We start from the raw sequence: 50,430 nt of genomic DNA on the forward strand, positions 1-50,430 counted from the left end.
TTTTTTTTGGCTGATTCTTATTGTCAGAGCTTTATGCTCCTCCTCTCCGCCAACTATTTTCATCCCTCGCCGCTGTTTTTAAATTTTGATGCCCCTCTCTAACAAACCAATATAGAGGGAGTCAGGCGCTAAGGAAGGTGCAGCCATCTGGATTTAGCCCCAAAACTACCAATGACTACCGGCCTACACCTTAGATTTAAACTAATTTAAAATTAATAAGTTAGGTAGATTTTTGGGTCGGACATCCAAGAAGGGAGGAATAGCACTGGAAAATTTTATCGCCAAAAGTCAAAAAATAGTTGCAAACATAAATGAGAACGATTATCGTTAACTTGCGTTCCAAAACTCATCCTTAGCTTTAGGCCCGCAGTACCCGCTGAGAGTTATGGTGTTCCTGAGTTTGCAAAGCACGACATTGCTCACACACTCTTTGTGGCCGGGTTAATTACCCGGCTCTTTTTTTGTTTTTTCACGCCAAGCCAAGAGCCTACCCAAACAGCAAACCATCATAGGGGCCTGACTGATCCTCTTTGGCCATATGGTAAATACTGACAGTAAACAGTGTCCCCTTACCCACAGTCGAACTGACCTCTATGGTGCCGCCTATGCGTTTGATAATACCGTAGCTCAGCGACAAGCCCAGCCCAGTACCATCCTTACGGGTGGTATAGAAGGGATCGAATATCCGACTCAACTGCTCCTGCGGGATCCCAGAACCTTCATCTTCAATCTCTATCTTGATCCCCACAGGTTCGTCCTGTTCCACCCAGTCATAGGTACGGATCCAGATCCGCCCCTTGCCATCCATAGCATGAGCAGCGTTGACCACCAGATTGATCAGCACCTGCAGCAGTTGCGGACGATTTACCTGCACCGGATAACTGGCGTTCAGCTCAGGCAACAACACCACTTCCTGCTTACCCAGTGAGTGACGTACCAACAGCTGCATCTCTTCGATAATAGGTGTGATTTGATGCATCTCCAGCGGCGCATTGAACTCGCCGGGACGGCTGTACTGCAGCAAGCTGCGGATAATAGTGCTGATACGCCCCACCTGCTGGATGATGAGATCTATCTCCTCTTCGACCAGCTCGGCGTTATCCCCAAGCTCCACCCGCAGCAGTTCCATATTGCCAAGGATTACGGCGGTAGGGTTGTTGATCTCGTGGGCAATCCCAGCGGTCAGCTCCCCAAGGGCTGTGAGCTTTTCATTGGTCACCAACTGCTGACGGGTTTCGTTCAGTAATTGCACGTTGCGCTGCAGCTCTTCGGTTTTTTCCTGCAGGCTACGGGTACGTTCCTCGACCTTCATCTCCAGTTGCTCGGCCGCCGCTTGAATTTGCGCATTGCGGCGCTGCAATAAATCGAGCATGCGGTCGAACTGCTCGGCCAGGTTGGCCAGCTCATTGTCTCTGTCCAGTCCCAGCTCGCCGATACGCAGATTGCGCCCGGACTGCACCGCCTTAACCACTTGGTGAATACGCTCTATCGGCTGCAACAAACTGTAAGCACCGCGATAAACCAAGAGCCCGGAAACCAGCAACACCAACATCAAAATGGTGCCCAACTCTATGATATTAAGCAGATAGTTATGGATAAAAGGCGACTCGGAAAACCCGGAATAGATCATGCCTATCCGCTGGCCTCGAATATCAGTCAGCGGCGCATAGGCCGAGATAAACCAGTCGTTGTAAACAAAGGCTCTATCGACCCAGAGTTGCCCTTTGACCAACACCTGCTGACGCACCTCCTCGGACACCAGGGTGCCCAATGCCCGGCCGCGATTTTCATCCTCTTTGGGGAAGAAATGCAGAGGCACATTGGTGCTGATGCGGATATTGTCGAGGAAGATGGTCACAGTGCCTATGGAACGCTCAGGCAGTGTGCCTTTGTCATAGACCAGATCGCGAATATGGTCGACGATGCGAGTATTGCGATTAAACAGGATCCCGCCATCCAGATACCAGCCAACCTTACCGTTTTCATCGGCTACCGGCAGCAGGCTGCGACTGAGCATGCCCCGCTCTTCCACTTCTCTGTCGGGATTTTGTGCCCTTAAGGTCATTTTCACCGGGATCTTGGCACGCTCGGCTAACTCGGGATCGATTCGTGCCAGCCGCGAGGAGGAGAGCACCATCAGCCCTGAATAGGCGCTTTGCCCCTGAACCAAGGGCAGCATCTGCCGCAAGTCAGGATCGGCCGCAGCATCGGCAATTCTGACCAGACGCAGAAAATCGAGATCCAACGCCTTGCGCTGTTGATCCAGGAAAGCATTGAGATCTTTCTGCTTCTGCTGTTCACCTTCGAGTATCGAACGAAAATGGGTCTGGAAATCGAAGGACTGCATCACATGTTCCAGCTGCTTTTCCTGACGCTCCTGCACCGCGGCCAGTGTGTTGTTGGCCACTGTCAGATCGGCTTTGACCTTCATAAACAGCTGTTTGCCTGTGTAGCTGATGTTCCAGTATATGGTGATAAACACCAGGCTCACCAACGTCAGCAAGATAGGCAACAGAGTCAGGATCAGAATGCGATAACGCACCTTTGCCTGCAGCTGCTGCCAGCTCAGGCCAAAGAGCCGTTTAAACAGTGACAAGCTCAGACCTCCGACTCGCAGTCAAACCACTCTTTATATTTACGATCCAGTGTTTTGCGAGACACTCCCAGCACCCGGGCTGCCGCCGACTTATTGCCGCCGTGGGAGTCAACCACGGCCGTGACATGGTCTTTTTCCACATCCTTGAGCGCCCAGTCGTGGGGATAGCCAGGCTGGGCATTCAGCTCGGCCTTGGGCTGTTCTTTCCAGTATTCCGCCGGTGGTTTACCCAGCAGAATGCAGCGCTCTATCATGTTACGCAATTCGCGGATATTCCCAGGCCACTGATGTTGCTGCAGTTTGAGCAGGTCTTCATGGCTCCAGACCACCTCTTTCACCCCGAGCTCGGCGGCCAACTGGCGGGTAAAGTGATGGGTCAATTCCACCACATCATCCGGTCTTTCCCGTAATGGCGGGATAACTATGTCGAGCACATTGAGACGGTAGAAGAGATCGCGGCGGAAATGCCCGGCTTCCACTTCATCGGCCAGCTTACGGTTGGTTGCCGCTATCACCCGGACATCAATATTAACTTCTTTTTCACTGCCAACCGGACGAATCGCCTTTTGCTCCAACACCCGCAGCAAGGCCGTCTGCATTTTCAGCGGCATTTCCCCGATCTCATCGAGGAAGATGGTGCCTCCGGAGGCAAAGCTGAATAGACCTTCGCGATTGCCCTTGGCACCGGTAAAAGAGCCAGCGGTATGACCAAAGAGTTCACTCTCCAGTAGCTCGGGAGCGATGGCACCACAGTTAACCGGTACAAACGGGCCCTGACGACCACTGAGCAGGTGAAGTTGCCTGGCCACCAGCTCCTTGCCCGTACCGGACTCGCCTTCGATAAGCACCACCGCATTGGTTGGTGCCACTCGCTCTATCACCCGCTTGACCTCCATCATGGCATCACTGTTGCCTATGATGGTGGAGGAATAGCCGCTGGACACTTCCCGGCGCAGCATCAGGTTTTCCCGCTTCAGCAAGCGCCGCTCGATGCAGCGATCGACCGCCTTCATCATCTGCTCCAGATGGAAAGGCTTCATGATGAAGTCGGAAGCGCCGGCCCTGAGTGCCTGAATCGCCACTTCCATATCGGCATAGCCCGTCATAAAGATGATGTCGGAGCGCCGCTCCTGATCATCCAGCGCCTCACGCCACTCAATACCTGAGCGGCCGGGCAGACGTATATCCACAATCAGCAGATCGAAGTGACAACGGCTGCGCAGTTGTTCGGCTTCTTCTATGCTGGCAGCGGTTTCTACCAGGGCAAATTTCTTTGCCAGCGCTTTGTTGAGGAAACTGCGCATACCGGGCTCGTCGTCGACGATCAACACGGACACGGCAGAAGGCATTGGCTTAGACTTAAGTGGCTTTTCTATCTGGCTCATATTGTCGGCTTCAGGACATTTTGACTCAATTGAAATAGATTCTATCATTGATACGGTAAAAATTGGTCACTATGAACCAGAGAAAAAGCCGGTTGGGACAATTTGTCTGATACTTATTTACCAAGCTTGGGATCCAGTTCACATATTGGATCCCTCAATATCGGTTTATAGCAAACATTCGTTTTTGGCACCCAAATTGCTTTAATGGGTGCGAGTACAAGGCCGTGGCCCGCAGGCTTATGGGTTAGGCCCACTTATTAAAATCACGCCAAGGAGCAATAATGTTGAACTTGAAACAACTGCTGGGTCTTGCCATTGCGGCAGGCCTGATGATCTCTGCCCCGGCTTCCGCTCAGGAAACCATCAAGCTAGCCACTACCACCAGTACTGAAAACTCAGGTCTGCTGGGTTACCTGCTGCCAAAATTTGAATCTGAATCAGGCTATAAGGTACAAGTGATTGCCACAGGTACAGGTAAGGCTCTGAAACTGGGTTCTCAGGGTGATGTGGATCTGGTGATGACTCACGCTCCTGGCGCAGAAGCCAAGTTCGTCGCCGATGGTTTCGGTGTTGAGCCTCGCGGCATCATGGAAAACGACTTTGTTATCCTTGGCCCCAAGAACGACCCAGCCAAGGCCCGTGACAGCAAAAATGCCGAAGAAGCCTTCGCCAAAATCGCCAAGTCAGGTGTACCTTTCGTATCCCGTGGTGATGACTCAGGTACTCACAAGAAAGAGCTGATCATCTGGAAAGCCGCCAACGTGACTCCAGACTTCAAAGGTTACACCTCTGTAGGTCAAGGTATGGGCAAAACCCTGCTGATGGCCAACGAACTGCAAGGTTACACCCTGTCTGACCGTGGTACTTTCGTGGCTTACAAAGCCAAGCTGGACCTGGGCATCGACTTCGACGGCGGTGCCACTTTGGCCAACCCTTACCAGGTTATCCTGATCAACCCTGCCAAATACCCTGATCTGAATCACAAAGGTGCACGTGCCTTCAGTGATTGGTTGATTAGCAAAGAAGCACAAAGCATGATCAACAGCTATAAAGTTCAAGGCGAACAACTGTTCAAGGCAACTTACGGCAAATGAGTGAAGGCTGGTTAGCCCTTATACAGCAGGCCCTAGGCCTGCTGTTTTCCAGAGACCCTGAAGTCTGGTCTATTATCTCCGTCTCTTTCTCGGTATCTTTCGCGGCGCTGCTGATCACCTTGCTGCCGTCCATGATACTGGGGTTCGCCCTGGCGTTTGTGCAATTCCCCGGCCGCTGGCTGGTAACCAATCTGGTGCAAACCCTGCAATCCATTCCCACTGTGGTGGTAGGCCTGTTGGCCTATTTACTGCTGACCCGTAACGGTGCCCTGGGTGATCTTCGCTGGCTCTTTACCCAGAAGGGGATGATCCTCGGGCAGATGATGATCTGTGCCCCGGTACTGATAGCCATGAGCCATGCCGCCTTCACCAGTGTCGACCGCCGCGCCTGGGAAACCAGCCGCACTCTGGGCGCCAGTTGGACCTCTGCCATCTGGGTGGTTTGCCGCGAGCTGAGAGTACCTCTGTTACTGGCGATTATCGCCGCGTTTTCCCGTATCATTACTGAAGTCGGCTGTTCCATGATGGTTGGTGGCAACATAGCCCATGTCACCCGTAACATTCCCACCGCGATTTCACTGGAAACCAGTAAAGGCGACTTTGCCCAGGCGATAGCCCTTGGCTTGGTGCTGCTGGTGCTGGCATTGATACTGAATTTTGCTCTGGGTACTCTGCGTGGCAGGGCCAATCCCAGAAGCCATTAGGACGCTTGATGATAAAGCTGATAGCCCAAGATCTAGAGATGCGTTTTGGTGAACGCCTGTTATTTCGCACCCGGCAACTGGAGTTTTGCCAGGGCGAGGTCATCTATCTGCAAGGTGATAATGGCTGCGGCAAAACCACTCTGATGAAGCTGCTGGCCGGTTTACTCAAACCCAGTGCCGGTACCATCTATACCCAAGGATTTCCAGCTGCGCCCTGGTGGCAACGCGATACCTTGCTCGGCAAGGCTATTTACCTGCATCAACACCCGTACCTGTTTGAAGGCAATGTCAGCTACAATCTGCAACTGGCGCAGAAATACAGCAGCCTGGATAAGACCGAACAGCACACTAGGATGCAAAGCGCGATAGAACATGCCCAGTTGGGGCAACTGCTCAAGACCAACGCCTCAACTCTGTCCGGCGGTGAACGGCAACGGCTGGCACTGGCCAGAGCCTGGCTGTTGAAACCCAAGTTACTCATGCTCGATGAACCCATATCCAATATGGACAGGGCATCGCAGCAAACCGTTTTTGCTATGATTGCCGAATTGAAGCAACAAGGCACAGGACTGCTTATCAGTAGCCACCAGCACTCAGAACTAACGGCACTTTGTCACCAACATTGGCATATAGAATCACAACAACTGACAACCTCAGCCAATTTGACTCTGGCCACGGAAGAACTGCAGGAGAACAACTATGTCGCAGCGCATTGATGCGGTGATACTCGCCGGAGGCATGGCCAGGCGTATGGGCGGAGAAGACAAAGGCTTGGTGGACCTGCTGGGACGCCCCATGATTGCCCATGTTATCGACAGGGTAAAACCTCAGGTGAATCAGATCCTGATCAACGCCAACCGCAATCAAACACGTTATGCTGAGTTCGGTTTTCCTGTCATTGCCGACCTGGAACAGGGTTATCCCGGGCCGTTGGCGGGAATGATCAGCGCCCTGGACAAGACAGATGCCGATCTGCTGTTGGTGGTGCCCTGCGACTGCCCTTTGCTGCCCAAAGACCTGGTCGAGCGTATGGCGCAAAAGCTGCAGGCGTCAGAGGCGGATCTCGCCGTGGCATCCGATGGCGAGCGGGAGCAGCCGGTGGTTATGCTGCTCAAACCGACGGTGAGGGATTCGATGCAGGCCTTTCTCGATTCCGGCAGGCGCCGTATCGATCTCTGGTACAGTGAACACCCGGTAGTGGTTGAATCATTCGCCGATCAACCCAGCGCCTTTATTAACGTCAATACCAACGAACAAAAACAACAACTCGCGGCGGAAATATCCCAAGCTTAAGAGGTTTTTATGAGCACTGTCTTTACCAATCCCCTGTCCATTCCCGTGTTGGGCTTCTGTGCCTACAGCGGCACAGGCAAGACCACACTGTTGAAGCAGTTGATCCCTGAGCTGAATCGTCGTGGTTTGAGACTGGCAGTGATCAAACACGCTCATCACAACTTTGATATTGATGAGCCGGGCAAAGATAGCTATGAAATGCGCAAGGCTGGCGCCAGACAGATGTTGGTGGCCTCCCATGTGCGTTGGGCCTTGATGACGGAAGATCCGCTGGACAGAGATCCGGACCTGCTGCATCTACTCGGCCAGTTGGAACAGGACAAGGCCGATCTGGTGTTGGTGGAAGGCTTCAAGAAATTGGCGCTGCCCAAAATTGAATTACACCGAGCCGCCCATGGCAAACCCTTTATCCATACCGAGGATCCCAATATCCTCGCAATTGCCTGCTGTGATGAAACCAAGCTGCCGGGAGAGATCCGCCGCCTGGATCTCAACAATGTGGCGCAAATTGCTGACTTTGTGCAGCAGTATGTTCGCGATTATCGCCCCGAATCCAAGCCCTCTTCAGCAAGAGCCCTGCCCTTGAGCGCCTGTGAGCTCGGCAGTGAACGGAATCTGTCGGTACGTCAGGGCATCGACCATATTCTGGAGCAAGTCAAACCCGTCACAGAGACGGAACTGTTGACGCTCGATGAAGCCGACAATCGTATTCTGGCCCAGGACGCCATATCACCGGTGAACGTACCGCAGCAGACCAACTCGGCAATGGATGGTTACGCCTTCGCGTTTCAAGACAACATGTCACAACCCTTTGAGCTGAAAGGAGAAGTGCTGGCCGGTCATCAATATTCAGGCCAGCTGCAGCCGGGTGAAGCGGTACGAATTATGACAGGTGCGCCGGTTCCTCTTGGCGCAGATACCATTCAACCCAGAGAGCTTGCCACCGAAACCGATGGCAAGGTCAGCTTCAGTGGCAAAATCTATCGCGGCCAGCACGTGCGTCTGGCGGGTGAAGATATAGCCCAAGGTGCCGTGGCCCTTGGCAGTGGCACTCGTTTGGGCGCTGCCGAGCAAGGCCTGCTGGCTTCGCTGGGACTGTTTGAGATGCCCCTCAAGCGCCGCCCCAGAATTGCCGTATTCTCCACCGGCGATGAAGTCAGCCAACCCGGCACTGAGCTCAAGGCCAACTGCATCTACGACTCCAACCGCTATACCATCAAGGCAATGGCCAAGCGCCTGGGCTGTGAAGTGCTGGACTTGGGGATCATCGAAGACTCGGAAGCGGTTCTGAGCCAAACATTGAGCCAGGCGGCGACTCAGGCCGATGTGATCATCAGCTCGGGCGGGGTGTCTGTCGGCAATGCCGATTATATCAAGACAGTGCTGGCCAAGCTGGGGGAAATCAACTTCTGGCGCATCAATATGCGCCCGGGACGCCCATTGGCGTTCGGTAAGATAGACCAAACATTGTTCTTCGGCTTGCCCGGCAATCCTGTGGCCGTGATGGTCTCTTTCCTGATGTTTGTTCAACCGGCATTGCGTAAACTGGCCGGCGAACCAAGCTGGCAGCCAAGACTATTGCCGGCGATTGCCGATGAAGCCATGCGCAGCCGCAGCGGCCGCACAGAATTCAGCCGCGGCATCATGACCCTGGGAGATGATGGCCAATTGCACGTACGCACGACCGGTGCCCAGGGCTCAGGCATGCTCAGCTCCATGGTCAAGGCCAACTGTTTGGTGATTATCGGCGAGGCAGATGAACGCATAGAGGCGGGTGAAACCGTCTATGTACACCCGTTTGCAGACCTGCTCTGAGCCTGCCCTTGAACAGCCTGAGTGACGGCTTTGGCCGCAAAATAGAGTATCTGCGCCTCTCCATTACCGACAGGTGTGATTTTCGCTGCATCTATTGCATGAGTGAAGATCCCTGTTTTCTGGAGCGGGAACAGGTATTGAGTCTGGAGGAGCTGGCCTTTATCGGCCGCGCCTTTACCGAACTTGGTGTCAGCAAGATACGCCTCACCGGCGGCGAACCCTTGGTACGCAGCGATTGTGACCGTTTGGTGGCGCAGTTGGCGGCACTACCCGGGCTCAAGGATCTTTCCATGACCAGCAACGGCTCCAGGCTGGCCAAGCTGGCTCCGGCGCTGAAAGCCGCCGGCTTGAACCGCCTTAATATCAGCCTGGATACTCTAAAAAGCGAACTCTTCACCACCCTGACCCGCAACGGCAAGCTGGAGCGGGTGCTCAAGGGCATAGATGCCGCCAAGGCGGCCGGCTTTGACAGAATCAAGATCAACGCCGTGATCCTCAAGGGACGCAACGAAAACGAAATTATCGATCTGCTGGAATATTGCCGTCAAAAGCAGCTGGATATCGCCTTTATCGAAGAGATGCCTCTGGGTGTGATGGAAGAGCGTTCTCTGCCAAGGCACATGAGCAGCAGTGATGTCAGGGAAATCATCAATCAACGCTGGCCCTTGAGCCTGTCATCCAAGCGTACCGGTGGCCCGGCACGTTACTACAGCATGGCCGACAGCCCTATCCATATAGGTTTTATTTCGCCCCACAGCCATAACTTTTGCCATGAGTGCAACCGGGTCAGAGTCACGGCCGAAGGCCGCTTGCTACTGTGCCTGGGGAATGAACACTCACTGGATCTGAAGCAGATCATCCGCAGCCATCCTGGTGATATAGACGTATTGAAGCAGGCTATCTTCGAGGCGATTCAGCGCAAACCCAAAGAGCATCACTTCGATGATCCCAATCAGGTGCAGATCCTGAGGTTTATGAACAGCACGGGTGGCTGATACCTGCCACCGTGCTACACTGGCGATTCGACCTCAACCAAACATTCTTGCCCATGGCACTGACCCGCAAACAGTGGAATAACATCATTATTCTGGCCTCCATTCTGATGGTGTCGGTACTGACCTTGCTGGATAAACGCATGAACTCGGTGCCCGATACCCGCGAGCTGTTTGACAGCAATACTGAACTGCAGCAGCTGCAACTGGGCGGGATCTGGCTGGCACAGGCCGCCAATGGCCAATGGCAGTGTGATCCCAAGGTGCTCAATTGTGCCGACTGGAGTCAAGCCTGGCTCAGTATTCGGGTATCACCATTGGCAAGTAAACCAGAACTCACCCAAGATGAGCGACCACGAGAGTTGCTGCTGAAAGTCAGCGGCGCTGCCGAGCCACAACTTTGGCTGTTCTATCCCCATCAGGGACTGCTTAAATCTGCCGCCGGGAACTGGTATCTTATTCCCCCCAGCCTCAGAAGTGGTGTTGTACCTCTGCTGAGTGTATCCACAAGCTGATAGAGCAGAGAGCCTTATGCCAGAATTGCCGGAAGTGGAAGTGACCCGCCTCGGGGTTGCGCCGTATCTTGTTGATCAGACCGTCAGTAACCTTATCGTTCGTAATCCTTCGCTGCGTTGGCCGGTACCGGAAACGGCCCGCAATATCATAGGACAGACCATTAGAGCCGTGCGCCGCCGCGCCAAATACCTGCTGCTGGATACAGATGCCGGTACCTGCATAGTGCATCTGGGGATGTCCGGCAGCCTGCGGATTTTGCCCCGTAGCACACCGGCTGAGAAGCACGATCATATAGATTTGGAATTGGAAAACGGCCGGGTGCTGAGGTTCAACGATCCGCGCAGATTCGGTGCCTGGCTCTGGTGCGAGTTGCCGGAAACGGCTCATCCGCTGCTGGCCAAACTGGGGCCCGAACCTTTAACGGATGCCTTCAATGTCGAGCAACTACACGCGGCGCTCAAAGGCAAGAAGAAGGCGATAAAACTCTGTCTGATGGACAATGCCATTGTGGTGGGTGTCGGTAATATCTATGCCAACGAAGCCCTGTTTGCCGCCGGGGTCCACCCGCAGGCCGAGGCCGGTAAAGTGGATAAAGAGCGGCTGACAGTGCTGGTCGCCGAGATAAAGCTGATCCTGGCCCAGGCAATCAAGCAGGGGGGCACCACACTGAAAGACTTCACCAATGCCGAAGGTAAACCGGGTTACTTTGCCCAGAAGCTGCATGTCTATGGCCGCGGTGGGGAAACCTGTACCCAATGCGGCCATATGTTATCCGAAATACGCCTGGGACAGCGCACCACAGTGTTTTGCAGCCTGTGCCAGACAAGGTAAACCCCTTCAACACATTTATGCCTAAAAGCAACAACTCGATGAACCAACAAAAACAACCGTTAATTTCTGTAATAGTTCCGTGTTTTAACGTAGAAGAATATCTCAAAGAATGCTTGGACAGTATTCTAAAACAGTCATTTGGAGATATTGAGATCATCTGTATTGACGATTTTTCAACTGACTCGACCCCAAAGATTTTGGCTGATTACAATACTCAAAACAGAAGAGTGTCTGTTGTCCGCCATACTGCCAATCAAGGCTTGGGAGCGGCCAGGAATACCGGCGTTAATCACGCGAAAGGAAAGTACCTGTTCTTTATCGATAGTGATGACATACTCTGCTCTGATGCTCTGACAGATTTATACAACATGGCTGAGCAAGAAAAAGCCGACATTGTTACTGGTCAGCTTCGCTTATTTGATGAGCAAGGGTTACGACCACTATCTCCCTGTTTTAAAGGGATTGAAGGCAAATACACTTATGCCGATAATAAGCAGCATATACTTGGAAAAACGTATGTCGCCGCTTGGAATCGTTTATACAGGACAGACTTCTTCATTGATGTTATCCAGTCATTTCCCACAGGCTGTTGGTATGAGGACGTAGTCCCCTTTATCAAGGGGCAACTCGCAGCAAAATCTCTTGCTGTTTCGTCAAGAGTTGTTGTTTTATGGCGTCAAAGAGCTGGCAGTATATCCAAACAAAAAGTAAAAACTGATGATATTAAACGTTATCTCAGAGAAGTATTCTCACTGTTAAGCTCTTATTCTCTCTCCAGCAGTAGAGAAGACTTTCTCACCTTTTTAGGGAATAGCTTCGCTTGGTATCCCAATACCCCCGAATTACGACAGGCCTACCGGGATATATTAAGCGAATTTTCCTTCCAATCTAAGGAGCTGAATCAGAATCCTGCTCTCAAGAATCTCAGGAAAATCATGGAGCAACCAGTAAGCTTTTGGGACAGAGTACGAGCCAAGCTCAATGCATAGAAGGGTAATCACTCCCGCATCCACTGTCCCGGGTGCGGCGTGTGGTAACTGACCATGGTCTTGGGGGCCTGACACTCGGGCAAACTCGCCGAAGCCCCAAGTAAATACCACTCCTCTCTGTGGGCCGTGCCCATGTTCTGGCCCTTGCTCATATCAAAGCAATCAAGCGTTATCCCACCGGGAACCAGGAGGTAACGCTGTTTACCTTGTTGCAGCCACTGCCAGGCCCTGCGCTCCTGCTCGGCAGTGGAAGCCAGATAACTGAAGTGGGTAATACTCATGGGAGAAAACAGAATAAACTGCTCCTTAAAGCGGATCAGCCCAAGCTCGGCATCTTCACCTATAACCTCGGCAGTGTGCTGCATCAAGGCCTTGGGAGTACGTATTTCGTCGAGCAACAGATAGCCCCAGCTACTGACCAAGGCCCAACCAAGAATAGTCACCACACCGGAGCGGAGCAGCGAAGGCTGTTTCCTTAACCACCAGAGCAAAATAAGCCAGGAGGAACCGAGCACCATAAACAGATAACCGATACCTGTGAGATCATCGGTATAATCAGCCAGTCTCTCGAGCAATTTGGGATGGTGCAGCAATGCCAGCACGCCCAGAGTCAGCAACAAGCCCCCCAACAACCACAACAGGGCGGACACCAAGCGCTCAAACCACAGACACAACTGTGCTCCCTGCAGTGCTGCGGCAATGGCCAGCGCGGCCATCGGCAGTGCCGGCAAAATATAGACATTACGCTTACCTGGGCTGATGCTGAAAAACACCACCACCAGCAAGACCCATAACAGCAAAACGGCAATGCCTGGGTCAGCCTTGATAGCTGCCCAGAGTCGCTTTCCGTAAGCCAATGCCAATAGGGGCAGCGGGAACCAGAGCCAGGGAATGACACTGAAAACAAAGAAATACCAGGGCTTGATATGATGCCAGGCGTTGACGTAACGCTCACCCGTCTGCTTAAACAGAATATTGTTCATATATGCCAGGTGTTCCGGGCTGGCCGAAGCTTGAACCGTCAGCACCATGGGAACCAACCAGAGCGCAATTACGGCCAGCATAACAACCGGCCCCAATACTATTCGCCAGCGCCAACTCTCTCGCCACAAGCCCTTTTGCCAACTGTACACCCCCAACGGCAACAACAGCAGCAAGGGCAGAAAACCAACTCCCTTGGTGATAACTCCCAGCCCCATAAAGCCCCAGGCGGCAAAATACCAGCCCCAACTGGGTCCCTTGAGGAAATGGCGCAGCAAGCCATAGCACCCTAAAGTTATCCAGCACATCACCATGGCATCTATCTGGGCATTCTTGGCCTGCATCAAAAACTGCGGCACCAACATCAGTAGCAGAGCAGCGTTGCGCCCGGTGCGAACATTCCACAGCCTTGCGCCCAGATCGTAGACCAGCATCACGGTCAACAAACCACACAGGGCATTGGGCAGTAAGAAAGCCAGCTTGAGGTCTCCAATCAAGGCGTAACAAAGTGCTATGGCCCACATGAAAACCGGCGGTTTGTCCGGATAGAATTCGCCACCACGGCTGGGAAACAACCACTGACCGCTGCTGACCATTTCTCTGGCGACTTCGACAAATCTAGGCTCGTCGGCAGGCCAGGGAGAGCGGAATCCTATTCCCAACAACATAATAAACAGGGTCAGCCAGAACAGTGCCCAAAACACTTTTGTGTAATCATCACTGTCAAAGTAGCTACGCAGCCAATTCATCAAAGCCCCTGTTTATCTGTAACCAAATCATCCACCTGACGGCTCAGACGATTACGGTAAAGGTAAGTTCCTATGGCGCTGGAAAGCAGCAATAACACCAGGCTGATACCGAGTTGATACTGATCAGACAAGCCCAAGCCGGCTCCTGCATAGGCAAAGATCAGCATCTGCGGCAGGTAGCCGATGAAACTGCCGATTAAGAACCCGCCGGCAGGCACCCTGGTTGCCCCGGCGAAGAGATTGGTCAACAGGTTGCTGCCAACAGGTAATAGCCTGATCATTAAAACTTTAAGCCAGGTGCGATGAATGATCAGCCGTTCAAAACGTTGCAGCCGCGACCCAAAGCGCTTCTGTAGAAACTCGCGCACCGTCAAACGGGCACAATAAAAGCTGAGGAGACAACCCGCCAAGGCGGCAAAGGTAGAAAACAGGGCGCCCACAGCACCACCAAGCGCGAAGCCGAAAACAAATGCGATGATCTGCCTCGGGCCGCCCACAGCAGTAAACAGAGCGCCGACAGCAAACAGTAACGCCACTCCGGCAGGCCCTTGGCGGTGAATAAAGTTAGCGACCCAGTTACTGTCGGTGAGATGCTCAAACCAGCCGGCCTGAACGGCCAACATCAGCCCAAGCAAGACGGATATCAACAACAGCGTCTTTAGCAGGCGCTTCAGTTTAGTCCCGGCGGCTGTATTCAATGCTGTCTATCTCGGCAATTTTGGCCCGGCGAATCAACCACATCACCCCGAGGATATCGACGATTCCCACCCAGAGTCGATTCCAGGCGGTATATTTGGAAATACCGGCTTGTCTGTCTCTGTGATTAACCACAGAAATCCGCACATCACCGCCCATACGTCGGATAAGCGCCGGAATATACCTATGCATATGGTTGAAATAGGGGAGTTTCAGAAAACTGGCTCGCGGAAAGAGCTTAAGACCACAGCCGGTATCCGGAACGCCATCGTGCAATAAGGCATCGCGTACCCTGTTGGCAAAACGGGATTGAAAGCGTTTCCAAGCCGTATCTTTACGGTGCTTTCGATAACCAGCGATGCAAAAATCAGCACTGTTCATTTCCGGGATCAGCCGGATCATGGCGGGAATGTCGGCAGGATCATTTTGACCATCGGCATCCAGGGTCACTATATATTCCCCTTTGGCCTCGCGCACACCTGTGCAGATAGCCGTGCTCTGGCCTGTACTGCGTTTATGGCGAATAACTCTGGCATCACAGCTGTTTTGCTTTGCAGTTTTCAACACTTCGTCGGCAGTATTATCGCTGCTGCCATCATCTACAACCAGAATTTCAAAAGGGGTTGTCGTTGCCAAGGCCTGACAGATCTCATTAATGAGAGGGCCTATATTGCCGGCTTCGTCTTTGGCGGGTATTACGACTGAAATCAAAAATAAGCTCCCGGGTTCCAAACTTGGAACTGATAAAAAAACAACCTAAACAGGAAGTAGGTCTGGATGCAATATAGCTGTAGTTTCTTAAGGCCAAATTACGTTAATGCCGTTTTTTACGCAATCATTCCGTTTAAACTTGGTAACATTTTCTTTACGAGCATAAAAAAGCCGGCTAGGCCGGCTAAACTTGGTAACATTCTTGTGGCTGGGATTAAAAAAGCCGGCTATACAGGCTTAGTTAAGCAGTTGTCACTCAGAACCTGTACTCATAACTACCAAACAAACTGGCATCGTTATCGTTATAAGTTGCAAACTCTGAACGGGAAGCTGTGCCACCAAAAGTCATCATCCCCTTCAGCAAGGGCATACGATAGCTGAGTTCCAACATCAGCAAATCTTCCTTGGCTGGTTTGGGGGCCCAACCATTATTTCGGTTTTTACCGTCTTTGTTGAGCTGAGCATAGCGCAGGTAGGCGTTAATACCATGGCTGTCGGCAAATTGCCCTACCAAGCCCAGAACGTAGACCTTGGCATCGCTGTCATAGGTAGAACCCAAGGAACGTTTGTAATAACGGGAACCACTCAAATAAGTAGTATGCTCATAGAAACAGTTGAACACATTGGGATCACCACCACAGGCAACCAGAGTATCCGTATACTCAAAGAACAGCTTATATTGCTGCTGCGCCAGGTTGAAGCGGGTATCAGCCCCCACCAGCACGGCGCAGTCGGCAATCTGCCATGGCGCCGAACCGCTGGAGTCTTCACAGGTGCGCTCCAGATAGAGACCAAAAGGCACATTAAACAGGGTATCGGCATAACGAACGTCGAAACCTGCCATCTGGTTACCTATCTTGGTATTCATTGAAGGGTCGCAGTTCGGGTCACCATCAGCACACTCGGTTCCACCGGAAATAGCATCCCAGAATGAACCAAAGCCGCAATCCTGCCCCTCTCCACAGAATTGTGTGGTCCAGGAAAGGCCTATTTCCAACTGTTTGAAGGGCCTGACACTGCCGCGCATGTTCCACAGCAGGGTGTCTTCAACGGCTCTGTCGTCATTCATCCAACTGACACCCGCGGTCATGGTCCAGGGGCCAATCCAGGATAGCCAAGGGGTTTCAAAACCGGCAGCATTATTACGACTGAGCATGACTGACGGCATAGGGCGGGCATTGTTTGACTTGTGCAAAGCCGAATCAAACCCAGGGCCCCACCACTGCTGCACAGCACCCGCTGTCATTATCCAGTTGCCCAGCACCAGCGCCATGTAGGAGTCATCCAAACGGGCACTCTCATCATCCTGGGCGTCATAGGCACCGGTTCCCGCAGCCTTGAAGGCAAAACGCTCTCCGACATATTCATATGAGGCGCTCAGTTGGCCCTTTTCACGGTAGTCAGAGCCAAAATGTTGAAACCGGGCGGCATCCGTGGCTGCCGTCGCCTTGATGACAGCATTGCCACGATTTTCTATCGCCTGACGATAGTAAAAATTCACTCTGGAAAAAGCATCAGTCAGCGCAGGAGTGAGGGTTGCCGGCTCAACCTTGGCCAAATCGGCACCGATACCGGCCCACATCAAGGGGTAAGTATTAACGGGAACCGTGATCACCCCGGCATCAGCCAGCGCCTGAATATCGGCTCTCAAATAAATGTCTGAACTATCGACCCAAGGTGCCGCATGACTCGCAGCGCTCATACCCAGGCCTGCGGCCAGCATCAGGCTCTTGTACAAAAGACTTCTCATTAACTTTAACTTCCTTGCTTTTTGACTCGGGCAACCAAAGCCTTGGCAACATCCGGATGAACAAACTGGCTGACATCGCCGCCATGCAGCGCGACCTCTTTAACCAGGGTAGATGAAATAAACGAGTTTTCTTCCGCCGGAGTCAAAAAGACACTCTCCAGTTCTGGGTGGAGCCGACGATTCATATTGGCTAATTGAAACTCATATTCGAAATCAGAAACCGCGCGCAGCCCACGAACCAGTGCATTGGCGCCTTGTTTTTTGGCAAAATCGACCAGTAGCCCGGTAAAACCAACCACCTCCACATTATCCAGGTGCGCAGTCACCTCATTTAGCATGGCGACCCTTTCTTCCAAAGTGAAGCAAGGCTGCTTGGATGGACTGGCTGCCACGCCTATCACCAAGTGAGAAAACAGTGCCGCGGCACGTTGAATAAGATCCGCATGACCATTGGTAACGGGATCAAAAGTTCCGGGATAGATGGCGCGTGTGAGCATAAGGATACCGACGTAATATTACTCGAATACAGAGGCCAGATCCTAACCGCTCGCACTGCGTTTGTGAATACGTATTAGGCGCCCACATAACGGCTTACGGCTCAAGCTAACCCCTGTCAATCCTCTACGACCTGAGATCTACCCAACTTTTGTGCTTGGTAAAGTCCTTGTGGCCTTCTCTTTTGTAGAGAGTGGCTTGCCATTGGCGTTCAACGCATCTAACTGAAGGCGTGCCGGGGCCTGTCGAAGTCGGATAACACAGAGAACCGGTTGCTGTGTAAGCCAGAGTGCCACGAGGACTTGTTCGCACCTTCCCTAAGGCTTCCAAACACTGAAACCCTTTATGACTACATAAAATTGAGAGTGGTGTAACGAGCGAAATACTGAAATATAAGCCACTGAACCTATGACTTATTATTCATGAAAGTGCGAATAAGTCCTCGATGCTTCCTACTTGTACTACATCAAATAATGCCGAAATCCACTATAGATATAGTTAATCTGGAATAGCATTCGGCTATGGAGAATAATAAAAAACATTTCACCATGACAGAAAGCATTGAAACCCAATTACAGTATTTACACCCTTAAAAACAAGGTAAAAACCAAACCCCAAAAGACAACAAACAGTAAACATTAAGAGCAAAAAAAACAACATCGTTATCTTATTAAAAACACCAAGACTTTATTCTAGATATAAATTTTGAATTAGTTGTCTTGGCTAACTAAAATGCCGTCTTCAGCAATATGTTTGGGTCAGGTCTGATGAGTAAGTTAAGAGTAGCACTTCTGGTTGATGAGTATTTTGGTGGAGCCAAAACAAAGTTTGGGGGATATGGTTTTCTTGCCCGTCATTTGATTGCCAAATATCTGCCCGGCGATGATATTGATGTCGAAGTGCTGCTAAAAAAAGACTGTGGTAAAGTCAGGCTCATTCCCAAATGCCATATGATAGACGGTATCAAAGTCTATAAATTGGCCGCCAGGGCTTTCGATTTTATTAACTATTTGTTCTTGAAAAAAAAGCAATATGATGTCTTCCTGTCTATTGAAATGACGACTCACTCATATCGTATATTCAGCAAGGCCCCTGGTAAAAACAAGAAGTTGCTGTTTTGGATTCAGGATCCACGTCCCACTTATGAATGGGATGAAATAAATACCGTCAAGCTGTTTCCAGAACCCTGCTATTGGGATCAACAAGTCTATGATTTTGTACATCAATACGCTAAGACGGGCAATATTCGTTTTATCAGTCAGGCCAGATGTTTAGACCAAAAAGCCAAAGACTTGTATCGCCTGCCGGCAGATACCGAGATTCAGTATCTGCCCAACCCTATTGAAATAGATGAAAATTTCGACCCGGATTATCATCAAAAACAAGACAATATTTTGTTCCTTGGCCGAATAGAATCAGTAAAACGCGGTTGGTTGTTTGCCGAAATTGCCCGAGCCATGCCGCAGTACCAATTCTACATGTTGGGGCAGGCACATAGACAGGCCGATGAGAACAACGCCGTGATGGCCAAGTATCAAGACATACCCAACCTGCACTTTGTCGGTCACGTTGAAGGCGAGCGTAAAAATCAGCTGTTGAAAGATGCCAAGCTGCTGGTCAATACCTCTATTCATGAAGCCTTGCCCGTGTCATTTCTCGAGGCCTTGTCATACGGAACCTTATTGGTCAGTTGTCAAAACCCGGATGAATTGACCAGTCGCTTCGGCATTTATACCGGCAAAGTTTTGGGGGATGGCTTCGACAAATTGCCGCTGTTCATCGAAGGGATTGAGCAGTTGCTGCAGAGTGAAGCCAAACGCCAGACTCTGGCCAAGGAAGCCATTGCCTACATCAAAAAAGTGCACCATCTGGACAAGTTCAAGCAAGATATGTCCAAAGAGATACGGGCACTTAAGTCCCAAAGCCGGCAAGTGCAAAGTCCGCATGCAACTGGCTCAGCCTGGCCTCGCACAGTACAATAAGGTTTTTATCCTATTGGGGCAGAGATGAAACGACTCATAGTCGACCTTGACGGCACCCTCACTCAAGGTGACAGCAAGGATTACAGCGCGGTGTCACCGCGCTTGGATGTGATAGCCAAATTGCGTGAATATCAGGCGCAGGGGTTTGACATTGTTATCTCCACCGCTCGCAATATGCGCACCTTTGAGGGGAATGTTGGCAAGATCAATATTCATACCCTGCCGGTGATCACCGCTTGGCTCGATAAGCACCAGGTTCCCTACGATGAAATTCTGGTGGGTAAGCCTTGGTGTGGTCATGAGGGTTTCTATATTGATGACCGGGCGATAAGACCATCAGAATTTGCCAAGTTGAGCCGGGAGCAGATAGAAGAGTTACTGGCGGACGACAAAGCATAGGGCCAAGCATGTATCTGATAACTTCTGCAGCACTCGTGGCATCTGAACTCCAGTCTGAATTCGGGCCACTGCCGCCCTGTTTTTTACCGGTAGGCAATAAACGGCTGTTTCACCATCAACTGGCCCTGCTTCCCGAGGGAGCGAGAGTGGTGATGACACTGCCAGAGGGTTTTATTCCAGGACCCTATGATACCCAGACATTGGCAGAAAAGCAGGTAGAACTCCTGTACCTGCCGACTCACTTGAGTCTGGGGGAGTCGATAGTCTATGCCCTCAATCTGCTGGAATTTGCCACAACCGAGCCCTTGTATGTGCTGCATGGAGACACCTTGTTCGATGCCCTGCCACAGACCCCGGATCTGCTCGGCCTGAGTCAAGTTGAAGACAACTATGATTGGGCCGAATTCAATCCGGATACCGGTATGCTCAATAAACACCATAGTGATCAGCCACCATCCAGTGAATTGATCGCCAATGGTTTTTTCAGTTTTTCTGCACCAAGAGCCCTGATCCGCCATATCACCCAATGCAAGTGGGACTTTATCGCCGGACTCAACGGCTATATTGCCGAAAAAGGCCTCACCCCCGAGCGCTTCGAGCATTGGTATGACTTCGGCCACAGTCATACTTACTATCAGTCCAAGAGCCGAATGACCACCCAGAGAGCCTTCAATGAGATGTCGATTCAGGGACAGGTGGTCAGTAAATACAGCCACAAAAAGCGTAAACTGGCTGCCGAGGCCAACTGGTACACTGAACTACCAGGGCCGCTGCGCAGTTATATCCCACAATTACTCGGCACCCAGGAAACCACAGAATCCTTTGGCTACAGCATAGAATATCTGCATCTGACGGCGCTCAACGAGCTGTACGTCTTCAGCCAACTGCCGGCTTTTGCCTGGCGTAAAATACTCAGAGCCTGCAGCCAGTTTATCAAGGATGCAGCCAGTCAAAAGGCGCAACCCAAGCCGACCCTGGATGGCTTGTTTATGGCCAAGACCCGCTCACGCCTCAAGGAGTTTGCCAAGCAAACGCCGCTGGATCTCCACCAGCCCATCGTTTTTAACGGCCAACTCAGGCCCAGCATCTATCAACTGGCCGAAGCGACTCAGGCGCAACTTCCTGGTGACAGTGGTCAACTCAATGTGCTGCACGGTGATTTTTGCTTCAGTAATATTCTCTACGACTTTCGTACCTGTAATATCAAGGTGATAGATCCTCGCGGCATAGACGGCGACGAGCAGCAAACTATATATGGCAACAGCCTCTACGACATCGCCAAACTGGCCCATTCTGTGATGGGACTGTACGACTCCATTATCGCCGGCTACTTTCGGGCGCAGCTCGACGGTCAAGCGCTCAACTTCGATATTGCGGTGACAGAGAGACGGGAACAGATCATGGCCGACTTCACCCAGCTGATGGCCAGTGAATTCGGTGTCAGCGAGAGCCAGCTCTACGCCATGCAGATCCAGCTATTTCTGTCCATGCTGCCACTGCACAATGACAGACCCGACAGACAATTGGGCTTTATCGGCAATGCCTATCGCCTGTATGATCGCCTGCAAAGCTGCACAGGAGCCCAATTATGATAGTCATCCCCATGGCCGGACTCAGTTCCCGTTTCTTCAAAGCCGGCTACCAGGAACCCAAATATATGCTGCCGGCCCATGGCAAGCCTTTATTTGACCATGCGCTGCTGAGTTTCAGCCGCTATTTTACGACCATGCCGTTTCTATTTATCGTGCGCGATGTCTATAACACTCCTGAGTTTGTTGAAAAGCGCTGCCAGCAACTGGGGATCAAGGATTACCGTATCGTCTCGCTCACGGAAGCGACTCGAGGACAGGCCGAAACCGTCTATTTGGGGTTAACGGATGTCGACCTGCAAACCCCGCTGACCATCTTCAATATCGATACTTTCCGCCCGGGCTTTAGCTTTCCTGCCATCACAGAGCATTGTGACGGCTATCTTGAAGTGTTCAAGGGTGAAGGCAGTAACTGGTCATACGCCAAACCTGCCGCTGTAAATTCGACGCTCGTCGTTGAAACCGCAGAAAAAAGGCCGATTTCCGATCTGTGCAGTACAGGCCTGTATTACTTCCGCCATGCCGCCGATTTTTGCGCAGCCTATACCCAGGAGGCCGCCAAGCCAGCCAGCGAGTGGCAAAAGCAGGAGCTGTATATAGCACCTTTATACAACTACCTGATAAGTCAGGGTAAGCAGATCCATTACCATCTGATTGAACGCGATGAAGTGATTTTTTGTGGTGTTCCTGAAGAATATCTATCCCTGTTGGCCCAGGCCGATTAGCCAGGCTCCTTCCGACGACAATTCAGACGCTTAATTATGGCAATCAATTTCAGCGATATCACAGTGGTAGTGCAAGGCCCGGTTCAAAGCTACCAGGAAAGGGCCCAGGAAACAGGCATTACCCATAAGTGTTTGCAAAGCATCAGAGAGCACCTGCCCGGAGCCAAGATTATTCTCTCCACCTGGGAGGGGCAAGATTGCAGTGGGCTGGAGCCGGATCTGCTGCTGCTCAATCAGGACCCGGGTGGCAACATAGTGGCCTATGATGCCGCCGGCAAACCGCAAAAACTCAACTTCAACCGCCAAATTGTCTCCTCCGCCGAAGGGCTTAAACGGGTAGAAACCCGCTATGCCGTCAAACTGCGCTCGGACAATTTCCTGACCGGCAAGGGTTTTGTAGCAGCCCAGGGCAAGTATCCCGTCCGCAATGCCGCCGACAGCTATTTCCAGGAAAGAGTCGTAGTCAATACCAGCTACTTTCGGCGTTATGCCGAAGGGCAGAGAGTTGTCAGACACCCGAGTGACTTTTTCCACTTTGGGCTCAAGGAAGATCTGTTGAAGATATGGGACCTGCCACTGTTTGCCGATCTCGAGTACGACCCTTCGAGAAGCGGTCAGGCGCAATATCATGGCGCCCCTTTGACCTGCCCCCATGCAGAACAGATTTATTGTGATATCTGGCTGAGACGCCTGGATCCCGCATGGCCCAAGCTGGAGCACAGGCACCATTTTGATGCTGCTATGGATGAGCAGTGGGATAGATTTATGGCTTCCAATCTACTGGTGCTGGAGCCTGAGCAGATTGGGCTTGGTCTGATAAAGCGCTTTATACCCAAGAGCAAGCGCCCCAACGAGATGAGTCATCTCGACTGGCAACTGCTCTACCAGCGCTATTGTGACCCTAAGTTTCCGGCTTCAAAACTGGCTCTGTTCAGTACTCTGGGATGGCGACGCATGCTGAAAATGCCTTTCAGCTACCTCAAGTTCAGACTCGGTTAACGGGTTCCGGCAAATAGCCCTTGCACGCCAGGGAACAGGCCGGGTTCGTTCGTACAATCCTAAATAAAAAGGGCCGAATCAGCCCTTTTTTTAATCTTTGTTACTCTGAGTCAGGCCCGTTGAGTAATGCCAGATATTGCTCAGCAACCCGCTTGGCACCCACCTGCTGCAGTATCTCGGCCGTAGCACAGTCCGGATAATCATTCAGCGCCGCATCCATGGCCTTGGCCAGTGCAGCAGGTTCCCTACGGGGTACCAGATAACGGCTAAACTCCCCGGTTAAGATCTCTTTCGGACCATGACGGCAATCGCTGCTCACCACAGGGGTTCCCACTGCCAGTGATTCTATCAATACCGTTGGCAGGCCTTCATAGTCGGAACTGAGCACCAACAGACGGGCATTTTTGATCCAGGGGTATGGATTAGTCTGAAATCCCGGGATGATCACCCTGTCGCTGATCCCAAACTTATGCGCCGCCTTGAGTGCCTTCTTCTTGTTGTTACACAACAATACCAATGGCATAGGGTTTTTCATCTGCTTCATGGCAGCAAAGAGCACATCGTGGCGTTTCTGCCGGGCAAAACGGCCGACATGGATCATATAATTCCCTGTCGGCATATCTGCTGGCACTTGTTGTGACAAGGCCTGGATCTTGTCCAGCTCAAACGGATTGTAAATAGTCTGCACCGAAGCGGGCTTGATCCGGCCCACTTGCGTTATCTCCCCGGCGATCCCTTTGGAAACCGTCACCAATTTCTGGCCATTGAGCGCCTTCTTGGCCTTGAGCATACTCAGATAGGCAAATGGCCCCAACTTGCGCTGCCTTTGCAACTCCTCTTCAATCGAGTTGTGCACTATGCAGTAGAGTGGCGCCACACAGGCGCGAGTCATCAACAGGTTGGTCTTGTCCAGATTGGAGAGAAACAACTCGAATGTGCCATGTTGCTGCTGTAGTTGTTCAATCCAGCTCTGCACTCTGGCAACCGATGATTTCAGACGCCAGAAACTGTCGATATTGCGCTCTTTGGCATCGAAACAGAAATGCACCGCCAGGGCGGCGGGCACTTCATGGTGACAGTCGTTATGCAGCACCAGCAGATGAGGCTCGTGTCCCATCTGCTTCAAGGTTGTGGCCAGCGTCAGCATTACTTTTTCGGCGCCGCCACCGGCGAGACTGTCTATGGCAATGGCGATTCTTCTGCCTGTCATGCTTGATTCTCCAGCAACGCCTTAAGCGCATCTATAGTGAGCTGTAGCCCGTTCATGTCCGGTTCTGCGGCCATGGCTTGTTGCAACTTCTGCCCCATATCCGGCGACAACAGGGCCTGTACTGCCGAACTCATCTGTTCGGCCTCGGCCTGCAGCACCAACCCCTTGTCTGAACAGACACGAATTCGCGCAGGCTGATCTTTGGACACGGCAACGGCCAGGGTATTTTTACGCAGTGCTATGGCCTGCAGTAGGGTATCACCGCCACTGAGAACCGCCGCGCGCGAGGCCACCAGCAAATTAATAAAGTCGGCATTGGCCAACGAGGAAATAGCTATAACTCCGGGAGCCTGCGGTAAATCCTTGGGATAATTGGGGCCAAACACCATCACCACAGGGATCCCCGAGGCTTGGTAACAAGCCTCGGCGGCGGCAAAGAAGTAATCGGCTGCCAGCTTGTCATTGAGTTTATGGCCGCCGGAACCGGCGTTGAACAGCAAAAATTCGCCCTCATTCAAGCCATACTGTTGCAGCAAAGTCTGCTGCCGCGCTTCATCCGGCGGGGTAAATACAGGGCCGATACACACAGGTTCCGGCTTACCAATGAGCTTTAGCTTGATACTTTCCCAGGCGCTGATAGGGCCGATAACAAACTCAGGCTGTACGACCAAGTGGCTGTCTGTGACCCTGGCGCGACCTATTTTCATACCCCGGCTGCGCTTGCGCTTGTGCTGGCTGAAGAAGATCACCTTGGCACCCAAGTTGTGGGCATGGCTCAGTTGTGACTTACGGCCTGAGGCGTCAAACAGCACCACATCGGGAGCAAACTCATCCATGATGCCGTTGACCGCTTTGACCTCCTTGGTGGGCGTCCGGGCCAGCAAATCTGCCGGATAGGGACAAGTCTTGGCGTAGGGAGCTTCCCGGCTGAGAACAAAGCGAATATCCGCCTGTGGCCAAACCCGCTTCACTTCATCGGCGATGATCAAGGAGCGCATATACTCACCCATGCCTTCGGCAGAAGACACAGGCACAAACAAAAACTTTACTGCTGATTGGGCTGTCATAGGCTTATTCATAGACTGATACTTCAAAGACGAAAGTCGGCGGCCACGCGATCGAACATGCTGCACACCTGCTCCACAGAGATCAACTCCATCAGATGTTCACCTTTGGCTCGTGTGCCCCAGGGAACCTGATGGCCCGGGAACTGCTGCGCTATCGCTTGCTCATAGGCACTCACCACATATTCCTTCCAGGTGTATGGCCCGGTGCGCCCCGGATTGGAATGAGCATAGAGACCGATAACCGGCGTCGCTTGGGTCACCGCCATATGCGCCGGACCAGTATCCGGAGCCAACACCAGGCTGGCCCGCTCCAGAATAGCCAGCAACTGCACCAGAGATGTTTTGCCAATCAAGTTAGTTGGCTGCTGCTGACACTGGGCGCTGATGTCCTCAGCCAGCTGTTTTTCCAATGCACTTGGGCCACCGCAGAGCAACACCTTGAACCCGCGTTCAAACGCATGGTTGGCCACGGCGGCATACCGCTCCGGCAACCAGTTGCGTTCGGCCTTACTCGCCGCCGGGCAGATGATAAAAGTCTTGTCATCATCAGCGACCCACTGACGAGCAAACGCCTTGTCCTCTTCCGGCAGCGGGATATGCCAGCTGGGGCTCAAATCTGTTACTCCCAATTTGGCGGCAAAACCCATAAAACCTTCCAGCACGTGTGGCGTTGCCAGCGGAGCCACCTGTTCATTGGTCACCAGCCACTGCCCTTCTTTGGCTCTGGCCCGGTCAAAACCTATGCGCACCTTGGCGGGGATCATCAATGAGGCTATGGTAGCCCGCAGCGCCACCTGCATGTGCAACAGTACATCGAAGCGACGTCCCTTGAGCGCCCGCCGCAGATTGAGATAACTCTTCCAGCCTTGGCCTTTGTCGAACACCACAAACTCAACTCCGGGCAGGTGCTTGAGCAACTGATATTCTATCTTGCCTATCACCCAGGTGATGGCCAGTTGCGGGTACTGGCGCTGAATCGCCTGCACCATGGCTACGGCGTGACAAACATCGCCAATCGCCGACAGGCGCAGCAAACAGAGAGATTGAATTTTCGCGGGGTCAAGGCTCATGGACAGAATCGGCTTCTTGGGTGCAAACCCCAGATCTTAATGTAGAATAGACCCAGGTTCCACGCTTATAACGAACAAATAGCCGATGCAGATTAAAAACACCGCCAAGGGTTGCCTGGCGCTGAGCCTTGCCGCCCCACAAGCCCTGGATGAAACCTGGTTTGACGAGTCTTTTTGGCGGCAACAGCAAGCGATTGTCGGCTCATCCAAGGGGCGTTACACCACCTGGTTTGTTGAGCATGAGAAACAGCAATGGGTATTGCGCCACTATTGGCGCGGTGGCTTGATGGAAAAGTTCAGCAAAGACGCCTACCTGTTCACCGGCCTCACCAAGACCCGCGCCGTGGCAGAACTGGCGCTCTTGGAGCAACTCTTTGAAGAAGGTTTACCTGTGCCCGAGCCCATTGCCGCCAAAGTGGAACGCTTCGGGCTCTGGTACCGGGCCGACATTCTGATCCGCCGCATTCATGGTGCCGAGGATCTGGTGGCTCTGCTGCAAAAACAGGCCATGTCCCGCCCACAGTGGCAACAACTCGGCGCCTTGATTGGCCGTTTTCATCAGCGCGGTGTCTACCATGCCGATCTCAACGCCAAAAACATTCTCAGCAGCGACCAGGGCTTTTATCTGATTGATTTTGACCGAGGTGAGCTGCGAACCCCAGCCGATGGCTGGCAACAGGCCAATCTCAGTCGGCTGCTGCGCTCCTTCAACAAGGAAAAACGCAAACAGCCCGAGCTGCAATTTACTGAAGAGAACTGGCAGTGGCTGCTGGAAGGCTACCGCGGCTCAGCGAGTGCCTGACAACAAGGCCTGAGCCAACTGCAACTGCTTCTGCAGTGCTCCTCTGTTGCTGCTAACCACTTCCAAGCCGGCTTGGGCGGCGCGGCGTCTCGCATCGCTATCCTGTAACAGTGCCGTTATGCCACTCGCCAGCGAGGAAGCATCTTCAACCAATTGCAAGGCTCCGGCATCTTGCAGCAGACGGGTTATATCGGCAAAGTCCCAATGATTGGGGCCGACAAATACCGGCAAGCCCAAGGCTGCCGGCTCCAGCGGATTATGCCCGCCATTGGTGATCAGGGTACCGCCGACAAAGGCCAGATCGCCGCAGGCATATAACCCCAGCAGCTCCCCCATGGTATCCCCCAGCAGCACCTGAGTCTCGGCAGCTAGCTCGTGGCCGCTGCTGCGCCGCACATAGGCAAGCCCGGCCTGCTTGATTGCCGTGGCGGCATTATCGAACTGCTCCGGGTGTCTCGGTACCATGATCAATAAAGCCTCAGGCCACAGCGCCAACAAGCGTTTATGGCACTCCAGCATGGCGGCAAATTCCCCAGGATGAACACTGCCGGCAACCCATACCGGGGACGAGGCGCGTCCCCACAACTGCCTTTCGCCTCTGGCCTTGGTTATCTTCTGCTGATCCAGTTGCAGGTCGAACTTGAGGCTACCGCAAACACTCAGCTTGTCGCCGGCAACCCCGAGAGCGATAAAGCGTTCGGCCTCGGCTTGGGTCTGCACGGCTACCTTATCCAGTAGCTGCAACATGGGCAGGCTAAGCCCGGCCCACTTCTGGTATTTGGCGGCCGACTTGGCCGACAACCTGGCATTGGCCAGCATGATGCCGGCGCCCTGTTTTTTGGCTTGATGCAGTAAGTTGGGCCAGAGTTCAGTTTCCATCACAATCAGGTTGGCAGGCTGGAGCCTGTTCAGAAAACGCCGCACACACCAGGGAAGATCGAACGGCAGGTAACAATGCTGCACTGTGTCACCAAACGCCTTATTCACCTCGCGGGAACCTGTGGGGCTGGTGGTCGTTACCGTGACAGATAAGTCCGGGTTGGCTTGCATCAGTGCCTTGATCAGCGGCACTGCTGCCAGGGTTTCCCCCATGGAAACAGTATGGATCAACAGGTCTGTCGGTTTGGCCTTGAACAAGCCGAATCGCTCGCCCCACCTGCCGCGGTAATCCGGGCTTTTCAAGGCCCTAAATGCCAGATACAGCAGTAAGAGTGGCGACAACAGATACAGCAAAAGTGAGTAACGACTAAGGTTCATTGGCGGGATAATTGAGTTTTGCCTGATGGATTGTCACAATGCTAGCATAATACCCGAAGCAGCATAACCAAGAGCCATTCGCCGGATTGCGGATGATGCCGCAACCATTTAGGACTCAGATGAAAACCCGCGATAAAATCATCCAGGCCAGTCTGGAACTCTTCAACGAACACGGCGAGCGCTCCATCACCACCAATCATATCGCGGCCCATCTGGGAATAAGCCCGGGCAATCTCTATTATCACTTCCGCAACAAGGAAGACATTATTCGCTGCATCTTCGCCCAGTATGAAAATCATCTGGAACTGGGGTTTCAACCCTATGAAGACAGGCAAGTCGATGTCGAGTTGTTGATTGGCTATTTCGATGCCATGTTCTATACCCTGTGGCAATTTCGCTTTATGTACGCCAACCTGGCCGACATCCTCAGTCGCGATGAGGCCTTGAAAAAGCGCTATCTGGAAGCCCAGCAAAAGGTGCTGACCCGCTCTAGCCATGTGCTACAGCTACTGTGCCAGGATGGATTTCTGCAGCTGGAGCAAGACAAGATCTCCAGCCTGGCCGATACCATCAAGATGATAGTCAGTTTCTGGATCAGCTATCAGCTGACCCAATCCAGCATAGCCAATATTACCAAGTCTTCACTCTATGAAGGCCTGCTCAGGGTGCTGATGATCTTCAAGGCTTACGCCACCCCCAGTTCCACCTCGACCTTCGAGCGCCTGGAGCAGCACTACCAAACTTTGGCTCACCAGCAAGACTAGCGCTGCAGCCTTGGGCATCTGTCATTCAGGTGCCTTTCTCCTTCTCGACTTCCTTAGTTTTTCTCATCTGAAACAAGCACTAGCCCTAATCTGATTTATCCCTGTCGGCTCAGCTTAAAAAAGAGTGTTGAGCCATTGGCTTTAGGGTTAAAATGCCACCACTCCAATAAACAGAATAATCCAATCAAGGAGACTTAAGGTGGCATCTACCTCATTCTACGATCAGATCAACCAACAGCTTGCCGACGTCAAGGCCGAAGGCCTGTACAAGAGCGAGCGTGTAATAGTTTCTCCGCAGCAACCGGCCATTCGCGTCAACGAAGCAGAAGTTATCAACTTCTGCGCCAACAACTACCTGGGCCTGGCCAATCACCCTGAATTGATCAAGGCGGCGCAGGCCGGGTTGGCAGACCATGGCTTCGGCATGGCCTCGGTACGTTTTATTTGCGGAACCCAGGACATTCACAAGCAGCTGGAAGCCAATCTGTCCGAGTTTCTCGGCATGGAAGATACCATCCTCTACTCCTCCTGCTTCGATGCCAACGCCGGTCTGTTTGAAACCCTGCTGGGCCCGGAAGATGCCATAGTGTCGGATGCCCTGAACCACGCTTCTATCATTGACGGTGTCCGCCTGTGTAAGGCCAAGCGTTTCCGCTACGCCAACAATGATATGACCGACCTGGAAACCCAACTGATCGCCGCCCGCGATGCCGGTGCCCGCCATATCTTGATAGCGACAGATGGGGTGTTTTCCATGGATGGGGTTATTGCCAACCTCAAGGGTATCTGTGATCTCGCCGACCAATACGGCGCTATGGTAATGGTCGATGACTCCCACGCCGTTGGCTTTATCGGCCAGAACGGCCGCGGCACCCACGAATATTGCGATGTGATGGGTCGTATCGACATCATTACAGGCACCCTGGGTAAGGCGCTGGGTGGCGCTTCCGGCGGCTTCACCGCGGCCCGCAAAGAAGTTGTCGATTGGTTACGTCAGCGTTCACGCCCTTACCTGTTCTCCAACTCACTGGCGCCTTCCATCGTCAGCGCTTCGATTCGGGTGTTGGAGATGCTCAAAGAGGGCCAGGAACTGCGCGAAGCGGTATGGGAAAACAGCCGTTATTTCCGTGAAAAAATGGCTGCAGCCGGATTCACCCTGGCCGGTGCCGATCACGCCATAGTGCCGGTCATGCTGGGTGATGCCAAGTTGGCCAGTGACTTCGCTAACCGCCTGCTGCAGGAAAACATCTATGTCATCGGCTTCTCCTTCCCGGTAGTACCCAAGGGACAGGCCCGTATCCGTACCCAGATGTCGGCGGCTCACAGCCGTGAACAGCTGGACAAGGCCATCGAAGCCTTTACCCGAATCGGTAAGGAGATGGGTATCATCTGATACCTATCCCATGGAGTAACATGATGAAAGCACTGAGTAAACTCAAGCCTGAACAAGGCATCTGGATGGTAGACGCGCCCAAACCTGAAATGGGCCATAACGATCTGCTGATCAAGATTCGCAAGACCGCCATTTGTGGTACCGATGTGCATATCTACAACTGGGATGAGTGGTCACAAAAGACCATCCCGGTTCCTATGGTTGTCGGCCATGAATATGTCGGCGAAGTGGTAGATATGGGTCAGGAAGTTCGTGGCTTTAATATTGGTGACCGAGTGTCAGGCGAAGGTCATATCACCTGTGGTCACTGCCGTAATTGCCGTGGTGGCCGCACTCATTTGTGCCGTAACACTGTGGGTGTTGGAGTTAACCGCGAAGGCGCCTTCGCCGAATATCTGGTGATCCCGGCCTTCAACGCCTTCAAGATCCCCGATGATATCAGCGACGATCTGGCCGCTATCTTCGACCCCTTTGGCAACGCGGTACACACTGCGCTGTCGTTTGATCTCGTCGGTGAAGATGTGCTGATCACCGGGGCCGGCCCCATAGGCATTATGGCCGCCGCGGTTTGTCGCCATGTCGGTGCCCGCCACGTAGTTGTCACAGATGTCAACGAATACCGTCTGGAACTGGCGCGCAAGCTGGGAGCGACCCGAGCCGTCAATGTGGCCAAGGAAAAACTCGAAGATGTGATGAGTGAGCTCGGCATGACAGAGGGCTTCGATGTCGGCCTGGAAATGTCCGGTGTGCCGTCAGCCTTCCACTCCATGTTGGATACCATGAACCACGGTGGCAAAATTGCCATGTTAGGGATCCCGGGTGGCGATATGGCCATAGACTGGAGCAAGGTCATCTTCAAAGGGTTGGTGATAAAGGGCATCTATGGCCGGGAAATGTTTGAAACCTGGTACAAGATGGCCAGTTTGATCCAGTCAGGATTGGATATTGCACCTATTATCACCCACCATTACAAGGTGGATGACTTCCAGCAGGGCTTCGATGCCATGCGTTCGGGTCAATCCGGCAAGGTCATTCTCAGCTGGGATTGATCCTCAAACAGGTCGCTGTACTCATGCAGCGCCCTGATGCACACTGTTAACAAGCATCACCTCTTTTACAGGCAAAGTATGTCCAGTTACCAACACCTTTCTGTCGTTCAACTCCGGCAAATGATGGCCGAAGATGCCGAGCTGCAGATAGTCGATATTCGCGACCCTGCCAGTTTTGAGACTGCCCATATTCCAGGTGCCGTCCGCCTCGGCAATGACAATCTGGCCGACTATCTCAGGGACGCCGATATGGATAAGCCCTTGGTTGTCTGCTGTTATCATGGCATCAGCAGCCAAAGCGCAGCGGAATATTTGCAACATCAAGGATTCGATGAGGTCTACAGCCTGGATGGCGGTTTCGCTGCCTGGCCGAGGGACTGAGGCATGGAAATCGGCCGCCTCCCCAATGAACGTGCTGCCCAGGCGCTGATAGACTACCTCAAGGGTGAAGGGATCCCCTGTCGCATCACACATCTGGAACAGGGAGTGGCCATCCATGTTATCGAGGACACAGACCAAGCCAAGGGGCGCAAAGCATTTCTCGACTTTGTCCAAGATCCGTTAAACCCCAAGTACTTGCAGGCCTCTTGGGATCATGGCGACAACCGAATCCGCTTTGACTATGGCGCGCCATCGCTGCAACTGCTGAGTCAATTTATTACCGGCGCCGGACCGCTGACGCTGATCATTCTACTGGTCTGCATAGCTATCTTCGCAGCCATGAACCTGGGCTACGGCAATCAGGTATTCGAAGCCCTGGCCTTCTTCGGCGCCACTTCGGATGCCGGTTTCAGCCAATTCTGGCGCCTGTTTACCCCGAGCCTGCTGCACTTCTCGGCGCTGCATATCACCTTTAACCTACTCTGGTGGTGGGTCTTGGGTGGCAAAATAGAAAACCGTATCGGTCTTGCTCCTTTACTGACTCTGCTGTTGGTCGCCGGCACTTTGCCCAATATAGTGCAGTTCTATCTCAGTGGCCCCAACTTCGGCGGTCTTTCCGGGGTTGTGTATGGCCTGGTGGGTTATACCTGGGTCCGCGGCCGCATGAGCCCAGAGAAAGGCATAGGTCTGCCACCGGCCTTGATGGGTTTTATGCTGTTGTGGCTGGTACTTGGCTTTATGGATGTGTTTGGCCTTTCGATAGCCAACGGCGCGCATCTGGGTGGACTCTTGGTCGGGCTGGCCCAAGGCTGGCTCGACAACCGCGGGAAAAGATAATCCTATGTGGCTCAGGTTTGTACACACCAAAGTCACTCTGCACAGCCGGCAACAGTAAAAAGAGGGAGCTCAGGCTCCCTCTTGAATAGGTTCAAAGTAACTTGGACAGGGCTTAGGCCAGCTCCAACACCTTGGCCACCAGCTTTTCAATGCCACTATTGGCCTCGGCAATGGAACCTGCCAGCATGTAAGCCGGGGTGCTGACTATCTTGCGCTCACTGTCGACCACAATTTCATCTACCTTGGCATTTTGATGTTCACCGCCCATGGCTACAAAGGCCGCTGCGGTTTCAGCGTCCGTCCCTATGGTGCCTCTGGCCCCTTCACCATAGAGGCTCGGGATCATCACAGGCGCAATACAGATAAAACCCACCACCTTGTCTGCACTGATAAAACGGCTGATAAATTCACGTACCGGAGCGGCAATCTCACTATTGCTGCCATTTACGGCAAAGTTACAGAGGTTTTTAGCGGCCCCGAAGCCTCCGGGAATGATCAGGCCGTCGAAGTCAGCTACATTCAGTTCAGAAGTAGCCTTGATATCACCCCTGGCAATTCGAGCAGCCTCCACCAACACATTGCGCTGCTCAGTCTCCACGACTTCACCCTTGAGATGATTGACCACATGCATTTGAGGAATATCAGGGGCAAAACACTGGTAAGCCGCGCCCGAACGAGACAGGGACAGCAGGGTCAACACCGCCTCATGGATTTCACTGCCATCGAAGACACCACAACCACTGAGAAGAACTGCGATTTTTTTCATTAAAAATTCCCTCTTATGTCATTTGGGTTTAACAAACCAGTTACAAACTGGTTGATCTGATTAAAAATCATGCTAACTTAATTCATCGTCTCTGCTAAGAGGCGATTTTTACCGCTACCAAGGTGCGAATCTGGAAAAGGAATTTAAAAAATCCACAACCGATAAGATTTAGTAAAACTTTTACCTGACTCACAAAAAAACAAATAACAAATAAATATCAACAAGTTATAAAAAAACTTTATGTTGTTCTCTACCGCCTTTCTCTATGTTGATTTTTTCACTCACAGACTTATCCACAGGCTGTGGGTGATTTTGTCATGGCCGAAAATGCCTTGATATGGCATGCTTAGCAGCACTTAAGACAGCTTAGATTGAAACAAAACTATGCCAACAATAGCAGAAAACCCCCTCGTCCTTGTGGATGGTTCTTCCTACCTCTATCGGGCCTACTATGCACCACCTCACCTGACCAATTCCAAGGGTGAAGCTACCGGGGCTGTTTATGGCGTAGTCAATATGTTGCGCAGCTTGCTGGGCAAATACAAGCCACAACAGATGGCGGTTGTTTTTGATGCCAAGGGTCCCACGTTTCGTAACGAGATGTACGCCGAGTATAAGGCCCACAGGCCACCAATGCCTGATGATCTGCGAAGTCAGATAGCCCCCCTGCATGCCATCATCGAGGCTCTTGGCCTGCCACTCCTTTGTATTCCCGGGGTTGAAGCCGATGACGTGATAGGCACTCTTGCCTCCAGGGCCAGTAAGGAAGGCCGTGCCATTCTGATCAGCACAGGCGATAAGGATATGGCGCAACTGGTGGATGACAATGTCACCCTGATCAACACAATGACAGACACCATAATGGGACCGGAAGAGGTCACCAGTAAATTTGGTGTCGGCCCCGAGCTTATCATCGACCTGTTGGCCCTGATGGGCGACAAGGCCGATAACATCCCGGGACTGCCTGGTGTGGGTGAGAAAACCGCGTTGGCCATGCTGACAGGGGCCGGTGGTGTCGCCAAGCTACTGCAGCAACCGGATTGTGTCACGGAACTTGGCTTCCGTGGTGCCAAGACCATGGCCAAGAAAATCACCGACAATGCCGAGATGCTGCAACTATCCTACGATCTGGCAACTATCAAAACAGATTGCGAGCTGGATCTGGATTGGCATCAACTCAATATTACCGAGCCCAATAAAGACCAACTGACACAGCTTTACGGCGAGATGGAGTTCAAGCGTTGGTTGGCAGAAGTTCTGGACAACAGGATGCCGCACCCCAAGGCGGCCAACACAACAGCGCCAGAGACTCAGGAGGAAACCCCATCTCAAGTCACCATAGAGACAGAATACGAAACCATACTGACAGAAGCCGCACTGGAAAAATGGCTGAAAAAGCTGGCCGATGCCGAACTGATGGCGGTAGATACTGAAACCACCAGCCTCAACTATATGGACGCCAAACTGGTGGGTTTGTCCTTTGCCGTCAAGGCTGGAGAAGCCGCCTATCTGCCACTGGGACACGATTACTTGGATGCCCCCGAGCAGCTGCCTAGAGAAGGGGTATTGGCCAAACTCAAGCCTATTCTCGAAGATCCCGAGATAAAGAAAGTCGGTCAAAATCTAAAATATGACATCAGTATTCTGGCCAATGCCGGTATCAAACTGGCCGGTGTCGCCTTCGATACCATGCTCGAATCCTATGTATTCAATTCTGTAGCATCCAGACACGACATGGATGGCCTGGCGCTCAAGTATCTGGGGCACAAATGTGTCAGCTTCGAAGATATTGCCGGTAAAGGCGCCAAACAGCTGACATTCAACCAGATCCCTTTGGAAACAGCGGCGCCTTACGCCGCCGAAGATGCCGATATCACACTCAGGCTACACCAACACCTGTGGCCAAGGCTTGAGCGGGAGCAAGAGTTAGCCAACGTTTTCACCGAACTTGAGTTGCCGCTTATTCAGGTGCTCTCACAGATGGAGCGCGACGGAGTGTTGATCGACAGTATGCAACTGTCGCAGCAGAGTGATGAGCTGGCACAAAAGATAGATGCGCTGGAGCAAAAAGCCTATGAGATAGCCGGAGAGAAGTTCAATCTGGGTTCTCCCAAACAGCTGCAGGCACTATTCTTTGAAAAGCTGGGTTATCCGGTGATCAAGAAAACGCCGAAAGGCGCGCCATCCACCGCCGAGGAGGTATTGATAGAGTTGGCGCTGGATTATCCATTGCCAAAGATCATTCTCGAGCATCGCAGCCTGACCAAGCTCAAGAGCACTTATACAGATAAGTTACCGCTGATGATCAATGGCAAAACCGGCCGGGTGCATACCAGCTATCATCAAGCCAACGCTGCCACCGGCCGCTTGTCGTCCAGCGACCCTAACCTGCAGAATATTCCTATCCGCACCGAAGAGGGGCGCAGAATTCGTCAGGCCTTTATCGCACCTTCAGGGCGCAAGATTCTGGCCGCCGACTACTCACAGATTGAGCTCAGGATCATGGCTCACCTGTCCCAGGATGCCGGCCTGCTGGCGGCATTCGCCGAGGGTAAAGATATTCACAGAGCAACGGCGGCTGAAGTCTTTGATGTGGCTTTTGAAACTGTCACTCCAGAGCAGCGCCGACGGGCCAAGGCGGTTAACTTCGGTCTTATCTATGGCATGTCCGCCTTTGGCTTGGCACGCCAACTGGATATTCCCCGCACTGAAGCACAAAGCTATATGGATACCTACTTCAAGCGTTATCCCGGCGTGCTCAAGTATATGGAAGAGACCAGGGCACTCGCTGCCGAGCAAGGTTATGTCTCCACACTCTTTGGTCGGCGCCTGTATCTGCCGGAAATCCGTGATCGCAATGCCATGCGACGTCAAGCCGCAGAACGGGCTGCAATCAACGCTCCTATGCAGGGAACAGCAGCCGACATCATCAAGAAGGCGATGATCAAAGTTGCCGACTGGATAGCCTCTGATACCAAGGGGGAAATCACCATGATCATGCAAGTTCACGATGAATTGGTGTTTGAAGTCAATGAAGCGAAAGCCGAAGATCTGCAACAACAGATCTGCAAACTCATGGCTGAAGCCGCTACCCTGGATGTACCTTTGCTGGCCGAAGCCGGCTTGGGTGACAGCTGGGATCAGGCTCACTGATAATCTATCTATTCCATCAAGAGCCATCCTTCGGGATGGCTTTTTTGTGTTTTGAACACAAGGCTATGATTATCCGCATTTGCTCCCGTCATTAGCTACCCTACCTGAACTAAAAACAACAATTTTTGGCAAAAAATCGACAAACCAGCGCTAAAAGCCTGCATTTTAAGCTCATTTTTGTAATTTAAAGATCAAAAGGCGCTTTTCTAGCCAACGATTCTTGTGATCGACTCCACATTATTGTCGTCTTTTTGAAAAAACAGTTTTCCCATTAGAGATAAATGCAGTATTATTCTCGGTGTAGGGTACAGAGGTTAAGATGTTCTATCTTTCAGACCTTTATTTCACTTTTAGTGATCAGCCAAATTCTGGCGCCCCAGCAATCATTTGCTGGGGCTTTTTTTCGTCTGCAATATTTTTTAGAGTAATTACTTTAAAACTGATTCAGTTCGCGTTATGCTACCGCCATTGAGAGCCATCGAAGTCCAAGTTTGATGGTACTTGAGTCTTGTTGAAATTTTAGCTTCTCCCCAAAAGAGCTAATTTAACCGGTGACTGAGTCGCCGGTTTTTTTTGTCCTGAATTCTCCCGGCACACACAGCAGATACAAAAACGGCAGCCTATATGGCTGCCGTTTGCATAGTTTGAGTCCATCACTCTTGTTCGTTCTCTTCTTGCTCCAACCAGGCTGGATGGCACCACTCATCCAGAATCGCCAGAACCTTAGGTTTCCCGGTTCCCTTAAGTGATGAGAAAGGCTCGACTCTGACCCAATCACCAAAGTCAGCCAGCGCTTTACGTACCTCATTGACCGTCTTCATCTTGGCACTCTGTGGCAGCTTATCAGCCTTGGTCAGCAGTGCCAGCACAGGGATCTCACTGGCAACAGCCCATTCAATCATCTGCAAGTCCAAGTCTTTCAACGGATGGCGAATATCCATCAGCACCACCACACCACTCAGGCAGGCACGCTTTTGTAAATACTCACCCAGCGACTCTTGCCATTTGAGCTTCATGGCCAGTGGTACCTGAGCAAAACCATAGCCGGGTAAATCCACCAAACGGCGCTGCTCATCGAGCTCAAACACGTTGATCAGTTGAGTACGACCTGGGGTTTTACTGGTTCTTGCAAGGTTTTTCTGCTCGGTCAAAGCATTCAAAGCGCTTGATTTACCGGCATTTGAGCGACCGGCAAAGGCGATTTCCACGCCGGTGTCGCCCGGTAAGTGCTTGTCCAAATGGGCAATATCAGGCGCACTGATAAGGAATTTTGTCTTGCGAAAATCGATACGAGTTGCTGTCACTTCTGACTCCGGAATTTTGCTGGGTGATAGCATAAATATTGAAGACTTGCTTACTTTTCCACGTTTTCGTGTAAAATATTAGCCCGATCACATTATTTGTATTTTACCACGCTTGCGGGTCACCCTAGTAAGCTCAGGACAATAATTTAACGAAAGAAGTTGGAACGCCATGAAAAAGTTAGCCCTTGCGCTGTCTGTAGTCGCCGCCATATCTTCACCTGCGATTGCTGAAGGTAATGCTGAAGCGGGAAAAACCAAAGCCATTGTCTGCTCTGCCTGCCATGGCCTTGATGGCAACAGCATGATCGACATGTATCCCAAGTTGGCTGGTCAGCACACAACCTATCTGCAAAAACAGCTGCGGGAGTTTCGTAGTGCAGCCCAAACCGGTGGCAAAGATGGCCGTATGGATCCTATCATGGGCGGCATGGCGGTAGCCTTGAGCGATCAGGATATTGCCGATGTTGCAGCTTATTTTGCCAGCCAAACATTGCAGGTTGCTGAAGTTAAGGATGTTCCTGATGCCGGCGAGAAGCTGTTCAAGGGTGGTGATATGTCTCGTGGCATAGCCGCTTGTTCCGCTTGTCACGGTCCTGAAGGCAAAGGCAGCGAACTGGCCGGTTTCCCGGCAGTTGCTGGGCAGCACGCCAACTACATCAAGATCCAGTTGAATAAGTTCCGTGATCAGAGCCGTCATAACGACTTAAACGGAATGATGCAGGACACAGCTAAAAAGCTGAATGATGCAGACATTGAAGCGCTGGCCAAGTACATCTCCAGCCTGAAGTAATTTTTGCTGTAGCTTGGAAAGGGGTGACGTTTCACCCTTTTCTTAAGCTATAAAGTTTACGTTTACGTAAACTGAAAATATTAATGCTTGACACAGATCACAGATTTAGGTTTAATGTGCCCGTACCGAGATAAACCCATCTGTTTGTATAAAAACTTTACCAACAACATTCAGGTTTCGGTATAATTTACATTCAAGATATAAGAATAAAGCAATCCAATAACAATAAGACTACTAAGACCACTCGCAAATAATAATAACGAGTCGAGATTTCAGTTTGAAATCCAGGTCAATAAAAGTAAGGAACCGGCGATTTTGCCAAACCGCTTTTTAGCATTGTCCTTACGAATTAACAGGGGAACTTGCTCCAACAGGAAGATGTTTGCAGGACTCAAACATTGGCACAGGAAGCAACGCGCTTTGGATGCACTGGCTGGAAGCTTGTTATCACTGGAAGGTACTTAGTAGACAAGGATGGTCTGTTAGGCGTCACAGAAGACGACTGGATAATGATGAGCCAATTTGGCCATCGCTATTTGCAGGAAACCCAAGAAAGTGTCTGGAAGACCGATAACGAGAAAAGCTGCAGGGAAAGCTGTCAAAAAAAGAAGGATATCGACCGGGAAAGTCGCATAGCAAGTAAGGAAACTTGAAATCAGAATCAGGTGTTAGTTAGCACCATCATAAGGCGGCAGCCATACTGCCGCCTTTTTTTACGGCATAATTTATTAACCACCGTTGAGCAGATATTAATTAGTCCATGCGTCGTTGCCCACTGTGTCATAACGATCATGCTGAACTCAGCTTTCAGGATAAGAAACGAGGTTTTTATCTCTGTCCCGAATGTCGGCTGTTGTTTGCAGATTCCAGCAGTTATTTGTTACCCGATGCCGAGAAACAGCGTTACGGCAGAGCCCGCCAAGCAGGAAAGCAAAAGCAGTTGGCACGCTTTATCCACCCCTTGTTGGAACAACTTCAATCTTTGCAACCCGCGCCGCTATTTGGTCTCAACTTCGGCCGGGTGCTAAGCGAAGAAGGACTGCAGCAGATCAGCAACGCCGGTCACCATTTACAACAATTCGATCCCTTTTTTGCGGCAGACCACCAGCTACTACACCACCAATATGACTTTATCTGTTGTTTTCGGGTGTTCGAACACTTCAGAACCCCTGCCAAAGAGTGGAGCTTAATCGAAACGCTGCTGAAACCAGGGGGTTGGCTGGCCATATCCACTCCGCTGCTGACATCTTTGACGGCGTTTGCCAAATGGCATTACAAGAACAATCCGACTCATGTCAGCTTCTACCAGCAGCAGACTTTTGCTTACTTGGCATCTCAGGGTAAATTTAAGCTAATATTTGCAGCGCAGGACTTCATCTTGATGCAAAAAACATCAGGATCTGCTATAACACGCGACCTTGATGCAGAACCGCCGCTTGTAGACTGAACCCGGCACGGTTCGGACGCAACCAACTACTTTTTATCGAGAGAATTATGTCCCGTAGTAAAAAGACCCGTAAAGTCGGCGAGAACAACCCCAAACTAGCCCCCAGAACCAAGAAATCTGAGCGCGCTCCGGCCCGTAAGAAACAGGACTCAGGCAATAAGGCTGGCAGCCGCCAGAACCCTGCTGCTCCAAAGGGGCAAAAGCGGGCAGGCTCTGACAAACAAGATATCCGCCTTGGCAGTAAAAAGCCTGTCGCTCTGGATATAGTCAAAGAAAAGGTTGCACAGCCCAAACAACCCAAACTGACCGATGAACAGTTGCTGCTGCAACTGGAGGAAGATCCGCGCCTGAATAAGCTGCTGGATCAGCTGGAAGAAGGACGGGAACTGGCCGCCGATGACCAGCAATGGCTGGAGCGGCAATTGGCCAAGATAGAGAAGCTGATGGAAAAACTTGGCATTACCGATTTGGATCAGGCCGATGAAGCCCCAAGCAAGGGTCATAGCGATGACGAATTGCTGGAGAAATTCGAATCCGGTGCTGAGCTTCTGAAACAATACCAAGACAACTAACGGAGGCCGGGATGCAGTTTATCCTTATCACCTTAGCCATGTTGATCATCATAGGCCTCAGCGCCTATGCCACAGTGTTGCTGCTGCGTCTGAGGAAACAAACTCAAGCCAGAGAACAAGCGATGGCTGAGCAAAAGGCGGTTATGGAAGCTAAACAGGCATCCCTGCTTGCCGATATTCGCTATATTGCTGCCGCAATGACAGAAGAGCGTTGTGAGTTGTCTGAAGGAGTGGTCAGAATCGTTAAACTGTTCGATCTGCTGTCGCTGACAGAGAGAGTCAGTGGTAATTACCCGGATGTGTTTATGCATTTTGAGCGCATCAAGGATCATCCAATTCTGGAGGCCAGGGCTCAGTTACCCAAGCAAGAACGGATGCGGCTCGACCTGGCCAGAATGAAGTCTGAAGCCGAGCTGGAACAAGGCATATTGGCCGATGCCAAGAAACTCTCCGAGTTTCAGCTAAAGCCAACCCACTAAGGTTTCAACTGCCGGCTTGCTTCTCAGCAGTCGGCAGTTGAAACCTTCTGCCCATATGGCCTTCTTGGCCCAAACATGTCAGTTTAATAGATAGTGGGTTAATAACCCTCTATCTATTCAGCCGAGTAGCTATCGCACCCGCTGAATCCCTTCCCCGGCGTGAGTCGGTGCACAAAACCTCAATAAGACAACAGACATCGAAAGCGTTTTCATGGATATTCCCTAACGTCCGGTTGTGTACATGTAATTTTTACAACCTGGATCAAGGTTATTTGAGCTATAACCCTGCATACTTCGCTCATTGCTAATTTACTGTCGGAGGACACGCCTTGAAGCAGCCCACTCATATCAGCTGGGATCAATCAATGATCGAGAAATATAACTACAGCGGTCCCCGTTATACTTCCTACCCAACGGCGCTGGAGTTTGACGACTCATTCACCGAAGGCGATCTATTGTCGGCCATAGCCGGCAGCAAAAGCGACAAACTGTCTCTGTATATCCATATCCCTTTCTGCGCCAAGCTGTGCTATTACTGCGGCTGTAACAAGGTAATCACTCGGCATCAGCACAAAGCCGATCAGTACATAGAGTACCTGGCAGCCGAGATCGTCAAGCGGGCGCCTCTGTTCAAGCACTACACTGTGACTCAGATGCACTGGGGCGGTGGCACACCGACTTTCCTTAACCCAGAGCAAATCATCAAGTTATCGTCACTATTGAAGAGTCACTTCAACTTTGCCGAACAGGGTGAATACTCTATCGAAGTCGACCCTAGAGAAATCGAACTGTCTATGCTGGATGCCCTCAAAGAGGCAGGGTTCAACCGTATATCCATTGGGGTGCAGGACTTCAATAAAGAGGTTCAGGTAGCAGTTAACCGTGAACAGGATGAAGACTTCATTTTTGCGCTGATCAAAAAGGCCAAAGAGATGGGCTTTGTCTCTACCAATGTCGATTTGATTTACGGCTTGCCTCATCAAACACCGGAAACCTTTGCCGAAACCATTCAGCGAATTCTGGATCTGTCTCCAGACCGTCTGTCTGTATTCAACTATGCTCACCTGCCGGCCCGCTTCGCGGCCCAGCGAAAAATCAAAGATGAGCACCTGCCCAGCCCACAACAGAAGCTGGACATGCTGCATCAGACTATTGAGACCCTGACCGGCGCCGGCTATCAATACATAGGCATGGATCACTTCGCCAAACCCGATGATGAGCTGGCCAAGCTGCAAAGAGAAGGCCGATTGCACCGTAACTTCCAGGGCTATACCACCCAGGAAGAGTGTGACCTCCTTGGACTAGGGGTGTCATCCATCAGTCAGATTGGTGACTGTTATGCGCAGAACCAGAAAGATATTCGCCCTTACTATGAAGCCATAGATGAGCAGGGCCACGCTCTGTGGAAAGGCTGTAAACTCAATCGTGATGATGAAATCCGTCGCGCGGTGATCAAGCAGCTTATCTGTCACTTTGAGCTTGATATGGTCAAGATGGAGCAACAACTGGGGATCCAGTTTGAAGAGTACTTCGCCGAAGATCTCAAGCTGCTGCAAACCTTTATCGACGATAAACTGGTTAACATTGAAAACCGTCAGATCAGCATCAGCCCAACCGGGCGCCTGTTGATCCGTAATATCTGTATCTGTTTCGATGTCTACTTCCGAGAAAAGGCACGTCAGCAACAGTTCTCCCGGGTAATTTAACCCTGAGTAGAATAAAAAAGCCGATGAATCATCCATCGGCTTTTTTGTGTCTTAACCAAACTTTTATGCTTTAGCGGCGTAAAGTTCCCGGCGCTCGCTGTCTGAGAGGAAGGCCATCTCCACGCCATTACGCTGCAGCTTGGCCAACTCAGCGTCGGTGAAGCCCATCTCCTGCTTAACCACACGATATTCATGCTTGATATCTATGGCACTGACGCCTGGATCATCGGTATTCAAGCCAACCAGCACACCGGCTTCCATAAAGGTTCGCAGCGGATGCTCTTGATAACTGCTCACAGTGGAAGTATGTAGATTACTGGTGGGACATGACTCGATACCTATCTTGTGTTCCACCAGATACTCCATCAATTTGGGATCATGAATAGCATTGACCCCATGGCCTATGCGAGTCGCCCCCAACTCCTTGATGGCTTGCCACATGCTTTGGGCACCGGCGGCTTCTCCGGCGTGAGCCGTTATCTGAAGCCCAGCATCGCGTACCCGTTTGAAATGCTCATTAAACAACTCACCGGGGAAACCCAATTCATCACCGGCCAAATCAACCGCGACCAGAGACTCCCTGTGCGCGAGCAAGCCATCCAACTCCTGAGTACAAGCCTGCTGGCCAAATGAGCGAGACAGAATACCTATCAGTTTTATCTTAACCTGATAGTCCTTGAACCCGGCTTTTACACCATCAACAACGGCTTCCACCACGCCTTCTATCGGCAGCTTGTGATTCATTGCCATGTAGTAAGGGCTGAACCTTAATTCGGCATAGTCCAACCCGGACAATGCCGCATCGGCGACATTTTCATAGGCCACCCGCTTTACCGCATCCAAATCGGCCAGCACGGCAACCATCCAGTCCAGCTTTTTCAAGAAAGCCACCAGGCTGGATTCTTTACCCTGGATCTGTACATAAGGTGCCAAGGCCTCAAGCGAGGCCGCCGGCAAGGCAATGCCATGTTGGTGACCCAGTTCCCATATGGTCTCAACCCTGACATTACCGTCCAGATGGCGATGTAAATCGACCAACGGAATTGAAGTATCAATCATAAAAATAACCCCTGTATGAACTACCCCGCCAATTTAGTTATTTTTTGGTCTGGGGACGCTTAAGTGTAACACGCCTTTTGTTAACACCTCTTAGTCTGCAGACAGGCTTTGTTACCATAAGGTGAGCTCGAATGGCTGGGGCTGCCACCAAGCTTGAGGCATAATCCGTTCTCAAGGATAAAAAAGGAACAAAATCAAATGAAAAAACTCCTGCTACCCCTATTGCTCACCGGACTCTTGGGCGCCTGCCAACACCCTACTCATGAAGCCAACACGCCAGAAATAGGCAAGCAACTATCCCAAGCCGATAGCCAACTCCAGCAGCTAATAGCCGATGCCTGGAAGCAAAGGCTGGCAGAAAGCCCACAGATGGCCTTCCAGTTTGGCGATGACTCGGCCGCGGGTAAGTTAGCAGACTTGTCAGCTGAAGCTCTGGCGGCCGATGCTGCGGCCAATTCAGCACTTTTGCAACGGCTAAAGGCCATACCCAGAGAACAGCTGAGCAAAGAAGCCGCCATCAATACCAGTATTCTCGAATACCAATTGCAGGAGAGCGTGGATAGCTTCAGGTTCAAGGCCCATTACCTGCCGATTACCTCAGAGAGTGGCTTTCACGCTTACATTGCTTCTATGGCCTCCGGGCCATTCAAGACAGAAGCCGATTACCGTCATTACCTGCAGAAGCTGCGATCTCTGCCGCGCTATTTCCAGCAACAGATACACTGGATGCGCCAAGGGCTTGCCGAGGGCATCACTCAGCCGCAATCTGTGCTGAGAGGGTTTGAACAGAGTATTCAGGCCTATATGGTACCAGTGCAGCAAAGCAGCTATTTCAAGCCGTTTGAGACGTTTCCAGAACACTTTTCTGCCAATCTTAAACAGGAACTGAGCCATGCCGGGTACGTCAGTGTCGAGCAGCATGTGTTACCGAGTTATCAAGCCTTCTACGACTTTATGACCGAGGAATATATCCCTGGCGCCCGTCAGAGCATTGCCGCATCAGCTCTGCCCAATGGTCGGGCCTTTTATGAAAACAGGGTCAAGTACTACACCACTCTGGATATGACGCCTGAGCAAGTCCATCAACTGGGGCTGAGTGAAGTAAAACGGATCCGCGCCGAGATGGAACAGATCATCAAACAAACCGGTTTTAAAGGCAGCTTTGCCGAGTTTCTGCATTTTATGCGCACCGACAAACGCTTTTATGTGAGCACGCCGGAGCAACTGCTCAAAGAGGCCTCCTATATTGCCAAAAAAGCCGACGCCATGTTGCCACGCTATTTTGGCAAGCTGCCACGCAAACCCTATGGCGTAGCCCCTGTACCGGCAGAAATTGCCCCCAAATATACAACCGGGCGCTATTCCGGCTCCAACTCGGAGACTGTGGCGGGTTTTTATTGGGTGAACACATATGCTTTGGATAAGCGCCCTCTCTATGAGTTGGAAGCACTCACCCTGCATGAAGCTGTTCCGGGTCACCACCTGCAGATTTCCCTCAATCAGGAGTTGGAGCAACTGCCCGATTTTCGCCGCTACAGCTATATCTCGGCCTTTGGCGAGGGATGGGGACTATACAGTGAATATTTGGGGCTGGAAGGGGGTTTTTATCAGGATCCCTACAGCAACTTTGGACGCCTGACTTACGAGATGTGGCGCGCCGCTCGCTTGGTAGTCGATACAGGTATGCACACCCAAGGCTGGAGCCGTCAGCAGGCAATAGACTTTATGGCCGGTAATACGGCTCTGTCGCTGCACAATGTCACCACAGAGATAGACAGATATATCTCCTGGCCTGGGCAGGCGCTGGCCTACAAGATTGGCGAGCTGACTATCAAACGTCTGCGAAAGCAAGCAGAAGACGCCCTGGGGGAAAAGTTCGATATCCGCCAATTCCACGATGCAGTTTTGGCACAGGGCTCTGTGCCCATGTCTGTGCTGGAACAACAGATAGCCGATTTTATCGCCTCACAGCAATGAAGCCCTGTTTCTGATACACTCGGCCAGTGCCTTTGAGCACTGGCTTTTTTAGATCAGGAAATATTGGATGGTAACGACCCAGGCCCGCAACGCAGAACCCGCTTCAACCCAGTCTCAATTGGAGACTTTCTGGCAAGGTGTCACCCATGCCAAGCTGGCAGTGGGATTCGGTAAAGAGCTGGCCTACGGTTATATTTGCCACCCAAAGGCGAAACAGGCCGTCGTCATCAGCAATGGCCGGGTTGAGAGTTATCTCAAGTATCGGGAGCTGATCCATGACTTCTATCAGCAAGGTTTTAGTGTCTACGCCTTGGATCATATTGGGCAAGGGCTATCCAGCAGGCTAACCGCCAATCCTCACCAAGGGCACATAGATAAGTTTCAGGACTATGTTGATCACTTGCACTGTTTCGTTGAGCAAGTAGTAGTTTCAAACCAATATGAACAGTATTTTCTGGTAGGCCACTCCATGGGAGGAGCGATAGGAACTCTGTATTTGCAGCAATATCCCCAGAGATTTACTGCCGCGGCCTTCTCTGCCCCCATGTACGGGATCCGTTTGCCAATGCCGCGCAACTTCGTACGTTGGTTGGCGGGGAAACTCAATAGTTATGGCCCGCATACCGAGCCCAACTACGTGTTATCTGGCCATGATTATCGTCCACTCGAGTTTAAAGATAATCAATTGACCCACAGCGAAAGCCGGTATCAGGCCTTACTGGATTTATGCCGGCAACGTCCGGAGATCCAACTGGGCTCGCCCACCAATCAGTGGTTGATAGAAGCATTGGATGCTTGCGAGAAGACCATCACCGCAGCCAGAGAGTCCAAGGTCCCGATCCTCATTCTACAAGCTGAGCAGGACACTATCGTCGATAACCAGGCGCAAATCGCTGCAATTGGCCCAGAGGTAATACTGGAAAAGATCATGGGAGCCAGACATGAACTCTTTATTGAAATCGATGCAATACGTGAGCAGGTGCTGAGTATTATTTTCAACTTCCTGGCGCAGCACACAGTAACTCATGCTTCGGCGCATGCAACAGAGTCGCGAACTCAGTCTCAGACAAAGGCTGACTGAACAAATATCCCTGGAAGCAGTCACAGCCGAGCTGGTTCAAAAAGGCTCTTTGCTGTGCCGTTTCAACCCCTTCGGCAACCACTTTCAGCTCCAGGCTGTGGGCCATTTCGACTATGGCCCTGACTATAGCATCCGCACTACGCCCCGAGCCTATCTTCTGCACAAAAGAGGCATCTATCTTTAGTCTGGATAGAGGTAGGTTCTGTAAATAACTCAACGAACTGTAACCTGTGCCAAAGTCATCTATTGCCACAGATATCCCTGCCTTCTTCAACAGATCGATTCGGGTATTCATGATGCACAAGTTGGTCAACAGGGCGTACTCAGTCAACTCCAGCTCCAATGCATCCGTAGCAATCCCCTGGGCCTTCAACAAGGCGATCAGGCGCTCCACAAACTCAGGCTGGTTAAACTGCCTGGCACTGAGGTTAATGGCAATTTTGGGCACCTTTATACCTTTGGCCTGCTGCTCACGAATGAAGCGACAAACTTCAAGAATGACCCAATGGCCAATCTCACTGATAAGGCCGCTGCCTTCCGCAATGGGAATGAAGTCCGCCGGCGAAATATTCCCCTGTTGCGGATGTTGCCAGCGTAATAACGCCTCTGCCCCTGTCAATTGCCCCTGGGAATCGACTATTGGCTGATAAACCAAAGAGAGTTGTTGCCGCTCGATGGCATAGCGCAACTCATTCTGGATCAGCAGATTCTGGTGAGCCTTAACCTCCATCTCGGAGTTGTAGATCATGCAGTTATCTCTTCCGCCTTCCTTGGCCTGGAACATAGCCATATCGGCTCGCTTCAAAAGCTCCTCGGCATCAATATCATCCTGCTCATCGAACAGGCAGACACCAATGCTGGCAGACACATGCAGCTGCTTGTCACTGATATTAAAGGGTCTGGCAACCAACAGCCTGATCTCACTGGCCAACGCCAAGGCCCGCCTTGCCGCTGTGGTTTTGTCTTGGGTCAGGTCTTTTGCCAGGATAACGAACTCATCTCCCCCTAACCTGGCAACCAAAGTATTGGCAGTAAAATAGCCCGAGAAACGAGCGGCCAGCTGTATCAACAGCCGATCTCCCAAGTGATGCCCTAGAGTGTCATTAATGGTTTTGAAATTATCCAAGTCGATAAGAAACAGCGCTGCACACTGCAAGCTGTTGTGACAGTGCTTTTGCTGCTCATACAAGGCGTCCATCAAGGCGCGACGGTTAGCCAAGTTAGTCAATGCATCATGATTGGCTAAATGGGCCAGAGCTTGCTGATTACGTACATCATCCGACACATCAGCATGGGTACCGATAATCCGGCAAGGGCGCCCCTGCTCATCCCATTCAACCAACATTCCCCTGTCCAGCACCCAGATATAGTGCCCCTCTTTATGGCGCAGACGGTGAACACTCTCAAACGCCTCGGTTTCACCATTGAGGTAGGCCTGTAGAGACGACAGCACCGCCTCTCTATCATCGGGATGAAGTCGACTTTCCCAAGTAGAATAAAGCCCTTCAAGCTCATGAGGGCCATAACCTATCATCTCTTTCCAGCGGTCCGACAGAAAAACTTCGCCGCTGGCGATGTTCCAATCCCAGATCCCATTGCGGGTTCCTTCTACCGCAAATAACCAGCGTTGTTCATTGTCTCTCAATTGTTTCAGTGTTCGCTGCAACTTCTGTTGACTCTGATGTAAATAATCCTGCAGCACCCGTATTTCGCTGAAAAGCCACGGACTATCTATATGAAAAGAGCTGCTCTCACCTTTCCGGGCCTGCCAAACCAGGCTTCTTAAAGGGCGGATCAGCATAAAGTGTAACACCAGCATAAAGCCCAAAACGAACAAGGCTCCCAAGCCCCAAACCCGCATAAAACGTACATTAAGAGCATCTGTCACCTTAGCCATTGCCGGTGACAAATCATATTCCAGGTAGATTAGCTCGACCTTTTCACCAAAGCCCACGGGTGCTTCTGCTGCAATAGGGTAATAGGCTTGTATCGATAGTCGATCCGGATTGGCAAATATCAAGGGTTTACCTGAGTTGACCACTTGCCGCTGCAGTTCCATAGAATAGCCATCGATAACCTGCAAAGCCCGGCTGTCGCGCCAGACTACATGGTTGGCGTGGCGAATAAGGCTGGTGTCATCAAGCAGGATATACACCATTATATTGAAGTCGGTTGCCGCCAGAGATATTTCTTCAGCCACGCTATCCAGGTTGTGGTTACCTACAGCCTTCTCAACAAGATGCTGCATCCTGAACAGCTCTTTCTTGAGCTGTTCTATCTGAACCGAAGCAGCCTCAGACTCCAGTGACTGACGCTCATAGAAATACTCCCCGGCAACAAGACAGAGATAAATAAAAAATACACAAAAAGGAACAACATAGGCCATGGCAGGCCTTGGCATCTTCACAAATGAAATCCTTGATGCTCATGACAAGAAGGCACACATAACGCTTAATGCTAACGGCAAATTAACTTACAGGCAAAGAGTCTAACTTCAAAATTGTTTTCGTGCTCAAAGACGCTGCCAGGTAATGCAGGTAGGAAGCTTAAACAACCAGGGAATGCTAAGGGCAAACAATCCAAAGCGGCTTCCTGAATAAGGGGTAGTAGATATCACGAGCAGGATCAATGGGGTGGGGCTAAGCAAAATCCATAGGTTCCAAACCCAAAGAAGCCACGAGTACCTTTATTGAGGATACCAGTTGGGTGAAATCTTTGTGCTCCAGAGACTGGATAAATCTGACCAAACAAACGGGTCGAGCCATTCTCAATATCTCCACAGCACCATCTCACATGGGGGCGAAAGACATCTGCTCATCAAGCACAGCTTGATAGATGGCTGTAGCGCGAAGCAGCTTGGCTGCGAGCTGAGGGGCCCACACTGCGTAAGCAGCTTGGGGCTGCATGTTAAGTCGTGCTCGCTGGAAGCGAGACAAACAGAAAAGCCCTAGCATTTAGCTAGGGCTTTTCTGTTT

44 protein-coding genes are annotated in these 50,430 nt (G+C 51.5%); 29 read left to right on the plus strand and 15 right to left on the minus strand.

The window, feature by feature from the left end:
* Window positions 1-487: 487 nt before the first annotated feature.
* A complete protein-coding gene (locus ACF8D4_RS22870; RefSeq protein WP_028780388.1) occupies window positions 488-2,596 on the minus strand; it encodes an ATP-binding protein in 2,109 nt (702 codons plus the stop codon).
* Between the two features lie 2 nt (window positions 2,597-2,598).
* Entirely contained in the window at window positions 2,599-3,981 is a 1,383-nt protein-coding gene (locus tag ACF8D4_RS22875) for a sigma-54 dependent transcriptional regulator (RefSeq protein ID WP_025009087.1), read from the minus strand.
* Between the two features lie 281 nt (window positions 3,982-4,262).
* Here ACF8D4_RS22875 and ACF8D4_RS22880 point away from each other — a divergent pair, with 281 nt between their 5' ends.
* From ACF8D4_RS22880 to ACF8D4_RS22920, 9 genes are read left to right on the plus strand one after another with little or no spacing between them, the layout of a single operon-like run.
* The gene (locus tag ACF8D4_RS22880; protein WP_045283803.1) at window positions 4,263-5,075 is read left to right on the plus strand and encodes a substrate-binding domain-containing protein; all 813 of its coding nucleotides are present in this window, start codon (window positions 4,263-4,265) and stop codon (window positions 5,073-5,075) included.
* Window positions 5,072-5,779 (plus strand): ABC transporter permease, encoded by a 708-nt coding sequence (locus ACF8D4_RS22885; protein WP_025009085.1) that lies wholly within the window; start codon window positions 5,072-5,074, stop codon window positions 5,777-5,779. The genes ACF8D4_RS22880 and ACF8D4_RS22885 overlap by 4 nt, the downstream gene beginning before the upstream one ends.
* A gap of 8 nt (window positions 5,780-5,787) precedes the next feature.
* Window positions 5,788-6,495, plus strand: coding sequence for an ATP-binding cassette domain-containing protein (locus tag ACF8D4_RS22890; RefSeq protein ID WP_392467012.1), 708 nt, complete (start codon window positions 5,788-5,790; stop codon window positions 6,493-6,495).
* Entirely contained in the window at window positions 6,479-7,072 is a 594-nt protein-coding gene (gene mobA, locus ACF8D4_RS22895; protein WP_025009084.1) for a molybdenum cofactor guanylyltransferase MobA, read from the plus strand. The genes ACF8D4_RS22890 and mobA overlap by 17 nt, the downstream gene beginning before the upstream one ends.
* Before the next feature lie 9 nt (window positions 7,073-7,081).
* Window positions 7,082-8,887, plus strand: a complete 1,806-nt coding sequence (locus ACF8D4_RS22900; RefSeq protein ID WP_392467014.1) for a bifunctional molybdopterin-guanine dinucleotide biosynthesis adaptor protein MobB/molybdopterin molybdotransferase MoeA — start codon at window positions 7,082-7,084, stop codon at window positions 8,885-8,887.
* Window positions 8,888-8,895: 8 nt separating this feature from the next.
* Window positions 8,896-9,882 carry a GTP 3',8-cyclase MoaA gene (gene moaA / locus ACF8D4_RS22905; RefSeq protein WP_028780384.1) on the plus strand — a complete coding sequence of 329 codons (987 nt, stop codon included), beginning with the start codon at window positions 8,896-8,898 and terminating at the stop codon, window positions 9,880-9,882.
* A 53-nt stretch (window positions 9,883-9,935) separates the two neighbouring features.
* A complete protein-coding gene (locus ACF8D4_RS22910) occupies window positions 9,936-10,394 on the plus strand; it encodes a hypothetical protein (RefSeq protein WP_025009083.1) in 459 nt (152 codons plus the stop codon).
* A gap of 16 nt (window positions 10,395-10,410) precedes the next feature.
* Window positions 10,411-11,226 carry a bifunctional DNA-formamidopyrimidine glycosylase/DNA-(apurinic or apyrimidinic site) lyase gene (gene mutM, locus ACF8D4_RS22915; RefSeq protein ID WP_044735569.1) on the plus strand — a complete coding sequence of 272 codons (816 nt, stop codon included), beginning with the start codon at window positions 10,411-10,413 and terminating at the stop codon, window positions 11,224-11,226.
* 38 nt (window positions 11,227-11,264) lie between these two features.
* Window positions 11,265-12,215: a glycosyltransferase family 2 protein gene (locus ACF8D4_RS22920; RefSeq protein WP_208188218.1), complete on the plus strand. Its 951-nt coding sequence runs from the start codon at window positions 11,265-11,267 to the stop codon at window positions 12,213-12,215.
* 8 nt (window positions 12,216-12,223) lie between these two features.
* On the opposite strand, the gene ACF8D4_RS22925 is transcribed toward ACF8D4_RS22920, so the two are convergent.
* The 5 genes from ACF8D4_RS22925 to coaD form a co-directional block, all read right to left on the minus strand.
* Window positions 12,224-13,945: a glycosyltransferase family 39 protein gene (locus tag ACF8D4_RS22925; RefSeq protein WP_208166050.1), complete on the minus strand. Its 1,722-nt coding sequence runs from the start codon at window positions 13,943-13,945 to the stop codon at window positions 12,224-12,226.
* Window positions 13,945-14,619: a TVP38/TMEM64 family protein gene (locus ACF8D4_RS22930; RefSeq protein WP_096142240.1), complete on the minus strand. Its 675-nt coding sequence runs from the start codon at window positions 14,617-14,619 to the stop codon at window positions 13,945-13,947. Before ACF8D4_RS22930 ends, ACF8D4_RS22925 begins: the two co-directional genes overlap by 1 nt.
* A gap of 1 nt (window position 14,620) precedes the next feature.
* Window positions 14,621-15,352, minus strand: a complete 732-nt coding sequence (locus ACF8D4_RS22935; RefSeq protein ID WP_144131256.1) for a glycosyltransferase family 2 protein — start codon at window positions 15,350-15,352, stop codon at window positions 14,621-14,623.
* Between the two features lie 256 nt (window positions 15,353-15,608).
* A complete protein-coding gene (locus ACF8D4_RS22940; RefSeq protein ID WP_144135077.1) occupies window positions 15,609-17,102 on the minus strand; it encodes a capsule assembly Wzi family protein in 1,494 nt (497 codons plus the stop codon).
* A gap of 5 nt (window positions 17,103-17,107) precedes the next feature.
* Complete coding sequence (coaD, locus tag ACF8D4_RS22945) at window positions 17,108-17,599, minus strand: pantetheine-phosphate adenylyltransferase (protein WP_392467024.1); 492 nt, start codon at window positions 17,597-17,599, stop codon at window positions 17,108-17,110.
* A gap of 765 nt (window positions 17,600-18,364) precedes the next feature.
* Between coaD and ACF8D4_RS22950 the strand changes: the two genes are divergently transcribed.
* The 5 genes from ACF8D4_RS22950 to ACF8D4_RS22970 are packed head-to-tail and all read left to right on the plus strand — an operon-like array spanning window position 18,365 to window position 23,291.
* Window positions 18,365-19,579 (plus strand): glycosyltransferase family 4 protein, encoded by a 1,215-nt coding sequence (locus ACF8D4_RS22950; protein WP_044736041.1) that lies wholly within the window; start codon window positions 18,365-18,367, stop codon window positions 19,577-19,579.
* A 24-nt stretch (window positions 19,580-19,603) separates the two neighbouring features.
* Window positions 19,604-19,978: an HAD hydrolase family protein gene (locus ACF8D4_RS22955; RefSeq protein ID WP_025888998.1), complete on the plus strand. Its 375-nt coding sequence runs from the start codon at window positions 19,604-19,606 to the stop codon at window positions 19,976-19,978.
* Between the two features lie 35 nt (window positions 19,979-20,013).
* Entirely contained in the window at window positions 20,014-21,570 is a 1,557-nt protein-coding gene (locus ACF8D4_RS22960) for a phosphotransferase (protein WP_157771185.1), read from the plus strand.
* Complete coding sequence (locus ACF8D4_RS22965; RefSeq protein WP_208128806.1) at window positions 21,567-22,292, plus strand: glycosyltransferase family 2 protein; 726 nt, start codon at window positions 21,567-21,569, stop codon at window positions 22,290-22,292. The genes ACF8D4_RS22960 and ACF8D4_RS22965 overlap by 4 nt, the downstream gene beginning before the upstream one ends.
* 36 nt (window positions 22,293-22,328) lie before the next feature.
* On the plus strand, window positions 22,329-23,291 hold the full coding sequence (locus tag ACF8D4_RS22970; RefSeq protein ID WP_392469090.1) for a WavE lipopolysaccharide synthesis family protein: 963 nt from the start codon (window positions 22,329-22,331) through the stop codon (window positions 23,289-23,291).
* A 100-nt stretch (window positions 23,292-23,391) separates the two neighbouring features.
* Here the strand turns inward: ACF8D4_RS22970 and ACF8D4_RS22975 are convergent, their stop codons facing one another.
* Genes ACF8D4_RS22975 through ACF8D4_RS22985 form a run of 3 tightly spaced genes read right to left on the minus strand, consistent with a single transcriptional unit; the run spans window position 23,392 to window position 26,638 of the window.
* Window positions 23,392-24,501 (minus strand): glycosyltransferase, encoded by a 1,110-nt coding sequence (locus ACF8D4_RS22975; RefSeq protein ID WP_392469093.1) that lies wholly within the window; start codon window positions 24,499-24,501, stop codon window positions 23,392-23,394.
* Entirely contained in the window at window positions 24,498-25,568 is a 1,071-nt protein-coding gene (locus ACF8D4_RS22980; protein ID WP_028780372.1) for a hypothetical protein, read from the minus strand. Before ACF8D4_RS22980 ends, ACF8D4_RS22975 begins: the two co-directional genes overlap by 4 nt.
* A 23-nt stretch (window positions 25,569-25,591) precedes the next feature.
* Complete coding sequence (locus ACF8D4_RS22985) at window positions 25,592-26,638, minus strand: glycosyltransferase family 9 protein (RefSeq protein ID WP_107352597.1); 1,047 nt, start codon at window positions 26,636-26,638, stop codon at window positions 25,592-25,594.
* Between the two features lie 85 nt (window positions 26,639-26,723).
* Here ACF8D4_RS22985 and ACF8D4_RS22990 point away from each other — a divergent pair, with 85 nt between their 5' ends.
* The gene (locus tag ACF8D4_RS22990; protein WP_208136359.1) at window positions 26,724-27,440 is read left to right on the plus strand and encodes a 3-deoxy-D-manno-octulosonic acid kinase; all 717 of its coding nucleotides are present in this window, start codon (window positions 26,724-26,726) and stop codon (window positions 27,438-27,440) included.
* Here ACF8D4_RS22990 and waaA read toward each other — a convergent pair.
* Entirely contained in the window at window positions 27,426-28,697 is a 1,272-nt protein-coding gene (gene waaA, locus ACF8D4_RS22995) for a lipid IV(A) 3-deoxy-D-manno-octulosonic acid transferase (protein ID WP_208136360.1), read from the minus strand. The genes ACF8D4_RS22990 and waaA overlap by 15 nt on opposite strands.
* Before the next feature lie 119 nt (window positions 28,698-28,816).
* On the opposite strand from waaA, the gene ACF8D4_RS23000 reads away from it, so the two are divergent.
* From ACF8D4_RS23000 to glpG, 5 genes are all read left to right on the plus strand, one after another.
* Window positions 28,817-29,461 (plus strand): TetR/AcrR family transcriptional regulator, encoded by a 645-nt coding sequence (locus tag ACF8D4_RS23000; protein WP_025009072.1) that lies wholly within the window; start codon window positions 28,817-28,819, stop codon window positions 29,459-29,461.
* A gap of 199 nt (window positions 29,462-29,660) precedes the next feature.
* Window positions 29,661-30,854, plus strand: a complete 1,194-nt coding sequence (locus tag ACF8D4_RS23005) for a glycine C-acetyltransferase (RefSeq protein WP_025888991.1) — start codon at window positions 29,661-29,663, stop codon at window positions 30,852-30,854.
* Between the two features lie 23 nt (window positions 30,855-30,877).
* Window positions 30,878-31,903, plus strand: coding sequence for an L-threonine 3-dehydrogenase (gene tdh / locus ACF8D4_RS23010; RefSeq protein ID WP_025888990.1), 1,026 nt, complete (start codon window positions 30,878-30,880; stop codon window positions 31,901-31,903).
* 78 nt (window positions 31,904-31,981) lie between these two features.
* Window positions 31,982-32,284 (plus strand): thiosulfate sulfurtransferase GlpE, encoded by a 303-nt coding sequence (gene glpE / locus ACF8D4_RS23015; RefSeq protein ID WP_144437312.1) that lies wholly within the window; start codon window positions 31,982-31,984, stop codon window positions 32,282-32,284.
* A gap of 3 nt (window positions 32,285-32,287) precedes the next feature.
* Window positions 32,288-33,121 (plus strand): rhomboid family intramembrane serine protease GlpG, encoded by an 834-nt coding sequence (gene glpG, locus ACF8D4_RS23020; protein ID WP_335902625.1) that lies wholly within the window; start codon window positions 32,288-32,290, stop codon window positions 33,119-33,121.
* Between the two features lie 112 nt (window positions 33,122-33,233).
* Here the strand turns inward: glpG and elbB are convergent, their stop codons facing one another.
* On the minus strand, window positions 33,234-33,887 hold the full coding sequence (gene elbB / locus ACF8D4_RS23025) for an isoprenoid biosynthesis glyoxalase ElbB (RefSeq protein WP_025009069.1): 654 nt from the start codon (window positions 33,885-33,887) through the stop codon (window positions 33,234-33,236).
* A 384-nt stretch (window positions 33,888-34,271) separates the two neighbouring features.
* On the opposite strand from elbB, the gene polA reads away from it, so the two are divergent.
* A complete protein-coding gene (gene polA, locus ACF8D4_RS23030) occupies window positions 34,272-37,040 on the plus strand; it encodes a DNA polymerase I (RefSeq protein WP_208145736.1) in 2,769 nt (922 codons plus the stop codon).
* A gap of 653 nt (window positions 37,041-37,693) precedes the next feature.
* Here the strand turns inward: polA and yihA are convergent.
* On the minus strand, window positions 37,694-38,344 hold the full coding sequence (gene yihA, locus ACF8D4_RS23035; RefSeq protein ID WP_025009067.1) for a ribosome biogenesis GTP-binding protein YihA/YsxC: 651 nt from the start codon (window positions 38,342-38,344) through the stop codon (window positions 37,694-37,696).
* A 169-nt stretch (window positions 38,345-38,513) separates the two neighbouring features.
* Here yihA and ACF8D4_RS23040 point away from each other — a divergent pair, with 169 nt between their 5' ends.
* From ACF8D4_RS23040 to hemN, 6 genes are all read left to right on the plus strand, one after another.
* Window positions 38,514-39,134, plus strand: a complete 621-nt coding sequence (locus ACF8D4_RS23040) for a cytochrome c (protein WP_025009066.1) — start codon at window positions 38,514-38,516, stop codon at window positions 39,132-39,134.
* A gap of 398 nt (window positions 39,135-39,532) precedes the next feature.
* Window positions 39,533-39,787, plus strand: coding sequence for a hypothetical protein (locus ACF8D4_RS23045; RefSeq protein WP_025009065.1), 255 nt, complete (start codon window positions 39,533-39,535; stop codon window positions 39,785-39,787).
* A 107-nt stretch (window positions 39,788-39,894) separates the two neighbouring features.
* The gene (locus ACF8D4_RS23050) at window positions 39,895-40,581 is read left to right on the plus strand and encodes a methyltransferase domain-containing protein (RefSeq protein WP_071238779.1); all 687 of its coding nucleotides are present in this window, start codon (window positions 39,895-39,897) and stop codon (window positions 40,579-40,581) included.
* A gap of 47 nt (window positions 40,582-40,628) precedes the next feature.
* Complete coding sequence (gene yihI / locus ACF8D4_RS23055; protein ID WP_025009063.1) at window positions 40,629-41,153, plus strand: Der GTPase-activating protein YihI; 525 nt, start codon at window positions 40,629-40,631, stop codon at window positions 41,151-41,153.
* Window positions 41,154-41,164: 11 nt separating this feature from the next.
* A complete protein-coding gene (locus ACF8D4_RS23060; protein WP_144158271.1) occupies window positions 41,165-41,632 on the plus strand; it encodes a DUF2489 domain-containing protein in 468 nt (155 codons plus the stop codon).
* A 329-nt stretch (window positions 41,633-41,961) separates the two neighbouring features.
* Entirely contained in the window at window positions 41,962-43,338 is a 1,377-nt protein-coding gene (gene hemN, locus ACF8D4_RS23065; RefSeq protein WP_025009061.1) for an oxygen-independent coproporphyrinogen III oxidase, read from the plus strand.
* Between the two features lie 63 nt (window positions 43,339-43,401).
* Here the strand turns inward: hemN and add are convergent, their stop codons facing one another.
* Window positions 43,402-44,397, minus strand: coding sequence for an adenosine deaminase (gene add, locus ACF8D4_RS23070; RefSeq protein ID WP_101059516.1), 996 nt, complete (start codon window positions 44,395-44,397; stop codon window positions 43,402-43,404).
* A 198-nt stretch (window positions 44,398-44,595) separates the two neighbouring features.
* Between add and ACF8D4_RS23075 the strand changes: the two genes are divergently transcribed.
* Entirely contained in the window at window positions 44,596-46,374 is a 1,779-nt protein-coding gene (locus ACF8D4_RS23075) for a DUF885 domain-containing protein (RefSeq protein WP_392467041.1), read from the plus strand.
* A 67-nt stretch (window positions 46,375-46,441) separates the two neighbouring features.
* Window positions 46,442-47,455, plus strand: coding sequence for an alpha/beta fold hydrolase (locus tag ACF8D4_RS23080; RefSeq protein ID WP_101059514.1), 1,014 nt, complete (start codon window positions 46,442-46,444; stop codon window positions 47,453-47,455).
* On the opposite strand, the gene ACF8D4_RS23085 is transcribed toward ACF8D4_RS23080, so the two are convergent.
* Window positions 47,370-49,856: a bifunctional diguanylate cyclase/phosphodiesterase gene (locus ACF8D4_RS23085; RefSeq protein WP_232786065.1), complete on the minus strand. Its 2,487-nt coding sequence runs from the start codon at window positions 49,854-49,856 to the stop codon at window positions 47,370-47,372. The genes ACF8D4_RS23080 and ACF8D4_RS23085 overlap by 86 nt on opposite strands.
* Window positions 49,857-50,430: the final 574 nt, after the last annotated feature.

This window comes from Shewanella sp. YQ_9, assembly GCF_043103185.1.
Taxonomy (GTDB): domain Bacteria; phylum Pseudomonadota; class Gammaproteobacteria; order Enterobacterales; family Shewanellaceae; genus Shewanella; species Shewanella algae.

What these genes read in the sequence shown, in the direction of transcription:
- ACF8D4_RS22965 (WP_208128806.1), top strand. Translation starts at nt 21,567, where the DNA reads ATGATAGTCATCCCCATGGCCGGACTCAGTTCCCGTTTCTTCAAAGCC.
- ACF8D4_RS23050 (WP_071238779.1), top strand. Translation starts at nt 39,895, where the DNA reads ATGCGTCGTTGCCCACTGTGTCATAACGATCATGCTGAACTCAGCTTT.
- ACF8D4_RS22875 (WP_025009087.1), bottom strand. Translation starts at nt 3,981, where the DNA reads ATGAGCCAGATAGAAAAGCCACTTAAGTCTAAGCCAATGCCTTCTGCC.
- ACF8D4_RS22950 (WP_044736041.1), top strand. Translation starts at nt 18,365, where the DNA reads ATGAGTAAGTTAAGAGTAGCACTTCTGGTTGATGAGTATTTTGGTGGA.
- ACF8D4_RS22970 (WP_392469090.1), top strand. Translation starts at nt 22,329, where the DNA reads ATGGCAATCAATTTCAGCGATATCACAGTGGTAGTGCAAGGCCCGGTT.
- ACF8D4_RS22955 (WP_025888998.1), top strand. Translation starts at nt 19,604, where the DNA reads ATGAAACGACTCATAGTCGACCTTGACGGCACCCTCACTCAAGGTGAC.
- ACF8D4_RS22940 (WP_144135077.1), bottom strand. Translation starts at nt 17,102, where the DNA reads ATGAGAAGTCTTTTGTACAAGAGCCTGATGCTGGCCGCAGGCCTGGGT.
- ACF8D4_RS23075 (WP_392467041.1), top strand. Translation starts at nt 44,596, where the DNA reads ATGAAAAAACTCCTGCTACCCCTATTGCTCACCGGACTCTTGGGCGCC.
- coaD (WP_392467024.1), bottom strand. Translation starts at nt 17,599, where the DNA reads ATGCTCACACGCGCCATCTATCCCGGAACTTTTGATCCCGTTACCAAT.
- ACF8D4_RS22880 (WP_045283803.1), top strand. Translation starts at nt 4,263, where the DNA reads ATGTTGAACTTGAAACAACTGCTGGGTCTTGCCATTGCGGCAGGCCTG.
- add (WP_101059516.1), bottom strand. Translation starts at nt 44,397, where the DNA reads ATGATTGATACTTCAATTCCGTTGGTCGATTTACATCGCCATCTGGAC.
- ACF8D4_RS22900 (WP_392467014.1), top strand. Translation starts at nt 7,082, where the DNA reads ATGAGCACTGTCTTTACCAATCCCCTGTCCATTCCCGTGTTGGGCTTC.
- yihI (WP_025009063.1), top strand. Translation starts at nt 40,629, where the DNA reads ATGTCCCGTAGTAAAAAGACCCGTAAAGTCGGCGAGAACAACCCCAAA.
- ACF8D4_RS22975 (WP_392469093.1), bottom strand. Translation starts at nt 24,501, where the DNA reads ATGACAGGCAGAAGAATCGCCATTGCCATAGACAGTCTCGCCGGTGGC.
- ACF8D4_RS22890 (WP_392467012.1), top strand. Translation starts at nt 5,788, where the DNA reads ATGATAAAGCTGATAGCCCAAGATCTAGAGATGCGTTTTGGTGAACGC.
- ACF8D4_RS22920 (WP_208188218.1), top strand. Translation starts at nt 11,265, where the DNA reads ATGAACCAACAAAAACAACCGTTAATTTCTGTAATAGTTCCGTGTTTT.
- glpG (WP_335902625.1), top strand. Translation starts at nt 32,288, where the DNA reads ATGGAAATCGGCCGCCTCCCCAATGAACGTGCTGCCCAGGCGCTGATA.
- ACF8D4_RS22910 (WP_025009083.1), top strand. Translation starts at nt 9,936, where the DNA reads ATGGCACTGACCCGCAAACAGTGGAATAACATCATTATTCTGGCCTCC.
- tdh (WP_025888990.1), top strand. Translation starts at nt 30,878, where the DNA reads ATGAAAGCACTGAGTAAACTCAAGCCTGAACAAGGCATCTGGATGGTA.
- ACF8D4_RS23085 (WP_232786065.1), bottom strand. Translation starts at nt 49,856, where the DNA reads ATGCCAAGGCCTGCCATGGCCTATGTTGTTCCTTTTTGTGTATTTTTT.
- ACF8D4_RS22990 (WP_208136359.1), top strand. Translation starts at nt 26,724, where the DNA reads ATGCAGATTAAAAACACCGCCAAGGGTTGCCTGGCGCTGAGCCTTGCC.
- ACF8D4_RS23040 (WP_025009066.1), top strand. Translation starts at nt 38,514, where the DNA reads ATGAAAAAGTTAGCCCTTGCGCTGTCTGTAGTCGCCGCCATATCTTCA.
- ACF8D4_RS23060 (WP_144158271.1), top strand. Translation starts at nt 41,165, where the DNA reads ATGCAGTTTATCCTTATCACCTTAGCCATGTTGATCATCATAGGCCTC.
- polA (WP_208145736.1), top strand. Translation starts at nt 34,272, where the DNA reads ATGCCAACAATAGCAGAAAACCCCCTCGTCCTTGTGGATGGTTCTTCC.
- waaA (WP_208136360.1), bottom strand. Translation starts at nt 28,697, where the DNA reads ATGAACCTTAGTCGTTACTCACTTTTGCTGTATCTGTTGTCGCCACTC.
- ACF8D4_RS22885 (WP_025009085.1), top strand. Translation starts at nt 5,072, where the DNA reads ATGAGTGAAGGCTGGTTAGCCCTTATACAGCAGGCCCTAGGCCTGCTG.
- mutM (WP_044735569.1), top strand. Translation starts at nt 10,411, where the DNA reads ATGCCAGAATTGCCGGAAGTGGAAGTGACCCGCCTCGGGGTTGCGCCG.
- mobA (WP_025009084.1), top strand. Translation starts at nt 6,479, where the DNA reads ATGTCGCAGCGCATTGATGCGGTGATACTCGCCGGAGGCATGGCCAGG.
- ACF8D4_RS22925 (WP_208166050.1), bottom strand. Translation starts at nt 13,945, where the DNA reads ATGAATTGGCTGCGTAGCTACTTTGACAGTGATGATTACACAAAAGTG.
- ACF8D4_RS22980 (WP_028780372.1), bottom strand. Translation starts at nt 25,568, where the DNA reads ATGACAGCCCAATCAGCAGTAAAGTTTTTGTTTGTGCCTGTGTCTTCT.
- ACF8D4_RS23000 (WP_025009072.1), top strand. Translation starts at nt 28,817, where the DNA reads ATGAAAACCCGCGATAAAATCATCCAGGCCAGTCTGGAACTCTTCAAC.
- elbB (WP_025009069.1), bottom strand. Translation starts at nt 33,887, where the DNA reads ATGAAAAAAATCGCAGTTCTTCTCAGTGGTTGTGGTGTCTTCGATGGC.
- ACF8D4_RS22985 (WP_107352597.1), bottom strand. Translation starts at nt 26,638, where the DNA reads ATGAGCCTTGACCCCGCGAAAATTCAATCTCTCTGTTTGCTGCGCCTG.
- glpE (WP_144437312.1), top strand. Translation starts at nt 31,982, where the DNA reads ATGTCCAGTTACCAACACCTTTCTGTCGTTCAACTCCGGCAAATGATG.
- ACF8D4_RS23080 (WP_101059514.1), top strand. Translation starts at nt 46,442, where the DNA reads ATGGTAACGACCCAGGCCCGCAACGCAGAACCCGCTTCAACCCAGTCT.